We start from the raw sequence: 57,671 nt of genomic DNA on the forward strand, positions 1-57,671 counted from the left end.
GCGCCGTTCCCGCTCGTTCCCTGTCCGAACGAACCAACAGTTAGCGGAGTTCGCATGCTGACCGGAGGAGAGCTCGCAGCCCTGATCGCCGTCGTGATCTGGGCGGTGCTGGCCGCATTCCTTTGCGTTGCCCTGATCAAGCTCACTCGGTTGTTGTCCGAGACGACCAAGGCGGTGTCAGAACTGCGCGAGCGCACCGGGCCGCTGCTCGACGATGTCACGGCCACGGTCGAGCGCGCCAACGGGTCCCTCGACCGGGTCGAGGAGATCACCGCCAACCTCGCCACCACGAGCGAGGACGTCTCCACGATGACGTCCCTCACGCGTTCGGTGGTCACCGGCCCGCTCGTCAAGGCGGCATCACTCTCGTACGGGGTGCGCCAGGTACTGGGCCGTCGTCGGGCTGTCGCCCTGATCCGCACCCGGCGCAGGAGGCAGCGCGCATGATCGGCAAAGGAATCTACTTCGTTGCGGGGGCCGCACTCGGCGGCTACCTCGTGCACAAGCTCAACCGGACCGCGCGCTCCTGGGGGCCCAGCGGAGTGGCCGACCGTGTCGGCGACCGGGTCCTGGAGTACCGCTCCGCCATCCGCGAGCTCAACGACGACATCGCCGGAGCGGTGGAAGAGCGCGAGGCCGAACTGCTCCGTCGTTACGGGGCCGAGGACACCGCCGCTGTGGAGCCTCGAAGGCACAGGGGCGTGTTGCCCGGGGCGTAACGGCGCGGGCCCGGGGCCCTTCACCCTCCGAGGGCGTCCGGGGGCCTCACGGGGCCGCCCGGGGCCCGCGCCGGTGGACTCTCCCCCGTGTGGCCCGGCGCAGTCTCCTCGACGACCGATCGGGCCGGCCGGGCCGTGCCAAGGCCGGTTGCCACGAGGTACAGCAGCGCGTTCATCGAGGTTCCCGACACGAGTTCGCGTTCGGCCACCAGCGCAGGCACCCGGTTCAACGGGACCCATTCGATGCGTTCGGCCTCCCAGTCCTCCTGCGGTGCGCCGATATGCTCAGCGGACCGGGCGAAGAAGATGTGGTGCGCTGAGTCGGAGATCCCGCTTGAGGGCTGGGTATACAGCAACGGCCGAAGCGGGCCAGGTCGCCAGCCCGTTTCCTCCTCCACCTCGCGGGCGGCCGCGGCCGCGGGCTGTTCGCCCTCCTCGACGCCCCCGATCGGAATCTCGTATCCCCAGGTGTCGGTGATGAACCGGTGCCGCCACAGCAGCAGCACCTCGCTCGCCTCGTTCATGACGACCGCGCCCGCGCCGGGCGCCGAACGGATCACCCGGTGTTCGAGGTGCCTGCCGCCGGTGACCTCCACGTCGGCGACACGGATGTCGAGCCACCGGTCCTGGTAGAGCGGTTTCTCGGAGTGGACGGTCCAGCGCATGATGCTCCTTGCCGAGAGTTTTGTGGGCCAAGGCAACCACAGGGGCTGTCACTGCCGCGTCCCGCACTGCTCCCGGTGTCTCGGCGAGGTGTGTGCGCCCGGGCGGTGCCTCGGCTGCCCCGTCCCCGCCCGATCGACGGGAACAGCCGACGGAACAAGGACGACCAGGGTTCTCGCCACTCCCCTCAGCGGGACGCCGCCCCGCTGACCGGGAGGGCCCCGGCTCGAAGGCACGGAGCCGACGCGCGCCTGTTCCGGTTCGTTGACGCTCGTCCGGTAACGGTTATGCCACACGCCCCGATCGCACTATTGTTCGGGGTGGTGGGCACTGGGCGTGCGTTTCGCTGTTTGCATGTGTGGCTTTCTTGCGCCTGCGACATGCTTTGCGCGTCGATGAATAGGCTTGGCGGTAGATTCGGGGCGGCCCTGCCCGGCCGGCAGACCGGAGTCAACTACCGGTACCAATCCGCACCACCTGGACGTTCCCGGCGCCCGCGCCCGCGGCGCAGGCGCGAACCGATGAGCGTCCACACGACCTTTAACCCTACGATGGGCGCCTACGTTGTCGTAGGCCATGCCGCCGGGAACCGCGTACCGCTGCCGGTGGCTGTAGGACCGATACGGGAGGGCACCAATGGAGACGGCAGAGATCGCTCGCCGATTCCTCACTTTCTTCGAGAACAACGGACACACCGTCGTGCCCTCGGCAAGTCTCGTCGCAGACGACCCGACGCTGCTGTTCGTCCCGGCCGGGATGGTGCCGTTCAAGCCGTACTTCTTGGAGCAGGCGACACCCCCCTACGACCGGGCCACCAGCGTCCAGAAGTGCATCCGCACCAACGACATCGAAGAGGTCGGCAAGACCTCGCGTCACGCGACCTTCTTCCAGATGCTGGGCAACTTCTCCTTCGGTGACTACTTCAAGGAGCAGGCGATCCCTCTCGCCTGGAAGCTTGTCACCGACCCGGTCGCCGAGGGCGGCTTCGGTATCGACCCCGACCGTCTCTGGGTCACCGTCTACCTCGACGACGACGAGGCCGAGGCGATCTGGCGCGACAAGGTGGGCGTGTCGCCCGACCGGATCCAGCGCCGCGACATGGAGGACAACTTCTGGTCCATGGGCGTGCCCGGACCCTGCGGCCCCTGCTCGGAGATCTTCTACGACCGCGGTCCCGAGCACGGCGCCGAGGGCGGCCCGGTCGCCGACGAGGACCGTTACGTCGAGATCTGGAACCTCGTGTTCATGCAGTTCGAACGTGGGGAGGGCGGCACCAAGAAGGGCTACCCGATCCTCGGTGACCTGCCCAGCAAGAACATCGACACCGGCCTGGGACTGGAGCGTCTCGCCTCGTTGCTCCAGGGCGTCGACAACATCTACGAGACCGACACCCTCGGCCGCATCCTCCAGCGCGCGGCCCACCTCACCGGTGTCGCCTACGGTACGAATCCCCGTGCCGACGTCAGCCTGCGGGTCATCGCCGACCACGTGCGCAGCGCCACAATGCTCGTCGCCGACGGTGTGAAGCCCGGCAACGAGAAGGGCGGCTACGTCCTGCGTCGTATCCTGCGACGCTCCATCCGCAACCTGCGGCTGCTCTCGGGGGACGAGTCGTTCCACATGCACGACCTCACCGAGACCGCGATCAGTGTCATGAGTGAGCAGTACCCCGAACTGCGGGCCAACGCCGACCAGATCCACGGGGTCATCGACGCCGAGGAGAAGAACTTCGCCGACACGCTGCGCTCAGGCACCACGCTGTTCAACCGCGCAGCGGAGCGGACCAAGGCCGCGGGGAGTACCGGCTTCTCCGGGGCGGACGCCTTCCAGCTCCACGACACCTACGGCTTCCCCATCGACCTCACTTTGGAGATGGCCGCTGAGCAGGGCCTCACCGTGGACGAGGACGCGTTCCGCCGGCTGATGCAGGGACAGAAGGACGCGGCCAAGGCCGACGCCAAGGCCAAGAAGATCGGCAACGCGGACGTCAGCACCTATGCGCGGCTGCTGGAGAGGTCCGGTCCCACGGACTTCCTCGGCTACACCGAGACCGAGGGCGAGGCCACCGTTCTCGGCCTCGTCGTCAACGGCGAGGACGCCACCATCGCGCGCGCAGGGGACAAGGTCGAGCTCGTCCTGGACCGCACCCCCTTCTACGCCGAAAGCGGTGGCCAGCTCGCCGACAAGGGCACCGTCACCATCGACGGCCGCGGCGTCGTCGACATCGACGACGTGCAGAAGCCCATCGCCGGGCTGTTCGCCCACCGCGGTACCGTGCGCAGCGGCGAGGTCGTCGTGGACGACACCGTCCACGCCGCCATCGACACCGGTCGCCGCGGCTCGGTGTCGCGCTCGCACTCGGCCACCCACCTCATCCACTCCGCGCTGCGCAACGCACTTGGCCCCTCCGCCGGCCAGGCCGGGTCGGAGAACCAGCCGGGGCGTCTCCGCTTCGACTTCACCGCGGGCAAGGCCCTTACCGGCGACCAGCTCGTCCACGTGGAAGAAGAGGTCAACACCGTCCTCGCCGAGGACATCGAGGTCCGCTACCACGAGACCACGCTCGACAACGCGCTGGCCATGGGCGCGCTGGCAATGTTCGGCGAGAAGTACGGCGACACCGTGCGCATGGTGGAGATGAGCGACTACTCCCGCGAACTGTGCGGCGGTACCCACGTCGGTGCCACTGGACAATTGGGCCTGGTCAAGCTGCTGGGCGAATCCTCGGTGGGTTCCGGGGTACGCCGGGTCGAGGCCCTGGTCGGTATCGACGCCTTCCGGCGTCTGTCCACCGAGTCGGCGCTCGTCGGCCAGCTCTCCGAGCAACTCAAGACTCCGCGCGAGGACCTGCCCCAGCGCATCGACACGATGGTCTCCCGGCTGCGCGCGGCCGAGAAGGAGATCGAGAAGCTGCGTGCCGCCCAGGTCCTCCAGGCCGCGGACGGTCTGGCCAAGGGCGCGCACGACATCGGCTCCGTCCGGGTCGTGGCCCACCGTGCGCCCGACGGGACCGGACCCGACGATCTGCGCACGCTCGCCCTCGACGTGCGTGGCCGCCTGGGCGAGGACCACCCGGTCGCCGTCGCGATCGTGGCGGTCCCCAAGGACCGTCCCGTCGTGGTGGTCGCGGTCAACAAGACCGGGCAGGCCGCCGGTCTCAAAGCCGGTGACCTCGTGGGTGTCGCTGCCCGCGCGCTCGGTGGCGGCGGCGGTGGCAAGGCCGACGTCGCCCAGGGCGGCGGGACCGACGCCTCTGCCGTGGACGCGGCGCTGCGCGCCGTGGAACAGCGAGTCTCGGAGGTCCCGTGACCGGCCCGGATCGCGCGCCGACCGTCCCCGCGGTCGGCGTCGCCGGCAGGCGCTGCGAGGTGCTCTTCCGTTGAGAAACGGTGTGCGACTCGCGGTGGACCCCGGAAACGCCCGGATCGGGATCGCGCGTAGCGATCCCAGCGGCACTCTGGCAACCCCGGTGGAGACCATCCGCCGGGGGGCCGGTGACCTCGACCGCATCGTCGCCCTCGTCCTTGAGTACGAGGCGCGTGAGGTCGTTGTCGGTTATCCGGCGTCGCTCTCTGGAGCGGAGGGGGCCGCCGCGCGCAGCGCGCGCTCCTTCGCCCGCGCCCTAGCGCGCAAGCTCGCCCCCGTCCCGGTGCGTCTGGTGGACGAGCGTTTGACCACCGTCACCGCACAGAACCAGCTGCGGGCGGGAGCCTCTTACGGCAAACGAGGTGCCCAAGGCGGCCGGGCAAGGCGTTCGGTCATCGACCAGGCCGCCGCGACCGTGCTGTTGCAGAGCGCACTCGACGCCGAACGGCGCACCGAGCAGCCCCCCGGTGAACTCGTCGAGGAAGACCCATGAGCGGCAACGACCACCACATCGATCGTCCCCGTGCATCAAGATCCCCCCGTGACCCTCGCGTGCGCCGACCCGAACCGGTGACCGATCCCTGGCAGTCCGCGGACGACGCCGAGTTCCGACGGCGGGGAGAGCCGGGTGCACGCGCCCACCGCGACGAACACGGAGTCGGCAGACGGGGGGAAGGCCCCGCGCCGGAAGAGGCGGACCGGCCGCGCACGCCCGCGGCCGGACTCGACCTCGGCGCGGACACCGAGAGGCCGCGTGGCCGACGTCGCCGGCCGGGCCCGGCCGACACCGGCTCGATGCCCCGTATCCAAGACGACACCGCCGCACCAGTGGCGGATCCGCTCCAGGAACAACCCAGGGGCCGCCGCCGCAGGTCCGACACAGGTGCCGAGGAACTCGGTGCGCACCCCGGTACCGGTCCGATCCCGACCGACCGCCGCCGCGGTCCGCGGCGGCGACCTTCCTACGACGAGTTGGCCCCGGAGTCCGACCGGAGTTCCGGACGAGGGCCCGATCCGCTGGACGACGCTCCCCCTCCCCGCCGCCGTCCGCGTGCGGTCGCCGACGAGGGAACGGGGGAGCAGACCGGGGCGTTCGCGGCGCCGGCCGACAGCGACCCCGTGGACACTCCCCGGCGTGTCCGGCGCGGCGCCGAACCGGCGGACGGTCGGCGCTCACGCCGTGCCGAGCCCGCGGAGGAGCCGGTCGAGGCGCTGGTCGGAGTCCCTGGTGGGGATCCGGCCCCGGAGCGGGGCTCCCGCCGCTCGCGCCGCGAGCGCGACATCGATTCCGACCCGGAGGAGGGGACGGGCTCGCTGCCCCTTCCCTTCGACGCCGAGGAGCACGGCGAGGACGACGAGGACGAGCGTCCCCGCTCGCGGCGTTCCAGGCGCGGTGACGATGACGACGACCGGGGCGGACGCCGAGGAGGCGGACGCCGCAAGGCCAAGGGCAAACGGAAGCGCAAGGGCGGGTTCGCCTCGTTCTCCGCGGTCATGGTGCTCGTGGTGCTGCTCGGCGTCGGCGGTTTCGGTGGCTACACCCTGCTCAGCACCTACGTGATCCCCCCCGACTACTCCGGCGAGGGCAACGGTGAGGTCGAGATCGTCATCGAGAACGGCGACTCCGGGACCACGATCGCCCAGAAGCTGGAGGAGGCCGGTGTCGTCAAGAGCGTGCGTGCGTTCACCAACGAGCTTCGCGGTCAAAACGCCAACTTCGCCCCCGGTACCTACTTGCTGCGCTCGCAGATGAGCGGGGCCGCGGCCGTGCAGCTCCTCCTGACCCCGGAGGCCCGGGTCGGGGTGCGCCTCACCATTCCCGAGGGACTGCGTGCCGTCGAGATCCTGCCGCTGATCGCGGAGGAGACCGGCATGGAGCCGGCGGACCTGGGTGCCGCCTACGCCGATGAGGAAGCGCTCGACCTGCCCGACTACGCCGAGAACGGGCCCGAAGGGTTCCTCTTCCCCGACACCTACCAGATCGATCCCGGCACCACCGCAGCCGACCTGCTGAAGCAGATGGTCAACCGGCACAAGAGCGTCGCCGAGGAGATCGACCTGGTCGAGAGGGCCGAGGCGATCGGGTACACCCCCAACGAGGTCATGGCCACAGCGGCGATCATCCAGGCCGAGACCGGCAGGGTCGAGGACATGGGCAAGATCTCCAGGGTCGTCTACAACCGTCTCGACATCAATATGCAGTTGGGGATGGACAGCACCTGCTTCTACGTCCTCGACGAGTACGGCACCGCACTCAACGACGACCAGCTCATTCGTTGCAGGGACTCCGGCAGCGACTACCGCACCTACTACCGAACCGGTCTGCCCATCGGTCCGATCGTCAGTCCCGGTGCGGATGCCATCGAGGCCGCATTGGAGCCGGAGGAGGGGGAGTGGTTGTTCTTCGTCGCCACCGACCCCAGCAGCCTGGTCACCAAGTTCGCGGTGACGGAGGCGGAGTTCACGCAGCTCAAGGAAGAGTTCGAGGCGAACCGTCTAGCGCAGGCACAGGAGTGAGCACGATGACGTCCATACGACGCGCAGCCGTCCTCGGCTCGCCGATCGCCCATTCTCTGTCGCCGGTGTTGCACACGGCCGGGTATGCGGCCCTCGGCCTGGCTGGGACGTGGGACTACGGACGTCATGAGTGCGACGAACAGGGGCTCGCGGCGTTCCTCGCCGGTTGTGACGACTCGTGGGCCGGCCTGTCACTGACCATGCCGCTGAAGAGGGCGGCGCTGGGCCTGGCCGACGAGGTCAACGAATTGGCGATTGCGGTGGGCGGGGCGAACACCGTCGTCTTCGGCCCGGACGGTCACCGCTACGCCTACAACACCGACGTCGAGGGAATCGTCGCGGCCAGCGTCGAATCCGGTATCTCCGGTCTGCGCACCGCCACCATAGTGGGGGCCGGGGCCACGGCGGCCTCGGCGCTTGCCGCGGTACGCCGGCTCGGTGCCACAGAGCCGGGGGCCGTCACGGTGCTTGCCCGCGACCTCGCCCGTACCGGTGAGCTGGTCGATGCCGCCGAGCGGATGACGGCGAAACCCGTGCTGGCCCCACTGTCCGAGGCCGCCGCCCACCTGGAGACCGATCTCGTCATCTCGACACTGCCCACCGGCGCGGCCGACCACCTCGCCGAGGCGGTCGCGCAATCGGGGGCCCCGGTCTTCGACGTGGTCTACGCGCCCTGGCCGACGGCGTTGGGTGCCGCTGTGGAACAGGCGGGTTCGGTCGTGATCGGGGGCTTCGCCATGTTGTTGCACCAGGCGGGTGCCCAGCTCAGTCTCATGACCGGGCGGGCAGCACCGATCGAGGCGATGCGCGCCGCCGGCCTGGCGGAACTGGCGCGTCGAGCGGCCGGGGAATGACCGGCGCGGTCCTGCGGTTGTAGTGATCGGGGGGAACCCCTTGGTGCGGTGCCTGTCGTGGAGGTCCGCGACGTCCCTATTTCTTGATAGGGTGAGGCACTGACCTGATCCGGTGCACGTGTGCGCCGGATATGTAAGCGGAGGGCGATCCTCCCACCTGTAGGGCGAACAGCCTCTGCGGGTTCCGGTTTCAAGCGGTACCGGTTCGCCGAACTAGTCGGTTCGGCACGGTGTCGCGGTTCGAGCACCAAGCCCTCGGGCGACGTTCTCGCACCAACCGGTGGATCGATCACCCCGCTTGCACCAGCTGGCGGGGTTTTTCGCGTCTTGGCACTGCACCGTTGGGAAACCCCCCACATATCAACGAGATACTCGACGAAATTTAGGGAGGGGTCCCATCAGCGCTGAGCAGCCCCGCATTAACGACCGCATCCGGGTACCCGAGGTCCGCCTCGTAGGACCCAACGGGGAGCAGGTCGGAATCGTCCCTGTCAACGACGCCCTGCGTCTCGCACAGGAGGCCGATCTCGACCTCGTAGAGGTCGCACCGACCGCCCGTCCGCCGGTCGCCAAGCTGATGGACTACGGAAAGTTCAAGTACGAGTCCGCGGTCAAAGCCCGTGAGGCGCGCAAGAACCAGACCAACACGATCATCAAGGAGATCAAGCTCCGTCCCAAGATCGACCCGCACGACTACGAGACCAAGAAGGGTCACGTCGTTCGGTTCCTCAAGGGCGGGGACAAGGTCAAGGTGACGATCATGTTCCGCGGCCGGGAGCAGTCCCGCCCGGAGCTGGGTTTCCGTCTGCTGCGCCGGCTTGCCGAGGACATTCAGGAACTGGGTCAGGTCGAATCCCAGGCCAAGCAGGACGGCCGAAACATGGTCATGGTGATCGGACCGCACAAGCGGCGCGCCGAGCACAAGGCCGAGGCCCGTGCCGCCGCTGAGGCCGCCAAGGCGCGCGACGAGCGCCCCGCGGCTGACTCCGAGTAGGCATAAGCAGCATCCGCCTGACGCATCGAGACGAGCGCGGGCGCGCGGTCCCCACCGGGACCGCGCACCCCGCTCTCTTCATGCCCGGCGTGGACATTCGCACCACCGTCACCGATGGTGCACCGACTGATAGTTGAGAAGGAGCGACGGCGCCAATGCCGAAGAACAAATCGCACAGTGGAGCCAGCAAGCGTTTCCGCGTCACCGGCACCGGCAAGATCATGCGTCGCCGCGCCAACAAGAACCACCTGCTTGAGCACAAGGCCACCAAGCGCACGCGTCGCCTCACCCCGGACGTGCAGCTGTCCCCGGCCGACACCAAGAAGATCAAGAAGCTGCTCGGCTAGTTCGGTCCCTCGGGCGGTCCCCTTCGCCCGATCTGCACGTTTGTTTCGACTGGCCCCCGAATCTGGACGGATTCGGATGCGGCCGACCGGTGGCGCGCACGAAGCCCACCGGCTATTCATGAGGAGTTCCAAGTGGCACGCGTGAAGCGGTCTCTCAACGCCAAGAAGAAGCGCCGCGTCGTTCTCGAACGCGCCAGCGGATACCGCGGCCAGCGGTCGCGTCTGTACCGCAAGGCCAAGGAGCAGATGCTCCACTCGATGACCTACGCCTACCGCGACCGCAAGGACCGCAAGGGCCAGTTCCGTCGTCTGTGGATCCAGCGCATCAACGCCGCCTCCCGCGCCAACGGTCTCACCTACAACCGCTTCATGCAGGGGCTCAAGGCCTCCGGCATCGAGGTTGACCGCCGGATGCTCGCCGAGCTGGCCGTCAACGACTCCGCGACCTTCGCGACCCTGGTCGAGACCGCCAAGAAGGCCATCCCGGCCCCCGCCAAGTCCGCGGCCTGAGCGGCGGCGTAACACAGCTATGGCGAGCCACGAGTTCACGAGTATTCGGTCACCCAGGATCAAGGGAGCTCGTCGGCTCGCCAAACGCGCTTTCCGGCAACGCGAGCGGCGCTTTCTCGCGGAGGGGCCGCAGGCGGTGCGCGAGGCGCTGGCTCAGCCCGGCGTCGTGCACGAGTTGTACAGCACGGCTGAAGCCCTGCAGCGCCATGCCGACCTGGTGCATGTCGCGGAGGCCGCGGGCGTCCCGGTGCACCGGGTCACCCTTGAGGTCATGACCGAGCTCGCCCAGACGGTCACCCCGCAAGGCCTGCTCGCGATCTGCTCTTTCGTCAACGTCGGCCTGGCCGACGTCGGTGAGATCCGTCTCGCCGTAGTTCTCTCCCACGTCCGTGACCCCGGCAACGCCGGAACCGTGCTGCGTACCGCCGACGCCGCCGGCGCCGACGTGGTCGTCTTCACCGACGCCTCCGTGGATCCCTACAACGGCAAGTGCGTGCGCGCCTCCGCAGGCAGCCTGTTCCACCTCCCGGTCGTGGTCGGGCCGCGCGTCGGTGAAGTCGTGCGTCATCTTCGCGACTCCGGCGCGGCGGTGCTGGCGGCCGACGGCGGCGGCGACCGCGACCTCGACTCGGTCACCGATTCAGGCGGCCTTGCCGGACCGGTGGCCTGGGTCTTCGGCAACGAGGCGTGGGGGCTGCCCGAAGAGACGGTGGCACTCACCGACGGTGCGGTCAGTGTTCCCATCTACGGTGCGGCCGAGAGCCTCAACCTCGCCACGGCCGCGGCCGTGTGCCTCTACGCCACCGCTCGCGAGCAGCGTCGTGCCGCGGCCACCGCGTCCTTGGGCTGACGCCTCCCGCCCGCTCCAACTGTGTTCCGGTCACCCGTTGTTATGCGTCATACGCGTAACGACCCTTGAGTCGGGTAGCGCGCAGTCGCCGCTGGTCGTGTCGGACGCCACTCCCACTTTGGCTACGCAGTGTGCTGATTTACCCCCTGTTTTCGGGAAAACAGCGGCGTTGTCGGGTTGCCCGCCTACCCACAGTTGCCGATACGCTCATGCTCTTAGGCCCTACACACCCTTACGGGTGGACGATGCGACGTGCTCCGGGCGATCGGCGCAGTCGTGGGCGTAGTCGGCGAGAGCAGCGGGTAACTCCCTTCGGGGGTCGTGTCTGCGTCGCAGACGTCCACTGGACGCGCGCTGTACAACACGGGCGGTTTCGCGGTCGGCAGGAACGCGGATGTTCACATATGGCTTGGGAGGCGGTCGTGGGCGGCGACCAGTCGGCAGTTGGCGGTACGGGACAGGACATCTTGTTCTCGACCGAGGAGCTTCCTGACGGAGTGCTGATCGCCGACGCCCGGGGACGGGTGGTCGCCTTCAACCGGATGGCCGCCCACCTGACCCGAACCAGATCCGACTCGGCCATCGGACGCGATTTCCGTGATGTCCTGCCCCTCCAGGACGCCGAAGGACGCGACTGGTGGAAGTGCACGGACCCCTACGGCGGACTGGCCATCCGGGTCCGCCAGCCCGAACGGGTACTGTTGCTCCCCGACGGCCGCGAGGTCATGATGGCTGCCCGTTATGTTCGGGAGCGCCCGTGCGGTCAGGTCACCCGACTCGTGGTCACGCTGCGCGATGCCGCACATCGGGCGCGCTCCGAACGCAGCCGGGCCGACCTCGTCTCCACCGTCGCCCACGAGCTGCGCTCGCCGCTCACCAGCGTCAAAGGTTTCACCGCCACTATGCTCGCCAAGTGGGACCGCCTCAACCGGACCCAGAAGCTGTTCATGCTGGAGACGGTCAACGCCGACGCGGACCGGGTCACCCGGCTCATCACGGAGCTGCTGGACGTCTCCCGCATCGAGTCGGGCCGGTTGGAGATGCGCCGGCAAGTCGTGGACCTGGCCGAGCGCACGCGCAGGGTGATCACCGGGCGTATCGCTGCGGGCGACGCAGTGGACCGGTTCCGCCTCGATGTGCGCGGTCCCCTCCCCGAGCTCTGGCTGGACTCCGATCGCGTTGACCAGATCATGTCCAACCTCGTCGAAAACGGTGTGCGGCACGGCGCTGGTACTGTCACCATTGTGATCGAGCCGTTCGAGGGAGGGGCAGCCGTGTCGGTGCGCGACGAGGGCGAGGGCATCGCGCCCGACGCCGTGCCGCGCGTCTTCCGCCAGTTCTGGCGCAACAAGCGTCGCGGCGGCACCGGCCTGGGGCTGTTCATCGTCAAGGGCCTGATCGAGGCCCACGGTGGCGCGATCACGGTCGGCCGCGCGCCCAGCGGCGGCGCCGAGTTCCGATTTACCGTGCCCGCCGGTACCCCCGAGTTCGTCTGACGGCCTCGGCATCGGCGGGCCGACCCTGACTTCCCTGTCGGCTTGAGTCCGCCGCTTTGCCGCGGTGGGCCATGAGTGCCGCCCCGCATGGCGCGGGCGGCGAGGCAACCACCCTATGTCTGCACCGAACAATTCCCATGATCTCGTCGAGGCGCACGCGCTGAACCCGGACGAGGTCGCCCGTATGCGTGCCGAGGCGATGGAGGCCGTCGCCGCGGCGAACAGCCTCGATCAGCTCAAGGAGGTCCGGATCGCCCACGCGGGCGACCGGTCCCCGCTGGCACTGGCCAACCGTGAGATCGGCGGTCTCCCCCCCGCTGCCAAGGCCGACGCCGGCAAGCGCGTCGGCGGCGCGCGCAGGGAGATCTCCGAGGCGTTCAAAACGCGTCAGGCCGAACTCGAAGAGGAGCGCGACGCCCGCGTCCTGGTCGAAGAGGCAGTGGACGTCACCCTGTCCTTCGACCCGATCCCGCGTGGTGCCCGGCACCCGCTGACCACCGTCGCCGAGCGTATGACCGACATCTTCGTCGGCATGGGCTTCGAGGTCGCCGAAGGCCCCGAGGTCGAGGCCGAGTGGTACAACTTCGACGCTCTCAACTTCCTGCCCGACCACCCCGCCCGCAGCATGCAGGACACCTTCTTCGTCGAGGGGCCTGGCGGAGCCCACTCCGGTCTGGTGTTGCGCACCCACACCTCCCCGGTCCAGGTGCGAGCGCTGCTGGACCGCGACGCACCGGTCTACGTGGTCGCTCCCGGAAAGACGTTTCGCACCGACGAGCTGGACGCGACGCACAGCCCGGTCTTCCACCAGCTCGAAGGCCTCGTCGTTGACGAGGGGATCACGCTGGCGCACCTGCGGGGCGCGATCCAGGTGTTCGTCGAGCGCATGTTCGGGGAGGGTCTGCGCACCCGGATGCGTCCCTCCTACTTCCCCTTCACCGAGCCTTCGGCCGAGGTGGACATGGAGTGCTTCGTCTGCCGCGGGGCATCCGTGGGCGACCCCGACGCGCCCTGCCGGACCTGCTCCTCCGAGGGGTGGATCGAGATCGGTGGCTGCGGCGTGATGAACCCCCGTGTGCTGACCGCCGCGGGAGTTGACACCGAGCGCTACAGCGGGTGGGCGTTCGGCTTGGGCATCGAGCGGACCCTGATGTTCGCCCACGGTGTCAAGGACATGCACGACATGGTCGAGGGTGACGTCCGGTTCACCGCGGCCTTCGGGATGGAGATCTGATGCGCGTCCCCCTTTCCTGGTTGCGGGAGTACGTCGAACTGCCGGCGGAGGTCACTGCGCGCCAGCTCGCCGCGAAACTGATCTCGGCGGGGCTCGAAGTCGAGACCGTCGATGAACTGGGCACCGACATCACCGGTCCGATCGTTGTCGGCCGGGTCGCCACGATCGAGGAGCTCACCGAGTTCAAGAAGCCGATCCGCTTCTGCACCGTCAACGTGGGCCAGGCCAACGGCACCGGTGCGCCGCAGGAGATCGTCTGCGGCGCGCGCAACTTCGCCGAGGGCGATCTCGTCGTGGTCTCGCTGCCCGGCGCGGTCCTTCCCGGCGGGTTCGCCATCGGTGCGCGCACGACCTACGGCCGCATGTCGGCCGGCATGATCTGCTCGGCCAGCGAACTGCAGTTGTGGGACGATCCCTCCGGCATCATCGTGTTGCCCGCGGGAATCGCCGAGCCCGGTAGCGACGCCTACGCGCTGCTGGGGGTGCGCGATGACGTCCTGGACATTGCAGTGACCCCCGACCGCGGCTACGCGCTGTCGATGCGAGGGGTGGCCCGTGAGGCCGCCGCCCTCTACGACGTGGCCTTCACCGATCCGGCCGGCCTCGCCGCTCCGGCCGTGGAGAAGGACGGCTACCCCGCGACGGTGGCCGATTCGGCGATCTGCGGACGCTACGTCCTGCGCGGGGCCACCGGGTTCGATCCGGCGCTGCCCAGCCCGCCGTGGATGCGCCGCCGTCTCCACATGGCGGGGATCCGCTCGGTCTCCCTGGCCGTGGACGTCACCAACTACGTGATGGTCGAGACCGGGCAGCCCCTGCACGCGTGGGACCGCGCCACTGTGCAGGGTCCGATCCGGGTCCGTCTGGCGGAGCCGGGGGAGAAGCTGGAAACCCTCGACCACGTCGTGCGCACCCTCGACCCCGACGACATCCTGATCGCAGACGACTCCGGCCCGATCAACATCGCCGGGGTCATGGGTGGCCTGAGCACGGAGATCAGCGACACCTCGACCGACATCCTGATCGAGGCGGCGCACTTCGCCGACACCCACATCGCACGCGCCTCGCGCCGGCACCAGCTCTCCTCGGAGTCCTCGCGCCGCTTCGAGCGGGGGGTCAACTCCGCGGTACAGGTGGCCGCGGCCACCCGCGCGGTCACCCTGCTCGCCGAACTGGGCGGTGCGGTCGTCGAGGACGCGATCACCCACGTGCACGGCACCACCCCTCGCGCACCCATCACGATCGCTGCGGGGCACGCCGGCCGGGTCGCGGGCGTGGACTACCCGGTCGAGACCGAGATCGCGCGGTTGCGCCTGGTGGGCTGCGAGGTCGAGGCGGACGGCGACACGCTCACGGTCACCCCGCCGACCTGGCGCCCGGACCTGACCGACCCCAACGACCTGGCCGAGGAGGTCATCCGGTACGAGGGATACGAGAACATCCCCGCGATCAGGCCGCGCGCGGTCGCGGGCCGGGGGCTGACCCGCAGCCAACGGCTGCGCCGCGCGGTCGGGCGCACCCTGGCCGACACCGGGTTCAGCGAGGTACTCAACTATCCGTTCGTGGGGGAGCGCGATCTCGACGCGCTCCAGCTGCCCGCGGACGACTCCCGCCGCGTCGCCCTGAGGCTGGCCAACCCGCTCAACGATGACGAGCCGCTGCTGCGCACCACGCTGCTTCCGGGACTCTTCAAGACCGTGGCCCGCAACGTCGGCCGTGGTTTCGCCGACGTCGCGCTGTTCGAATCGGGCCTGGTCTACCGGCCGCGGCCCGGTGCGCCGGAGGTGGCCCCGATCCTGGCGGTGGACCGCGGACCGACCCCGCAGGAACGCGCCGGCCTCGACGCCGCGATCCCCGACCAGCCGCGCCGGGTCGGCGCGGTCCTGGCCGGCCAACGCGAACGTGCAGGGTGGTGGGGCCCTGGCCGTGCCGCGACCTGGGCCGATGCGGTCCACGCCGCCCGCGAGGTCGCAGCCGTCGCGGGGGTGCGACTCGATGCGCGCGCCGCTCAGCACGCCCCCTGGCACCCCGGGCGCTGCGCGGCTCTGTACGCCGGAGCGACCCTGGTCGGTCACGCCGGTGAACTCCACCCCCGGGTGACCGAGGCGTACGGGCTTCCCGAGCGCACGGTCGCCATGGAGGTCGAATTGGACCTCGTGGAGGGCCTTGCGAGGAGCGGGCAGGCTCCGGAGGTGGCCACCTATCCGGTGGCCAGTCAGGACGTCGCGCTGGTGGTCGATGCCGCTGTGCCCGCGGGAGAGGTCGAGGCCGCCTTGCGGGAGGGGGCGGGTGCGCTGCTGGAGAGCATTGCGCTGTTCGACGTCTACACCGGCGAGCAGGTGGGGCAGGGAAACAAGTCCCTCGCCTACGCGCTGCGGTTGCGTGCTTCGGACCGCACCCTGACGGCCGAGGAGGCCACTGCCGCCCGTGATTCCGCGGTTGCGCTGGCAGCCGAGCGCACCGGTGCGGTCCTGCGGGGATAGGGCCCGCCGCGTTACGCCGACCCTCTCCGCCCCTGACCAGGCTCGGTCGGGGGCGGAGGGCTTTGGGTGGCGTCCTGCCTACCGAAGGGGTATTTTATTTTACGGGGAAGATATTTCTTGGGGGGTAAGCGATGACCACGCTGTCCGGCGGGCCGACCGACGACCAGATCACCGATGACGACCTCATCACCAGTTGGGGATTGTTCCACGAGGCGCTGAGCGCGACGATGCCCATCCTGCTGCGCGGGATCGATCCGTGCGGTCGTGACATGTCCGGCCCGTGGTTCGAGGTCATGATCCGCCTCCAGCGTTCCCCCGACAACCGTCTCCCCATGAGCCAGCTTGCCCGGGAGGTGTCGCTGAGCAGTGGTGGGTTCACCAAGCTGGCCGACCGGTTGGAGCGCAACGGCTTCCTGGTCCGCCAGTCCTGCCCTTCCGACCGCAGGGTCACCTATGCGGCACTCACCCCCGAGGGGCTGGAGCTTGCGGAGCAGGCCAGGGCCAAGCACGTGGCGCTGCTGCGTGAGCACGTGCTCGGGGTGCTCGGTTCCGAAGGGATCCACTCGCTGGCCGACCACGCTCGCAAACTCCGCGACAACTCCCGCGAGATCGCCTGACACCGCGTGGAGCGTACGCGAACACCAGTGCGTTAGGCTTGCCTAAGTTTTTTCTTGGCCAAATGGCGCCGGTATAACCGGTGTACAGGGGGAGCGGGATGACCGGGCTGACGGGGATGGACGACGCGGCGGTGGTCGCCGATCACGCCTCGTTGCGCGCGCTCGTCGGGGAGGCCGGCCAGAACGTCCTGGACAAGGACATCGGTCGCATCGACCGCCATGCCGCGGACTTCATCGCTCGCTCTCCCTTCGTGCTTCTGGCCACCTCCGGGCCTGACGGCACCTGTGACGTCTCGCCGCGCGGAGAGAATCCCGGCGGTTTCCTGGTGGTGGACGAACGCACCATCGCCATCCCCGACCGGCCCGGCAACCGCCGCCTCGACAGCCTGACCAACCTCATCGACAACCCCGAGGCCGGCCTGCTGTTCTGCGTTCCGGGGATGGAGGAGACACTACGGGTCAACGGTGCGGCCCAGATCGTCACCCAGGCGTCCCTCCTCCAGCAGATGGCTGTCAACGGCAGGCCCCCCACTCTGGCGATCCGGTTGCGAGTCCGTGAGCTCTACTTCCACTGCGCGAAGGCGTTTCGCCGATCGGGGCTGTGGAAGCCCGAGAGCTGGCCTGATCGCTCGGAGCTGCCCACCCTTGGACGCATCGTCAAGGACCAGAGCGGTACGACCGTCCCGGCCGCCGTCATCGACGCAGGTCTCGCCGCTGACGCCCGAACGAACCTCTACTAGGATCGCTGTCCCCGGGGGCCACGGCCCCCGATAGCCTGTGCCCAGAATGCCCGTATCTCAACGGGCGGCGGGCGTGCAACGTCGAGGGGAGTCCCAACCATGAAACTCATCGCGAGTGCGGCCGAGATGCGGGCGATCCCCCGGTCAACGGAGTTCCGCAACGGCGGTGTGTCCTTCTGGTACCGGGAGCAGGGACTGCCCGAGCGTCGCGCGCCGCTGCCCGGCTCCGCCGACTACGACGTGTGCGTCGTGGGCGCCGGCTACACCGGCCTGTGGACTGCCTATTACCTCAAGAAAGCACAGCCCGACCTGCGCATCGCGATCCTGGAACGCGAGTTCGCCGGTTTCGGTGCCTCCGGGCGCAACGGCGGTTGGCTGTCCGCGGAGTTCGCGGGATCACGGGAACGCTATGCGGAGTCCCACGGCAAGGGGCCGATGATCGCCCTCCAGCGCGCCATGATGGCCTCGGTGGACGAGGTCATCGCGGTGGCGGAGCGCGAGGGGATCGACGCGGACATCGTCAAGGGCGGAATGCGCACGGTCGCCACCAACTCCGCCCAGGAGGCCCGCCTGCTGGAGGAGATCGCCTACCTCCAGGAGTGGGGCTACTGGCCCGAAGACATCTACCTGCTGGACCCCGGGCACGAACCCGCACTACAGGTGGCCGGTGCGGTCGCCGCCGCCTTCAGTCCGCACGCCGCGCGCATCCAGCCGGCCAAGCTCGCCACCGGGCTGGCCAGGGTGGTGGAGGCGTTGGGGGTGGACATCTTCGAGGACACCGCCGTCACCGAGATCACGCCCCGGACGGGGCGCGAGCACCCCTCGGCCGTGACGCCGGGGGGTACGGTGCGTGCCGAGCACATCATCCGCGCCACCGAGGGGTTCACCTCGTCCCTCGCCGGTCAGCGCCGCCAGTGGCTGCCGATGAACAGTTCCATGATCGCCACCGAACCCTTGGACGCCCGGACATGGGAGCGGATCGGCTGGAGCGGTCGGGAGGTCCTCGGCGACGCCGCGCACGCGTACGTCTACGCCCAGCGCACCGCCGACGACCGGATCGCCATCGGCGGACGTGGCGTGCCCTACCGGTTCGGCTCCGCCCACGACGCCAACGGGGCTACCCAGCCGCAGGCCATCGCGGAGCTGTGGCGGGCCCTGGTGCGGCTGTTCCCGGCCGCTGCCGAAGCCCCTGTGGCGCACGCCTGGTCCGGGGTGCTGGGGGTGCCCAGGGACTGGTGCCCGACCGTGCACGTGGACCACGCCGAGGGGCTGGGATGGGCCGGCGGGTACGTCGGCAGCGGTGTGAGCACCTCCAATCTCGCCGGACGCACCCTGCGCGATCTCGTGCTGCGCCGTACCACCGAACTGACCCGGCTGCCGTGGGTCGGCCACCGGGTGCGCGGCTGGGAACCCGAACCGTTGCGCTGGATCGGTACCCAGGTCATCTACGGCCTCTACCGGACCGCCGACCGCCGTGAGTCCGACCGCGTCTCCCAGACATCCGGTTTCGCCGATCTGGCCGCCAAGATCTCGGGGCGCTGATCGGTCGCCCGTCGGCCCGCCGGTCGATCCTTATGCGCTGGCTTGCATAAATTTTCAGCAGCGTGCATGATGGTGCACAACGCGCACCATCTCACGGGGGAGTCAAGCATGGGTCACACCGCTGCCGTCGCCGGTGCCAGCGGCTACGCGGGCGGCGAGCTCCTGCGTATCCTGCTCGACCACCCCGACATCGAGATCGGCACACTCACCGCCGGCGGCAACGCCGGCACCCCCCTGGGCGCACACCACCCGCACCTGATCGCTTTGGCCGATCGCGTCCTCGCCGACACCAGCGCCGTGACACTGGCCGGCCACGACATCGTGTTCCTGGCCCTTCCCCACGGCCAGTCCGCGGCCATCGCCGCCGAGCTGGGCGAGGACGTGCTCGTCGTGGACCTGGGAGCCGACTTCCGGCTCACCGACGCCGACGACTGGACGGCCTTCTACGGCTCGGAACACGCCGGGACCTGGCCGTACGGTCTCCCCGAACTCCCGGGAGCCCGCACGGCCCTCACCGGTGCCAGGCGCATCGCCGTACCCGGCTGTTACCCCACCTGCGGAACCATCGCCCTGTTCCCGGCCTATGCAGAGGCGCTCGTGGAGCCCGAAGCCGTGGTCGTCGCCGTCTCAGGAGCCTCCGGAGCGGGCAAGGCCCCCAAACCCACCACCGTGGCCTCGGAGGTCATGGGCTCGGTCAGCACCTACGCCGTGGGCGGTGCACACCGTCATACGCCCGAGTTCGCACAGAACCTCTCGGTCGCTGCCGGTGCCCGCGTCACCGTCTCCTTCACGCCGATGGTCGCGCCCATGCCCCGCGGAATCCTGGCCAACTGCTCGGCCCCGCTCAAGCCGGGGATCACCGCGGCCGACGTTCGCGCCGCCTATCAGCGGCACCTCGCCGACGAACCCTTCGCGCACCTCCTGCCCGAGGGCACCTGGCCCAGCACCGGAATGACGGTGGGCGCAAACCACGCGCTCGTGCAGGTCACCGTGGACGAGGCCGCCGGTCGTCTCGTCGCTGTCGCTGCCATCGACAACCTCACCAAGGGCACCGCGGGCGGGGCCGTGCAGAGCACCAACATCGCCCTGGGCCTGCCCGAGACCACCGGCCTGCCCGCCGCCGGTATCGCACCCTAGCCACCGCCCGGCGGACCGTGTCCGCCCCGAACCATCCAGCGCGGTCCCGCCCACCCGGCGGGGCAACCGACGAAAGGCAGCACAGTGAGTGTTACCGCGCCCCGCGGTTTCCGAGCCGCCGGAGTGGCAGCCGGAATCAAAGGCGGTGAGCACCGCGACGTCGCCGTGATCGTCAACGACGGACCTTCCCGAGCCGCCGCAGCCGTCTTCACCACCAACCGGGTGAAGGCCGCGCCGGTCCTGTGGTCCCAGCAGGTCCTCGCAGGCGGCCGGGTGTACGCGGTGGTCCTCAACTCCGGCGGCGCCAACGCCTGCACCGGTGCGCCCGGCTTCCAGGACACCCACGCCACCGCGGAGCGCCTCGCGGACGCGTTGGAGGACTCCGCCGCCGAGATCGTCGTCTGTTCCACCGGCCTGATCGGCGAGCGGTTGCCGATGCCCGAGCTCCTGGCCGGTGTTGACGCGGCAGCGTCCACCGTTGCCCGCGACGGCGGACTGGACGCCGCCGACGCGATCCGCACCACCGACAGCGTCTCCAAGATCGCTTTCCGGCGCGGTGGGGACGGCTACACCATCGGAGGTATGGCCAAGGGCGCCGGAATGCTCGCCCCCTCGCTGGCCACCATGCTCTCGGTGCTCACCACCGATGCCGACCTCACGTCCGAACAGTGCGACACGCTGCTGCGCGCGGCCACCGCCTGCACGTTCGAGCGGGTCAACGCCGACGGCTGCACCTCGACCAACGACACCGTGCTCCTGATGGCCTCCGGGGCCTCGGGCGTGGTGCCCGACACCGCCGAGTTCGCCCGGCTGCTCACCGAGGTCTGCCAGGACCTGTGCAATCAGCTCATCGCCGATGCAGAAGGCGCCTCCAAGACCATCGCCATCGAGGTGGTCGGCGCGGCCAGCACCACCGACGCCGTCGCTGTCGGCCGCTCCATCGCCCGCAACGCGCTGTTCAAATGCGCGATCTACGGTGAGGACCCCAACTGGGGGCGGGTGCTCTCTGCGGTAGGCACCACCGACGCCGTCTTCGAACCCGACCACCTCAACGTCGCCATCAACGGAGTGTGGATCTGCCGGGGCGGTGCGGTGGGCGACGACCGCTCCAAGGTCAACCTCAAGCCCCGTGAGGTGACCGTCACCGTCAACCTCTCCGCCGGAACCGAAGCCGCCACCGTCTGGACCACCGACCTGACCGCCGAATACGTCCACGAGAACTCGGCCTACTCGACATGATCTCCAGAATCCACGCCGCTGCCCTTGAGAAAGCCAACATCCTCATCGAGGCACTGCCCTGGCTCGGCGCGCTCCACGGCAAGACCGTCGTCATCAAGTACGGCGGAAACGCGATGACCGACCCCGAACTGCGGGAGCGCTTCGCCGAGAACATCGTCTTCCTGCACTACGCGGGCCTTCGCCCGGTCGTCGTGCACGGTGGCGGCCCGCAGATCAGCGCCCACCTCGACCGGCTCGGCGTGGAAAGCACCTTCGCCGGGGGACTGCGCGTCACCACGCCCGAGACGATGGACGTCGTCCGGATGGTCCTGGTCGGGCAGGTCAACCGTGAGATCGTCGGGCTGATCAACGCCCACGGCCCTTTCGCCGTAGGCATGTCGGGTGAGGACGCCCATCTGTTCACCGCCGAGCGCAAGCCCGCCATCGTCAACGGCGAGCCCGTCAACATCGGTCTGGTCGGCGAGGTCGTGGACGTGCAGCCCGGTGCGGTGCGCAGTCTGCTCGACGACGGCCGGATCCCGGTCGTGTCCAGCATCGCCCGCTCGACGGACGGCGTGTACAACGTCAACGCCGACACCGCGGCGGCAGCCCTGGCCGTGGCGCTGGGCGCGACCAAACTCATCGTGCTGACCGACGTCGAAGGCCTCTACGCCGACTACCCGGCCAACTCCGACCTGATCAGCTATCTTTCCGCCACCGAGCTGGAGCAGCTGCTTCCCGAGCTTTCCTCGGGCATGGTGCCCAAGATGGAGGCGTGCCTGCGGGCGGTTCGCGGCGGTGTCCCGCAGGCGCACGTGCTGGACGGCCGGGTTCCCAACGCGATGCTCCTGGAAATCTTCACCGACGACGGCATCGGCACCATGGTGCTCGCCGACGAGTCCACCGAAGGAGAGCTGCCATGAGCGCCACCGAGCAGCTGCGCGCACGGTTCGAGTCCGTCTTCATGCCCAATTACGGCACGCCGCCGATCGCACTGGTCAAGGGGGAGGGACGCCACGTCGTCGATGCCGACGGCAAGCGCTACCTCGACCTGATCGCGGGCATCGCGGTGTCCGCGCTCGGCCACGGCCACCCCGCCCTCGCCAAGGCGGTCGCCGCGCAGGCAGAAACGCTGGCCCACACCAGCAACCTCTTCCTCAACGAGCCCGAGATCGCGCTTGCCGAACGGCTCGTCGGCCTGCTCGGCGTACCCGCCAGGGTCTTTCTCGCCAATTCGGGCACCGAGGCCAACGAGGCCGCGCTCAAGCTCGTCAAGCGCGTCGCCGGTCCCGACCGTACGTACTTCGTCTCCACCGTCGCGGGTTTCCACGGGCGCACCTCCGGATCGCTCGCCCTCACCGGCAAGGACGCCATCCGTGAACCGTTCGGGCCTTTCGGCCTGGACGTGCGGTTCGTCGCGCACGGGGACGCCGAGGCCCTGCGCGCGGCGGTCACGCCCGCCTGTGCAGGAGTCTTCGTCGAACCCATCCAGGGCGAGGCAGGAGTGGTCGCCCCCGACCCGGATTACCTGCACGCCGTGCGCGAGATCTGCGATGAGAACGGGGCGGCGTTCGTCCTGGACGAGATCCAGAGCGGCGTCGGACGCACCGGTCACTGGTTCGCCCATCAGGGGCACGGTGTGCTGCCCGACGTCATGACCCTGGCCAAGGGCCTGGCCGGCGGGCTTCCTATCGGGGCCTGCATCGGTTTCGGACCCTACGGGACGGCCTTCGCCAAGGGCGACCACGGTTCCACCTTCGGCGGAAACCCGATCGCGGCGGCCGCAGCGCTGGCGGTCCTGGACACCATCGAGGCCGACGGTCTCCTGGAGTCGGCAGCCCGGCTCGGCGCGCTGCTCGCCCAGGAGATCCTGGACGTCCACCACCCTCTGATCACGGGGGTACGCGGAGCCGGCCTGTGGCGCGGCATCGTGCTGGCCGCCCCCGTCGCCGCCCGGGTCCAAGCGCGCGCCGCAGCCGCGGGTTTCCTCGTCAACGCGGTTACCCCCGACACGATCCGCCTCGCCCCGCCGCTGACGATCACCCGTGGCGAGGTCCTGGAGTTCACCGGTGCACTGCCCAAGATCCTGGCCGCCGTGGCCGCAGAGGGCGACGGGGACGGGGCAGGGCGACGATGACCGTCGATGGTGTGAAGGGCTCCCCGCTCACCAAGGCCGCCCGGCACGCCCGGATCACCGAGGTGCTGACAAAGAACGACGTCCGCTCCCAGAGTGATCTCGCCAGGCGGCTGGCGGAGGCTGGTGTGCAGGTCACGCAGGCGACGCTGTCGCGCGACCTGGACGAGCTGGGAGCGGTCAAACTCCGCACCGTCAACGGAAACCTGGTCTACGTCCTCCCCGGCGAAGGCGGTGAACGCCTGCAACGGGCGCGCACCGACAACCTGGGCCTGGAGCACGTGTTCAACTCACGTATGAGCCGACTTGCCGAAGACCTCCTGGTCTCGGCCGAAGCCTCGGCCAACATGGTCATCGTTCGCACCCCGCCCGGGGCCGCGCAGTACCTGGCCTCGGCGATCGACCACACCGACATCCCCGCGATCCTGGGCACCATCGCCGGCGACGACACCATCCTGGTGATCGCCCGCGATCCCCAAGGGGGCGGGGAGCTCGCGGCGGCGTTGCTTCGGCTCGCCAACCGGCGCCCCTGACCGGGCGCCGAGCACAAGGAACGGCCGAAGCACGCGCATCGGCGTCCACCATTTCCACGTAGGAGAGAAACTCATGACCGAGCGGGTCGTACTCGCGTACTCCGGCGGACTCGACACCTCCGTCGCCATCGGCTGGATCGCCGAAGAGACCGGCGCCGAGGTCGTCGCCGTCGCCATCGACTGCGGCCAGGGCGGCGAGGATCTCGACGTCATCCGCAAACGCGCACTGGACTGCGGCGCGGTCGAGGCGGTCGTCGCCGACGCACGCGACGAGTTCGCCAACGAATACTGCGTCCCGGCCCTCCAGGCCAACGCGCTCTACATGGACCGCTATCCCCTGGTCTCGGCACTGTCGCGGCCCCTGATCGTCAAGCACCTCGCCGACGCCGCCCGTTACCACAACGCCACCATGGTCGCCCACGGCTGCACCGGCAAGGGCAACGACCAGGTGCGCTTCGAGGCGGGCCTGGCCGCGCTGTTCCCCGAGCTCAAGGTCCTCGCCCCGGTCCGCGACTCCGGCATGACCCGCGACAAGGCCATCGCCTTCGCCGCCGAGAAGGGGCTGCCGATCGACGTCACCAAGAAGTCCCCGTACTCCATCGACCAGAACCTGTTCGGTCGTGCCGTGGAGACCGGCTTCCTGGAGGACATCTGGAACGGTCCCATCGAGGACGTTTACGACTACACCCAGAACCCGGCCGAGGAGCGCCCGGCCGACGAACTGGTCATCTCCTTCACCGCGGGTGTCCCCACCGCGATCGACGGCAAGGAGCTCACCCCGCTCCAGATCATCGAGGAGCTCAACCGGCGTGCCGGAGCCCAGGGAATCGGCCGCATCGACATGGTCGAGGACCGGCTCGTGGGAATCAAGAGCCGCGAGATCTACGAGGCTCCCGGTGCCATCGCGCTGATCGCCGCCCACCAGGAGCTGGAGAACGTCACCGTCGAGCGCGAGCTCGCCCGGTTCAAGCGCGGGGTCAACCAGCGCTGGGGCGAGCTGGTCTACGACGGCCTGTGGTTCTCCCCCTTGAAGAAGGCCCTGGAAGGATTCATCGTCGAGGCCAACCAGGCCGTCACCGGCGACATCCGTATGGTCCTGCACGGCGGTCGCGCCGTCGTCACCGGCCGGCGCAGCGAGGCGTCGCTCTACGACTACGAGCTGGCCACGTATGACACCGGTGACACCTACGACCAGAGTCTGGCCCGGGGCTTCATCGACATCTGGAGCATGCCCGCCAAGATCGCCAGTCTCCGGGACCACAAGCTCTCCTGAGCCCTAGGCTCGCACCAGCAGCAGTACCGTTCGGCCGCCGCGGCGATATGCGCGGCGGCCGAACGCCTTCTCCCGCTCCTTTCGACCACTGACGAGATTTAAGGACCTACCGTGGCACACGAGCCCGACGACCAAGCCGTGCGGCTGTGGGGCGGACGCTTCGCAGGTGGCCCCTCCGAGGCGTTGGCCAGGCTCTCCCTCAGCACGCACTTCGACTGGCGACTCGCCCGCCACGACATCGCAGGGTCACGCGCCCACGCCCGGGTCCTGCACGCGGCCGGGCTGCTCACGCCCGACGAGCTCGCCCAGATGATCAAGGGCTTGGACCTGCTGGAGACCGACGTCGCGTCGGGAGCCTTCACACCGGTCCTGGCCGACGAGGACGTCCACACCGCACTCGAACGCGGTTTCATCGAGCGGGTGGGAACCGAACTCGGGGGACGGTTGCGTGCCGGGCGCTCCCGAAACGACCAGATCGCCACACTGGTCCGGATGTACCTGCGCGAGCAGGCCCGCGTCATCGCCGCAGAGGTTCTTGATCTGGTCTGCGCGTTGGCCGACCAGGCCGAGGCCAACATCGACGTCGCCATGCCCGGGCGCACCCACCTCCAGCACGCACAACCCGTGCTGCTCGCCCACCACCTCATGGCGCACGCCTGGCCTCTGGTCCGCGACGTGCAGCGGTTGCGCGACTGGGATGCCCGTGCGGACGCCTCCGCCTACGGTTCCGGCGCGCTGGCGGGTTCCTCGCTGGGCCTCGATCCCGAAGCCGTCGCCGCCGATCTCGGGTTCTCCCGGTCGGTGGAGAATTCCATCGACGGCACCGCTGCACGCGACGTGGTCGCGGAATTCGGTTTCGTCTCGGCGATGATCGGGGTGGACCTGTCCCGCTTCGCCGAGGAGATCATCCTGTGGGCGACGAAGGAGTTCTCCTTCGTCACGCTCGACGATGCCTTCTCCACCGGATCCTCCATCATGCCGCAGAAGAAGAACCCCGACATCGCCGAGCTGGCCCGCGGCAAGGCCGGTCGGCTCATCGGCGACCTCGCCGGCCTGCTCGCCACTCTCAAAGGGCTCCCACTGGCCTACAACCGGGACCTCCAGGAGGACAAGGAGCCGGTCTTCGACGCGGTCAACAACCTCACCATCCTGCTCCCGGCCTTCACCGGAATGGTCGCGACCCTCACCTTCGACGGTGAACGGATGGCCGAGCTCGCCCCGCAAGGGTTCTCCCTCGCCACCGACATCGCAGAGTGGCTCGTGCGCAGCCGTGTCCCGTTCCGGGAGGCCCATGAACTGGCCGGCGCGTGCGTGCGCGTGTGCGAGGAACGCGGTATCGATCTTCCCGACCTCACCGACGCCGATCTGGCTGCTGTCTCCCCCCACCTCACACCAGAGGTACGGGAGGTACTGACGGTCGGGGGATCGTTGGGCTCGCGTTCGGCAAAGGGGGGAACGGCCCCGGTCAGGGTCGCCGAGCAGCTGGCCGATCTGCGCTCCGCCATCGCCGGTCACCGGTCCTTCACCGGCTGACCCGACCGCTTCCTGCCGTAGGGCGGGCCGCGACACGTGCCGCGACCCGCCCTGCCCGTGTTCCCCGATCGAGTCCTCTGTCGTATCAGGGTGGATTTTGGTCAAAGCTCCCACAGGCCCCTTTGGCATCAGGTAGCGTCCAGAACCTGTCAGCACCAAGCGTGTGCATCCCCTGGCACAAAGTGAGGGCGATGCGTCCGGGGTCAGCCGCGGGGGAGGAGCTCAATGGGGAAGCCCGACGGTAGCGTCCGCAGTATTCGGTCACAGCTCAACCGGGTCGTGTTGATACCTGCGGTGACCTTCCTGCTGCTCTTCGCCGTGTTGAGCGCGGCCACGCTGATGCAGGCGTTCGCACTGCGTTCGGCCGGCGACGACGGCAGGAACGGGGTTTTCCTCTACCGCGCGGTGGTCGAGTTGCAGAACGAGCGCAGGCTCTCCGTCGAGTACGCCGCGGACCCGTCCCGTGCGACCTTCGAGTTGTTGCGCGATCAGTACGTCGCCACCGACGCCGCTGTCGCCGCCATCGGTTCGCGTGGCGAGCAGGTGGACACCGCCGCCACCGATACGGTCGCCGATCTCACCGACTCCTTCTTCGACGCCCTGCACGGGCGTGCGGCCTTGCGCGAGGAGGTCTCGGGAGGACAGGCCGATCGTGCAGGCGGCCATGAGCGATACAGCCATATCATCGACCTGGCGTTCGCGCTCTACGACGCACGGGCCAGACTCTTCCAGGACGGTGCCTCCGTTGCGTCGGCGGCCACCACCCTGGAGGCGCTGCGCACCCAGGAGGCGTTCTCCCGGGCCGACGCACTGCTGTCGGGGGCCCGCGCCGACGGCACCCTCACCACCGCCGAGCAGACCGATTTCACCGGCCAGTTCGCCGACGTACGCCAGCGTCTCTCGCAGATCGTCGCCAACCTCGACGAATCCGCCATCGGCCATCACGACGCGTTGACCGTTTCGCCCGACTGGAGCAGCCTGGTCGGCACGGCCGAGGCGATCTCGTCGTGGGCACCGCGGCCACCGACGCCCCCGGCCATCGGAACCGACCCCGAACCGGAACCGGTCGCGACCATTCCCAGCGAAGCGGAGGACTGGCGCCCCGTCGCCGACACCGTCAACGCCTCTCTCGTTCTGATGGCCGACACGCAGGCCGAAGCCACCATCGCGACCACCGATGCCGCAGGGGCGCGCAGTCTCTCGATCGCGATCGGCGGAGGCATCCTGGCGTTGTTCGCCGGTGCGCTCGCCTACGGCGCAGCCTCGAAGGCGGCAGGGCGCCTCACCTACCGGCTCGGTCGATTGCGTCAGGACACCCTTGACCTCTCCGGCACGGAACTGCCGCAGATCATGCACCGGCTGGAGCGCGGAGAGACCATCGATCTCGAAAGACAGCCGCGCTGTCTGGACTACGGCACCGACGAGGTCGGTCAGGTGGCCGATGCCTTCAACACCGCGCAGCGCAGGGCGGTGGGGGCCGCGGTCAAGCAGGCCGAGATCCGGGAGGGCGCGAACCGGGTCTTCCTCGCCATCGCCCACCGCAACCAGTCGCTCCTCCAGCGACAACTGCACCTGCTGGACCGGGTGGAGCGTGAGGAGGAGGACCCCGACCTGCTGGAGGACCTCTTCCAGCTGGACCATCTGGCCACCCGCGGTCGGCGCAACGCCGAGAACCTGATCATCCTGGGGGGCGGCCAGCCGGGGCGGCGTTGGCGCAACCCGATCCCATTGGTTGACATCCTGCGCGGAGCCATTTCCGAGACCGAGGAGTACGCGCGGGTCAAACTCCGGGTGGTTCCCAATCTGTCGCTGCGCGGTGCGGTCGTGGCCGATGTGATCCATCTGCTGGCGGAACTGGTCGAGAACGCCGCGGCCTACTCACCGCCGCACACCAAGGTGTTCATCCACAGTGAGATAGTGCCCAAGGGCGTAGTCGTGGAGATCGAGGATCGCGGACTGGGGATCAGCGACGAAGACCTCACGCAGGCCAACATCACGCTCTCCACCACACCGGAGTTCGATGTCATGGCACTCACCGAGGACGCCCGGTTGGGGCTCTTCGTGGTGGCCCGCCTGTCCAACAAGCACGATATCCGGGCGCAGTTGTGCACCTCTCCCTACGGCGGGACCCGCGCGGTGGTCCTCATTCCCTCCGCGCTGGTCGTCAACCCCGCCTCGCCCCCGTCCCCGACGGCGCGTTCCCGGCCCTCCGTGGCCAAGCCGGGGCGGGGGCGGGAGGACTTTCCGCGGATTCCCGACGACATCGGGGACCTGTTCGACCACTCGCGCGCCGGAGCGACCCGGACACCGATGCGTGGTGGGACCGCGCCCGGTTCCCGAGGGAGCAAACCTCAAGCACCCAAGTCCGACTCAGGTGACCGCCGTTCTCCCGGTTCGGCGGATTTCCCGGGCCAAGCACGCGAATCGGGGCGACCCTCCCCGGCTACTTCTCGTAATGCCCGGCCGGTGGGCGACCCGGTGCCGTATAACGTAACTGGACCTGTGGACCGGTCGTCTGCGACGCCGTCCACCGACGGCCGTCCTGCTCTGCCCACCCGGCACTCGGGGCCGGTCCGTCCGACGCAGGAGGGCCACGACCCGCGACCCGAACTGCCCAGGCGTCGCCGGCAGACCCACTTGGCCCCGCAGTTGCGCGAGGAGCAGCCGACCATCGCGCACCAGCCCGCCGGTTCGGCCGACGCACGGTCGCCCGAAGAAGCCCGCACGATGATGAGGGCTTTCCAGAACGGGACGCGTCTGGGACGCGCGAGCGAATCCGAGGAGACACCCGTGCACGAGCCCGCGTTGAACGGCTCCCGCCGTCTTGAACACGGATCGGGCGTCAGCACCCCGGCATCCCAGGGGCCGGGACGGCCGGTCCGTCCAGGCGACCACTCCGATAAGAGCGAATGAGGCATGTAGATGAGCAACGCTACGGGCGACCTGAACTGGCTGCTCGACGATCTGGCCGATCGGGTCGTGGGCGCTGACCACGCTGTCGTGCTTTCCGCCGACGGTCTTCTCATCGGTAGGTCGCGTGCCCTCTCGACAGAGGACGCCGAACACCTCTCCGCAGTGGCCTCTGCCTTTCAGAGCCTGGCCCGGGGGACCGGACGCCAGTTCGGCGGCGGGTCGGTGCGCCAGACCGTGGTGGAGATGGAGCACGCCTACCTGTTCGTCACCGCGGCGGGGGAGGGGGCCTGCCTTGCCGTGCTCGCCTCCGAGGCGGCCGACGTCGGCCTGGTCGCCTATGAGATGAACACCAGGATCAAGCGAGTCGGACAGTTCCTCAGCAGCGCTCCCCGATTCCCGGAAACCTCGACGTCAGGCTCGCCCCAATCATGAGCAGCGGTGGTTACCGGGAATCCCCTGACGGGGATCCGAAAAAGCCGGTCTTCTACTCGGACGTGGGAGCGGGGCCACTGGTACGGCCCTACGCCATGACGGGCGGGCGCACCCGTGCCATGGCGACCACCCTGGACATGATCAGTGTCGTCGTCGCCTCGCGTCGGGAAGTGGACTGGGCGGCGGTTCAGCCCGAGTCCGCATCGATTCTGAAGCTGTGCCGCAGACCGATCTCGGTCGCGGAGCTCGCAGCGCACATGGATATTCCGATGACGGTGGTCAAGGTACTGCTCAGCGACCTCGTCGGCAAAGGGTTCGTCCTTGCTCGGGCACCGCTCCCCACGGCCGAAAATCCCCAACTGAACGTACTTCAGGCGGTTCTCGATGGCATCCGTAGACTCTGACATCCCCACCACCGAACGGGGCCTCCCTCAGGCCCTCAAGATCCTGGTCGCCGGGGGCTTCGGCGCGGGCAAGACGACGCTGGTCGGCTCGGTCAGCGAGATCACCCCGCTCAGCACCGAGGAGATCATGACCGAGGCCAGCCTCGGTGTGGACGACCTCAAGGGGGTGGAGGCCAAGACGACCACGACGGTGGCCCTGGACTTCGGCCGGATCACCATCAACCCCGAACTCGTCCTCTACCTCTTCGGCACCCCCGGCCAGCAACGCTTCTGGTTCATGTGGGACGAACTCGCCACCGGGACGCTCGGCGTGGTGGTCCTGGCCGACACCCGCCGCCTGGACACCTGCTTCTCGGCCGTGGACTTCTTCGAGCGCCGCGGCATCCCCTTCGTCGTCGCCGTCAACCGCTTCGAGGGTGCGGCCGACTACACTCGCGACGAGGTGCGGGAAGCGCTCGACGTCGGTTCGGACGTACCGATCGTGCCCGCCGACGCCCGTCAGCGTGACTCCGGCAAAGAGGTCCTGCTTACTCTTGTCGAGCACGTAATCCGGCGCCGAAGCCCCATCTCCACGGGCTGAGCGCCATCCATGCCACAGTCCATGGGATGATCCGTTACCACGGTGCGATCTTCAGTGACGAAAATCGACCGAAGTAGGTCCATCACCCCCGAGTCGATAGCCTCTCTCGCGTGAATTCAGACGGTATGCAGAATTCTGACAGACTTCCTCCCCGTGCCCTCCCCCGGCGCCGCTCTGGTCGGCACCGTGATCCCCTGTCTTTCGACAGCTGGGTCGGCACCCCAACGCTTGTCCTCGCCGTGCCCGGTGACGCCGCGGATGGAACCACGGGGGCCGAACTCGGTGCCTCGATGGCAGACCTGGTGCGGTCCTACCGGCCCGAGGTACCCATCCGCTTCGCCCATACCGAGGGGGAGGCCGGCGGGATCACCGAAGTCCTCGCCGGACTGGTGCCCGAAGGAGCGCCCAACGAAGAGGAGCGCCCGCCCGGCTACTGCGACGCGGTCATCGTTCCCCTCGTCACCGGAACCCATACAGCAATCACCGCGACGATCGCCCAGGCGTTGCCGGCCTCCGGAGCCGTCGCCCGGATCACGGACGGGCTCGGGCCGCATCCGATGCTGGCCGAGGCACTGCACTTGCGCCTGGCCGAGGGCGGGTTCGCCCGTGCCGACCGGATGCGGCTGATCAGCGTTGTCGCGGCCAGTGACACCACGGCAGACGGCGTCATGGTCGGCTCCGTGGGCGGCCCGGAGGCGATCGACGAGGCCGGAGTGAGCGCGGTCCTGTTGGCCGCCCGACTCGGTGTGACCGTGCTGCCCGCGGCATTGGACGACCCTGCCCACGTCGCCCAGATCTTCGACCAGCTCGCCGCCGCCGGTTCCCGGCGCCCGGTCATCGCCCCGAGCGTCATCGGGGCGGAGTTCCCGCAGGAACGCATTGCCGAGCTGGCCGCCGAACACGGAGCCTCCTACAGCGCGTCGTTGGGCGCCAGTTCCACCCTGGCCAAGATCGTCGCGCTGCGCTACGCGGAGGCCCTCAACGCCTTGGGGATCGATCAGCAGCCGGCACTCGAAGAACTGCCTGCCCCGGTCGGCTCGCGGCACCGTCCCGAGCACTGACCGGTGAGCCGGATGCGGCCGGTCCTTCCGTCGAGGAGGGCCGGCCACCCGTGTCTCCGGCCCCTTTGCGGTGGCATCCGGCCGATGACGTGCTCCTCCGGGCGGACCGAATTCCCGGCCGCCCGTATGGGGCGCTGCGTCAGTATGAGTACCGGTCCTGGCCCTCGGCCCCGCCGTGCCTGTTCGTGGGCAGGTTCGCCCCGTACCGTCCTCTGACCGGTAGCGGGTGCCCTCACCGGAAACGTCCCTCCGATCCCGAGGGCTTTCGGGGCTTCTGTCCGTGGCACGACAACGACAGGCCGGGGAGCCCCGACCAGCGTGCCGAGGTACGCGGTGTCGTGTTCCCGCGCGGATCTCGGTCGGGAGAACATGATCGTCGGGTGCGCGCCTGCCTGGTACCGGCCGCCGAACACCCGGGCGCGGCCCCTTCGGCCCGCCCGTGCCAGGAAGAGTTGCTTCGGGCGGCGGGCGACGACGAATTCCTTTCCCGTCCATTCGGCAAAAACGGTTCGCCTGAAAAGGCGGAATGATCTTTCCGAAGCCGTGACGAATTGTGGTGGAACCGGTTGAACGGCCTGCGATTCGAGGCAGGGCGAGGGGTGGATGCCCGGTTGGCCTGGTAGGGGGAGCTCGCCCGTTAAGCCCACTCTGAGCAGCGGAGACGTGAGAGCGGCAGGTTTTTCGTGACTACTATTTGTTATTAGTCGGCCACGCAAAGCCATGATTTTCGATACGGTCAACTCGCGTCCGATGCCATGGGGAGGCCGTTATGAACGCAGGTTCTGATAATCGTGGCGGACCGGTTGCGGGACGCACGATCCGCAGTCAGTTGACCCGAATGGTCCTCATCCCCAGCCTCGGTTTCCTTCTTTTGTGGGCGATACTGACCGCTGCCAGCACACTGGGCGCCCTGAACCTCATCTCCTCGGTGCGCGATGGGCGAGCCGGCATGGTGGCCTTCGGTGCGATTGCAGCGGACCTGCGCTACGAACGCGCCCAGACCCAGGTCTACCTCGGTGACCTCGCCACCGAGACCCGGGCCGACTTGGACCGGGGGCGCGAGCGTGCCGACGCCACCTTCGCCCGGGTCCACGCGCGGACCGGGGCACTGCTCGACGCCGATCGCGGGGAGTTGCCCCGACGCGTCGCAGACTTCTTCACCGCCTGGGACGAATTGCCCGATCTGCGCGCCGCGGTGGACGGGGGCTCCCTCACCAGGGAGGAGGCACTGAGGGAGTACACCACGCTTCTCGATGGCATCCTGCTGGTCAACGATGCGATCGTCGTTCAGCTCTACGGCGACTCCTCGCGGGCCGACGGTGTCACCGCACTGGAGTTACTGCGCGCGCACGATCGCTTCTCCCAAGCCGGTGCACTGCTCTCGGGCGCACTGGCCGCCGGCGAGATGAACCATGACGAGACCGCGCACTTCACCTTCCTCAGCGCCTCCTACCGCGACATGCTCGGTGCGGCCCAGCCCAACATGACCGACCGGGTACGGGCCCTGGACACCCAGATGCGTGAGAGCTCTCCCTGGTCGGCCGCGGAGGACCTGAGTCTCAAAGTCGTCTCCCGATCACCCGTGAGCGATTCCACGGAACTGGGAGAAGCCGCGTTCAACAGCCGCATTCCCACCGACGCCACCGCATGGAAACAGGCGGTGGCCGGAACCGACCCGTTGTTGCGGGGCCTGGCCCAGTCGCAATTCCAGGCCGCCCTGGACGTGGCCTGGGGGTCGGCGATGCGCGTCATGGTCATCAACGCCGCGGGATCCCTCATCGCCCTGGGCGTGGGCGCCATCGGAATCGTTCTTGCCCTGCGCTCCTCCCGGCGCCTGACCGGACGCCTGCACCGTCTGCACGACGAGACCTTGGAGGTCGCCGACACCCGGTTGCCCGCGATCGTGGCCAAGGCCCAACGTGGTGCACGAGTGGACGTGGCGGCAGAGCTGCCCCCGTTGATGCACGGTTACGACGAGATCGGCCGGGTGGCCGACGCCTTCAACACCGCGCAGCGCACCGCGGTGGGGTCGGCGGTGAAGCAGGCGGAGATCCGCGAAGGAGCCAACCGGGTCTTCCTCGGGATCGCCTACCGTAACCAGGCACTGGTGCAGCGCCAGCTCCAACTCCTCGACGAGATCGAATCGGCGGAAGACGATCCGGAGACCCTGCGTAAACTTTTCCAGCTCGACCATCTCACCACGCGCAGCCGACGCTACGCGGACAACCTGATCATCCTCACCGGCGCCCACTCGACCCGGCGCTGGCGCGAACCCATGCCGGTGGTGGATGTGCTGCGCGCCGCGCTCTCGGAGACCGAGGACTTCGAACGGGTCCGACTCAAGTCCGCGCCGCGGGCGTGGGTCCGTGGTTTCGCGGCGGCCGACGTGGTGCACCTGCTCGCCGAACTGGTGGAGAACGCCACCCAGTTCTCCCCGGCCGGCAGCCGGGTCAACGTGAACAGCAGCAGCATCCATAACGGGCTCAGTATCGAAGTGGAGGACCGAGGGCTCGGGATGACCGAGGCGGCCTGTGACGCCGCCAACCGCACCCTGGCCCGTCCCCCCGAGTTCGATGTGATGGCGTTGCCCGACGAACCGCGGCTCGGACTGTTCGTCGTCGCACGTCTCGCCGCCCGGCACGGAGTGCGGGTGCGCCTGTCACCGTCGCCCTACGGGGGGACGCAGGCCTGTGCGGTGCTGCCCTGGGCACTACTGGCCGACACACCGGCCGACGCGCTGGTGCCGCGGCAGGAGCGCAGCGCTCCTCCACGGCCCCTGTCCGAGCGTGAGCCGCTGCCGTGAGCGGGCCGGGAGGGTTCGACCCCGGTCCCGGGCGGCTGCTCCGGCCTTTCGCAGTGGTCGCCAATTCCCCGGGGCGGATCCGGACGCCCCGTCTTGACCTGGCCGCCCTTCTCGTGGCGACCCGGACGCCTCGGCACGGTGACGAACTCCGGCCGGAGCAGGAGCAGATCCTGCGGCTGTGCGCCACTCCGCGCTCGGTCGCCGAGCTCGCCGCTGCCCTGGCCATGCCGACCAACCTGACCCGGCTCCTGGCCGTCAACATGCTGGCAACCGGCTCGCTGCGCCAGTGCGACACCTCTTATGAGGGAAAGGACGTCATTTTGGCGGCTGTCCTGGAAGGTCTGCGTGCACTCTGACATCAGCGCCTCGTCCGCCCCGGTGCGTGTTCCACGGGTGAGCGCAGCCGCCTTTGCCGCCGGTGCCCTTCGGCCGCTCCGGGAGGCCACCGTGGTACCGGCCACAATCGGCTCGGACCGGGGGTGCCGACACTTCTGTGAATCCTCTTTTCCTGTTGTCCGCCGACCAGCCCCCCGCCGATCTCGCCCCGCACATCCGAATGTGGGAGCCCCATCCAGCCAACGCTTCGCGTAGCGGACAACGGCCATCGGCCCCCGATCATCACTGCCCTCTCGCGGGTGCGCTCGCTGCCCCGACCGTGTACTGAACATCCGCGCGCTGTCGGGCCGAACCCGCGCGCCTTTTGGCGCGACTATCCTTGGTCACGAGAGACTTCCCAGGTCAGACGCAGCTCAATCGGTCCGACGCATACACCTAGGGAGCACGACCGCTATGACTCAGGAGCACGCACCCCTCATCGTGGTCGCGGTGCGCCACGACGACCACCCCCAAGCCATCACCCCGCTCAACGGGATCGCCCGGCCCGAAGGGCATACGAGTGCCCTGGGAGAAGCCGATCGCTGCGCTGTCGAGCACGGCCTGCGCATCGCTGAGGAGCTCGACGGACGTTGTGTCGTGGTCGCGATGGGCCAGTCGGTCGCCGATGCGGCCCTGCGGGTAGCGCTCGCCGCCGGCGCAGCCGAAGTACTGAGGATCGAGTCCTCCCGTGCCGGAGTCGGCGACGAGGACGGTGTCGCAGCCGCGGAGGTGCTCGACGCCGCGTTGGTAAGTACCTTTGGTCCTCCGGACCTCGTCCTGTGCGCTGATCGCTTCGCCGACAGCGGGGCCGAAACCCTGTCGTCCCTTCTCGCGGTCCGTTTCGGCGCGACCCATGCGCGCGGCCTTCTCGAACTCACCGCGGACGACGGCGAGACCACTCTGACCGCACTGCGCCGTCTCGACGAGGGGCGAAGGGAACGCCTGACCGTTCCGCTGCCGGCGGTCTGCTCGGTGGAGCCAGGTTCCGCGATCCTGCGAGAGGCGACCCTGCCCGCCACCGTCCGCGCCGGTCGCGCCGGTGTCCCGGTACTCGTCGTCGCCGCGGAGCCGGCTCCCGTCACGCGGCTCGCCTCCGTGCACGCCTACCGGCCGCGCAGCCGGGTCGAGCCGGCGACAGGCCCCACCGACCCGCACGGACGACTCATGGAGCTCGTCAACCCCCTCGTCCTGCGCGATTCTTCGCGCGGTCCGCGTGCTGCCGGCCCTGCTGAGCCCACCGAAGAACTTTTGTCCTCCCCCCGCGGGCGCGGGTATCTTCCGGCCGACACCGCCTGAGCAGAACGGCTCCGTGTGGTTGTCGTGCTCGGACGACACCGAAGCCGGCGCCCCAACGGGCACCGGCTGCGGGAGTTCAGGGCATGCGGGTGATCAGCAGGAGCTGTTCAGCAAACTGGTGAGCTTCGTCTTCTCGGCGGAGTTGACACTCAGGTTCCAGTAGTCCTTCACATGGATCCAGGTCTTTGCGTAGTCGCAGTGCACAGCGGTCCGGGTCGGCATCCATTTGGCCGGGTCCTTGTCCCCCTTGGAGGAATTGCTGGTCCCGGTGACCGCCCACAGTTGACCGGTGGTCAGGTCGTTGGCGAACTGCTGCCGACGGCTGGTTGACCAGGTGTCGGCACCCGAACGCCATGCTTCGGCCAGAGGGACGAAGTGGTCGATGCTGATCTGCGACGGAACCGACGTGGTCACTCCGTCGTAAACGCTGTACCAGCTGCCGGAGGTCGGGTAACAGTCGTTGCCGACCGTGACGTTGGTGCCGTCGCGGCGCAGGACCCATTCACGCGTGTTGCAGTTGCCCTCGACCGTGCTCCAGTGGGGGAAGAGGCTGCGGTCGTAGGCCGAGGACGCGCCCTCGGCCTTTACGGTCAGTCCCGACAGCATCGTGCGCGCCTGCGCCAGGCTGGGGGGAGCGGGGGGAGCGGCGAGTGCAGGGGAGGAAGGGATGACGAGTGCGGCCAGGACAAGCGTCGTGGTGCACGCGACCGAGGCCAGGCGACTGAGGACGGTGGCCATGCTTATCTCCAAAGCAAGAGCGGGGGTGCCTCCGGACGAGACAAACGATCGTCCATCAAGCAGGCCTGATCCATAGCTTAGGGTGAGCAAACGATGACGAAAAGTCGCCGATCTTTTTGCTGGTAACGCCCTTGACGCCAAATCGGGCTCGCATTTCCCCAGGTCACAGTTATCCAAGCAGGTCGCTGGTAAAAAATCCGCCCAGGAGCAGGGACACACTCAGGCTGTAGAGCAATGCCCCGGTCCGGTAGGGCTGGTCGCGCATTGTCCGCCGTGTGTACAGCGCCGCTCCGACGAATACCAGCAGCCCGTCCACGAGTGCGGCGGCCGCGGGGGTTTCCCCCAGTCCGAGGACGATCAGCAGTAGATCGCCGGTATCGCCCGGGAGGATCGCGATGTCCGGCCGGTGCGCCAGCAGGTCCGGTAACCAGTGGCTGAGGACCGTTCCCGCCACGACCTATCCCGCACCGGGGCTCCAGCGTCCTTTCACCAGTAGGTGCACCAGTGCTCCCGCCAACGCCGCCAACAGCACATTGGACACCAGGGCGTGGGAGTACAGCGCGTCGATCCACAGCGATCCGTACCCGCGGGCGCCCGCAACTGGTTCCAGCGCCTCCACCCCGACCGCGGAAAGAGGAAGGAACGCCAGGTCGGGGAGCTGGGAAGCCACCAGCAGTACTCCGAGCAAAAGCTCCGGGCACCACGCTTTCACGGCTGCCGCGACTCCGAAATGCCCCGCAAGCATCAGTGCACTCTCCTGTCGGAGTCGGAGGGCCATGTCTGAAGGGCGCGGATCAATCCTTCGACGAGCGCCCGGTAACTGGCATCGACGTTCTGCGGCAGGCCGAATCCGCCCCGGGTCTCCAAGTTGACGAATCCGTGCAGTCCGCTGCGCAGCATTCTGACCGCGTTGACCATCGACTCCTCTGCCAGGCCGAATCCGCGCACCACGGCGGCGATCACTTCGACCGTGCGGGCCGCTGCTGCCGTAGCCTCGGTGTCCTCGGACAGCGGTGCCACTTGCAGAGCGGCGTAGCGTCCCGGGTGGCGGGTCGCGTAATCGCGGTAGGCGGCAGCCAGGGAGTGCACCGCGTTGACCCCGGAGCGTCCCAGTGCTGCACGGCCGAGGACCTCGGCGAACTCAAGGACGGTCAACAGGGCGAGATCGCGTCGCAGCCCCTCCAGTCCGCGCACGTGTTTATACAGGCTGGGAACCGCAACGCCCAGACGTTTTGCCACGGTCGCCAGCGACAGCTGCTGGTAGCCCTCCTCGTCGCTGATCCTGGCAGCCTCGGCTGCGACCAGCGCCGGGGTCAGCCCCGCCCTAGCCACGGGTGGAGCCGGCCGTGAACGCCAGAATGGCCGCGGCGACCAGGTCGGGCCGCTGTTCCTGGGGATAGTGGCCCGCGTCGGGCACCATCATCAGTTCTGATCCGATCCGTTCGCCGATCCAAGCCGCTTCGCGGGCAGGGTCGGGCCAGTCCGGATCGAGTGCTCCCATGAGCACGAGCGAGGGTGCGGTCACCTCGTCCAGCCGTTGCTCCACCTCGCTGTGCGAGGTGACCAGCGTCTTCGCGATGGCACGGTAGCGCTCCTTAGAACGTAGCGCTGTGCGCACCGCTGCCATGTGCCCGTCGTGCCCGAGCGGGGTACGCCCCGCGTACAGCTTTTCCAGGTACCCCCCGAGCACTGCCGGCCCCCAAGGCCGCAAAGACAGCAGGCGTATCGCCAACCGCGTGGGTGCACCGCCCGAATCGCGGAGGAACGGACCGATCAGGACCAGTGCAGCGACCAATTCCGGACGCTCGGCGGCCACCCACGTGCTGATTGCGGCTCCCATCGAGTTGCCGACCAGCAGTGCCCGGTCGCCGCCCAGGTGTTCGATCAACGCGATGAGATCGGAGCCCCCGGCACTGTCCCCGTAGTCGTCGAAGCCGGTTGTGCTGTCGCCGTGACCACGCAGGTCCAGTACCGCGACCCGGTATCCCCGTTCGGCCAGTGCCGGTGCGAGGAAGCGGAAGCTGCTTCGGGAGGAGGCCATACCGGGGACGCATACCGCGAGGGGCCCCTCGTTGCGCTCCCCGTGCATTTCGTAGGCGACGGATCCGCCGGGACGCGACAACAGGCGAACCGGAAGAGATCCTGATTGGCTAATTTCCATAACCCTGAGGCTAATGCCATTAGCTTCAGGTGGCAAGAGAATCCAGCGCGGCTCTTGGGAGGGAACCGCTACCGTAGGGGGCGACGGTCCGGTGAAGCCTCAGGTGGGCCGGACGTGAAGCCAGTGAGCGCTACGGAAAGACCACATGACCGACATCATCGACGAACTTCAGTGGCGAGGCCTTCTCGCACAGACCACCGACCTTGACGCATTGCGCAAGGCGCTGGCCGATGGTCCGGTCACCCTTTATTGCGGCTTCGACCCAACGGCCGGGAGCCTGCACGTCGGCCACCTCACCCAGGCGCTGACGCTGGCCCGGTTCCAGCGTGCCGGTCACCGGCCGGTCGCCCTTGTGGGGGGTGGAACCGGCATGATCGGCGACCCCAAGCCCAACGCCGAACGCGCGCTCAACTCGCCGGAGACCATCCGCGGCTGGGTGGGCGCCCTGGGCGGGCAGCTCTCCGCGTTCTTGCGCTTCGCCCCGGACTGGGTGGCCGCGGGGGCAACCGACGCAATCCTTGCCGACAACGCCGACTGGCTGGGCGGTTTGTCGGCGATCGGCCTTATGCGCGACGTCGGCAAGCATTTCGGCTTGAACCAGATGCTGGCCAGGGAGACGGTCAAGAGCCGTCTTGACGGTGTCGGCATGAGTTACACCGAGTTCAGTTACGTGTTGTTGCAGTCCTACGACTATGTCGAGCTGTACCGACGGCACGGGTGCACGCTTCAGATCGGCGGCAGCGACCAGTGGGGCAACATCACTGCGGGGCTCGACCTGATTCGCCGCATGGACGCGAACGAACCGCACGGTCCGGCACACGCATTGACCACAAACCTGCTCACCAAGGCCGACGGTACGAAGTTCGGCAAGACCGAGAGTGGGACCATCTGGCTCGACCCCGAACTGACCAGCCCCTACGCCTTCTACCAGTTCTGGTTCAATTCCGACGACCGTGACGTCGTCCGCTACTTGCGCACGTTCAGTTTCCGTTCCTGCGAGGAGATCGAGGAACTGGAGCGCCAGACCGCTGAGCGTCCTGCCGTCCGTGCGGCGCAGCGGGCGCTTGCCGAGGAGCTGACCACGATGGTGCACGGAGAACAGGAGTGCCGCAACGTCGTCGAGGCGAGCAAGGCGCTGTTCGGTCAAGGGGACCTGGCCTCGCTGCCGGAGGCGACGCTGCGTGCTGCGCTCTCGGAGGTGCCGCGCAGTCAGATCGAGGGGCCGGTTGCCGACCTCCCGCCACTGCTCGACCTGTTCGCCCAGATCGGTCTCGTCCCCAGCAAGACCGCTGCGCGGCGGATCGTGCAGGAGGGCGGTGCCTATCTCAACAACACCAAGGTCACCGACATCGAGGCCCGGGTCGGGGCCGAGGACCTGCTGCACGGGCGCTACTTGGTGTTGCGTCGGGGCAAGCGCAATATCGGCGGCGTCGTCCTCGGTTAGCCGTCTTCCAGTCGTCCCTGGCGGGCTTCCCCTCGGAAGAGGGGAAGCCCGCCGCGCTTGTGCGGTCGAGGAAAATTTTTCAGGATCGGGGTTTGGGTCTGCCACGCCGCGGGGAGGACTGTCTCTGCCTAACCAGTAAGTCCGATCCACCGCGCAGGTCTGAACTACAGAGCCGCGCGATCCTGAAGCGTCTAGACCTGATCAAAGGTCTTCCACCTCGCTGACCTGGGGATTAACGCCAAGGTCGAGGTCGCGTTTGACGTGTCTTCAGGAAGAACTTATTCTTGCCAAGCACCGCGACGTGTTGGGCGCTCACGCAGCGCCCGTTTCACCCCCTCGCGGTTCAACTCAGAGGGATCTCCGGTCTGAGCATTGCTCAAGGCTGGTAATCTTTCATCTCGGCCCTAAAAAGCCGTGAAAATGGATTGCTTTGGACATTTCGAAACACCGGTTCGGTGCAAGGAAATGTGCTGGTAATCTGGTAGAACAAGAACTCGAGGACATAAGTTCTCACCGTTCTTCACCAGCTTCATCAAGGGTTTGCGAAAAGCGCGGATTTGCGCCGGAACAAACACCCTGATAAAGTCGGGAACACAACAAAGCGGAAACAACGCCGCACCGATACGAAGAGCGTGACACGCGGGCCTGGCCCGCTGGGAATGCTTGTAGACGGTTAAGCGGTTGCTTTTTGAGAACTCAACAGCGCGTGTTTATTTACTTACAGCCAAGTTTGTTTTGGCTCCCGACCATCACATTGTGATGGTGAGGGATTCCTTTGATTGAATGTCAGTTTGATGTTCAGTCAGGGTTGACGCCATCTAGGTTTCCACGGTCTTCGGGTCGTGGTGGTAGACCTTAATGGAGAGTTTGATCCTGGCTCAGGACGAACGCTGGCGGCGTGCTTAACACATGCAAGTCGAGCGGTAAGGCCCTTCGGGGTACACGAGCGGCGAACGGGTGAGTAACACGTGAGTAACCTGCCCCCAACTCTGGGATAAGCCGAGGAAACTCGGTCTAATACCGGATATGACACGCTCCTGCATGGGAGGGTGTGGAAAGTTTTTTCGGTTGGGGATGGACTCGCGGCCTATCAGCTTGTTGGTGAGGTAATGGCTCACCAAGGCGATAACGGGTAGCCGGCCTGAGAGGGCGACCGGCCACACTGGGACTGAGACACGGCCCAGACTCCTGCGGGAGGCAGCAGTGGGGAATATTGCGCAATGGGCGAAAGCCTGACGCAGCGACGCCGCGTGGGGGATGACGGCCTTCGGGTTGTAAACCTCTTTTACCACTCACGCAGGCTCCCAGTTTTCTGGGGGTTGACGGTAGGTGGGGAATAAGGACCGGCTAACTACGTGCCAGCAGCCGCGGTAATACGTAGGGTCCGAGCGTTGTCCGGAATTATTGGGCGTAAAGAGCTCGTAGGCGGCTAGTCGCGTCTGCTGTGAAAGACCGGGGCTTAACTCCGGTTCTGCAGTGGATACGGGCTGGCTAGAGGTAGGTAGGGGAGACTGGAATTCCTGGTGTAGCGGTGAAATGCGCAGATATCAGGAGGAACACCGGTGGCGAAGGCGGGTCTCTGGGCCTTACCTGACGCTGAGGAGCGAAAGCATGGGGAGCGAACAGGATTAGATACCCTGGTAGTCCATGCCGTAAACGTTGGGCGCTAGGTGTGGGGACTTTCCACGGTCTCCGTGCCGTAGCTAACGCATTAAGCGCCCCGCCTGGGGAGTACGGCCGCAAGGCTAAAACTCAAAGGAATTGACGGGGGCCCGCACAAGCGGCGGAGCATGTTGCTTAATTCGACGCAACGCGAAGAACCTTACCAAGGTTTGACATCACCCATGGACTCGTGGAGACACGGGGTCATTTAGTTGGTGGGTGACAGGTGGTGCATGGCTGTCGTCAGCTCGTGTCGTGAGATGTTGGGTTAAGTCCCGCAACGAGCGCAACCCTTGTTCCATGTTGCCAGCACGTAATGGTGGGGACTCATGGGAGACTGCCGGGGTCAACTCGGAGGAAGGTGGGGATGACGTCAAGTCATCATGCCCCTTATGTCTTGGGCTGCAAACATGCTACAATGGCCGGTACAGAGGGCGTGCGATGTCGTAAGGCGGAGCGAATCCCTAAAAGCCGGTCTCAGTTCGGATTGGGGTCTGCAACTCGACCCCATGAAGGTGGAGTCGCTAGTAATCGCGGATCAGCAACGCCGCGGTGAATACGTTCCCGGGCCTTGTACACACCGCCCGTCACGTCACGAAAGTCGGCAACACCCGAAACTTGCGGCCCAACCCTTCGGGGAGGGAGTGAGTGAAGGTGGGGCTGGCGATTGGGACGAAGTCGTAACAAGGTAGCCGTACCGGAAGGTGCGGCTGGATCACCTCCTTTCTAAGGAGTCATTGAAGCCGACTGTTTTTCCTATCATGGTCGGTTGACTCGAGAGTGGAACCGATGCTGGTTGCTGATGCTGGTGCCTTCGATGGGTGCTGGTGGGTGGCTGGAGTGTTCGGTCTTGGTTGTTGAGTGGATGAACTTTGCCCCTGGTTTCCTAGAGCTGGGGGGCGCGCTGTTGGGTATCTGAGGAAGCAACCGATACCGGCTTTCTTCATCGTTAAGGGTTTGGTCGTGCGAGTGTGCCGGCTGGGCTTGGTGGGGAGGGTTGGTGGTTGTTTTCTGGTGCCGCCTCAAAGAACTCTTGGTGAGGTTTTTTCTCGTTGAGTGGTGTTTGGGTTTGCGGGTGGTGTTTTGATTTGTGAATAGTGTGCGCGAGCATCTTGTATCTGTGGTGGCCAAGTGATAGTGGCACACGGTGGATGCCTTGGCATCAGGCGCCGATGAAGGACGTGGGAGGCCGCGATAGGCCACGGGGAGCTGTCAACCGAGCTTTGATCCGTGGGTGTCCGAATGGGGAAACCTAGCCCGAGTTGTGTCGGGTTGCCGCTACCTGAATGTATAGGGTAGTTGGTGGTGACGCGGGGAAGTGAAACATCTCAGTACCCGCAGGAAGAGAAAACAATAGTGATTCCCTGAGTAGTGGTGAGCGAAAGGGGATGTGGCTAAACCGTGCGCGTGTGATACCCGGCAGGGGTTGCGTGTGCGGGGTTGTGGGATGTGCTGTGTTCAGTCTGCCGGCTGGGCGCGATGATGGTCTGATTAGCCGAAACTGGTGGTAAACGGTACCGGAGTGGGTGAGAGTCCCGTAGGTGAAGATCAGGTCTAGTCGTTGGTGTATTCCCGAGTAGCGCGGAGCCCGTGAAATTCCGTGTGAATCTGGCAGGACCACCTGCTAAGCCTAAATACGTCCTGATGACCGATAGTGCACTAGTACCGTGAGGGAAAGGTGAAAAGTGCCCCGGTGAGGGGTCGTGAAATAGTACCTGAAACCGTGTGCTGTCAAGCCGTCAGAGCCTGGACTCCTTGTGGGTGGTGGGTGATGGCGTGCCTTTTGAAGAATGAGCCTGCGAGTCATGGTGTGTGGCGAGGTTAACCCGGGTGGGGTAGCCGTAGCGAAAGCGAGTCTGAATAGGGCGTTTGAGTCGCATGCTGTGGACCCGAAGCGGAGTGATCTACCCATGTCCAGGGTGAAGCGGAGGTAAGACTTCGTGGAGGCCCGAACCCACCAGGGTTGAAAACCTGGGGGATGAGGTGTGGGTAGGGGTGAAAGGCCAATCAAACTCCGTGATAGCTGGTTCTCCCCGAAATGCATTTAGGTGCAGCGTTTCGTGTTGCTTGCCGGAGGTAGAGCTACTGGTTGGCTGATGGGCCCTACAAGGTTACTGACGTCAGCTAAACTCCGAATGCCGGTTTAAGTTAGCGAGGCAGTGAGACTGCGGGGGATAAGCTTCGTAGTCGAGAGGGAAACAGCCCAGATCATCAGCTAAGGCCCCTAAGCGTGTGCTAAGTGGGAAAGGTTGTGGAGTTGCTGAGACAACCAGGAGGTTGGCTTAGAAGCAGCCATCCTTTAAAGAGTGCGTAATAGCTCACTGGTCAAGTGATTCTGCGCCGATAATGTAACGGGGCTTAAGTACACCGCCGAAGCTGTGGACTCAACACTTTTGTGTTGTTTGGTAGGGGAGCGTCCTGCACGAGGTGAAGCTGCGAAGTGATTCTGTGGTGGATTGTGTGGGAGTGAGAATGCAGGCATGAGTAGCGAAACCAGTGTGAGAAACACTGGCGCCGATTGACTAAGGGTTCCTGGGGCAGGTTAATCCGCCCAGGGTGAGTCGGGGCCTAAGGCGAGGCCGACAGGCGTAGTCGATGGATAACGGGTTGATATTCCCGTACCCGTTCATACGCGTCCAATACTGAATCCTTTGATGCTAACCACCACTGAAGCTCATTTTCGCCTTCGGGTGTTTGTGGGTGGAGGCGTGGGATCCGATTGGGTAGTAGGTAAGTGATGGGGTGACGCAGAGGGGTAGCTCTACCGGGCGATGGTTGTTCCCGGGTCAAGCGTGTAGCCTGGAGCATAGGTAAATCCGTGTTCTGTGAAGGGTGAGGCGTGACGTCGAGGCGTTGAGCTGAAGTGAGTGATCCCGTACTGTCGAGAAAAGCCTCTAGCGAGTGTGTGGGCGGCCCGTACCCTAAACCGACGCAGGTGGTCAGGTCGAGTAGACCGAGGCGATCGGGTGAACCATGGTTAAGGAACTCGGCAAACTGTCCCCGTAACTTTGGGAGAAGGGGAGCCCTGTCTGGTGATCGAGTTTTCCTCGTGAGCTGGGTGGGGTCGCAGATACCGGGGGGAAGCGACTGTTTATTAAAAACACAGGTCCGTGCGAAGTCGTAAGACGCTGTATACGGACTGACGCCTGCCCGGTGCCGGAACGTTAAGAGGACTGGTTAGATACTTTTGTGTCGAGGCTGGGAATCTAAGCGCCGGTAAACGGCGGTGGTAACTATAACCATCCTAAGGTAGCGAAATTCCTTGTCGGGTAAGTTCCGACCTGCACGAATGGCGTAACGACTTCCCCGCTGTCTCAACCATGGGCCCGGTGAAATTGCACTACGAGTAAAGATGCTCGTTTCGCGCAGCAGGACGGAAAGACCCCGGGACCTTCACTATAGCTTGACATTGGTGTTTGGGATGGTTTGTGTAGGATAGGTGGGAGCCGGTGAAGCTGTCACGCTAGTGATGGTGGAGGCGTTGGTGAAATACCACTCTGACTGTTTCGGGCATCTAACCTGGGACCGTGATCCGGTTCGGGGACAGTGTCTGGTGGGTAGTTTAACTGGGGCGGTTGCCTCCTAAAGAGTAACGGAGGCGCCCAAAGGTTCCCTCAGCCTGGTTGGCAATCAGGTGTTGAGTGTAAGTGCACAAGGGAGCTTGACTGTGAGACGGACGTGTCGAGCAGGTGCGAAAGCAGGGACTAGTGATCCGGCACCGGCGTGTGGAAGCGGTGTCGCTCAACGGCTAAAAGGTACCCCGGGGATAACAGGCTGATCTTCCCCAAGAGTCCATATCGACGGGATGGTTTGGCACCTCGATGTCGGCTCGTCGCATCCTGGGGCTGGAGTTGGTCCCAAGGGTTGGGCTGTTCGCCCATTAAAGCGGCACGCGAGCTGGGTTTAGAACGTCGTGAGACAGTTCGGTCCCTATCCGCTGCGCGCGTTGGAGACTTGAGAAGGGCTGTCCCTAGTACGAGAGGACCGGGATGGACGAACCTCTGGTGTGCCAGTTGTCCTGCCAAGGGCATGGCTGGTTGGCTACGTTCGGGAAAGATAACCGCTGAAAGCATCTAAGCGGGAAGCTTGCTTCAAGATGAGGTCTCCCACCACTTCGAGTGGGTAAGGCCCCCTAGAGACGATGGGGTTGATAGGCCGGATGTGGAAGCCTTGTGAGGGGTGGAGCTGACCGGTACTAATCGGCCGAGGGCTTGTCCATCGCAGATGACTGGATGCTCGCGCACACTATTCGTTTTTGGCTGGCTGCCTTTTTGGTGGTTGGTTTTCCGTGGGTTTCCCGCGCTCGCCTGTTGGGTGGGTGGTTGGGTGGAGGTTTACGGTGGTCATAGCGGGAAGGAAACACCCGGTCCCATTCCGAACCCGGAAGTTAAGCTTTCCAGCGCCGATGGTACTGCCTCCTTGCTGGGGTGGGAGAGTAGGACGCCGCCGTAATTGATGTTGGTTGGGCTCGTTTGGTTGCCTCTTGTGGGGGTGGCTGGGCGAGCCCTTCCGCATTTTCAGGGGTGTTTTCGGTGGCAGTCATCACCCGCACCCGTGAGGATTTTCGGGCGGGCGACGGCGCCGGCAGCGGCCACCGCACCGACCCCAACGTGTCCAGAGAGGTTTTCCCGGACCCCGCTGTACCGCGTCATGCCTGTTGCAGCGGCCAAAACACATGGTTTTCCAGGTAGATCCACAGATGCCGTACAGTTGGTCTGGATCTTCGGAATCATTTTGCGCTGCTATGCAAGAGGTGGCAGCGCTTTTGACTTGTTTACGGACGGAACGATGACTGACGAAAGCCGATCGGGGGGCCACGAAGGCTCCGGAGCCCGCGACCATGGAGGTCATCGATCCGGCGGCCAGAGGTCGGGGGGTCGTGACAGCGGCCGGTTCGGTCGGGACACAGCCCGGGGGGGCGGTGGATCCGGGCGTGGGAACTGGTCACGTGACGGTCGTGATTCCGGACGTCGAGACGACCGCGCGGGTGGTGGTTTCCGTCGGGACGATCGCGCAGACCGTCCCCGTGACGACCGTGATGGGCCGCGTGGTGACGAGCGGCCCCGCCGTGACGGCGCAGGCCGTCCGGGCGGTGAGCGACGCGAAGGTGACCGCGGAGGCTTCCGAGGGGGGCGTGGCGACCGCCCGTTCCGGTCGAGTGACCAGCAGCGTTCCTCGTTCCGAGACAGCGACCGGCGGGATGGCTCCCGTGGCGGTTCCGACCGGCGTGACGATCGCGGTGGGTATCGTGGCGGTTCCGACCGGCGCGACGAGCGGCCGGGCGACCGCAACCGCGGAAATTATTCGGGTGAGCGTCGGGAGGGCGGCTATCGTGGCGGTTCCGACCGGCGCGACGACCGGCCGGGCGGTGACCGCGGAGGTTTCCGTCGCGACGACCGGCCCCGGGACGGCCGGGGTGCAGGTTCGGGGCGCCGTGACGAGCGCGGCGGTCGCAGCGATCGGCCGATGCGTTCCGGCTACCGCTCTGACGGCCCCCGTCGCCAGCAGGGCAACGACCGTTACCGCGAGGAGCCTCGTGACCCGCGCGACACCGCGCCGGAACTGCCCGAAGACGCCTTGCCGCACCGCCTGGACCCCGATGTCCGCAGTGAACTGACCACGCTTCCCAAGTCGCTGGCCGATGTAGTGGCCAAACACTTGGTCGCGGCTGGTGAACTGCTCGAGGAAGACCCGGAGCGTGCCTACCAGCACGCTGTCTACGCCCGTCGCAAGGCATCGCGGATCGGTGCCGTGCGTGAGGCGTCGGGGCTTGCTGCCTACAGTGTCGGGAAGTGGCAGGAAGGACTCTCCGACCTCCGGGCCGCTCGCAGGATGAATGGTCGCAATACCTACCTGGCGGTCATCGCCGACTGCGAGCGCGGTCTCGGCCGTCCGGAGCGGGCCCTCGAGGTTGCACACGGACCCGAGGCCGCTGACCTCGACGTCGCCGACCGGATCGAGTTGCGGATCGTTGCCTCCGGGGCACGCCGGGACATGGGGGACATCCACGCTGCCCTGGTGGAACTCCAGGTACCGGAGCTCAAGGAGCGCCGCGCACGCCCGTGGGTGGCCCGTCTGTTCTACGCCTACGCCGATGCCCTGCTCGAACTCGGCCGCGAGAGCGAAGCTCGTGAGTACTTCTCTCGCGCATCCGCTGTGGACCGGGAAGGCGGGACCGACGCCGACGAGCGTCTTGCCGCTCTTGAGGGCGTCGAGATCGTGGACAGCGATGATGACGTGGTCTGGACCGACGCCGAGGACCCCTACTTCGAGGAGGAAGCGGAGTCCGAGGCTCCTTCCGTGCCTTCGATGTCCACCGAAGAGGCCGACGCCGGCGATGTGCGCGGGCACGAGGACGGCCCCGCACCCCGGGACCGGGAGAATTAGGAGTTCCTCGCGACTGTGGTTCGGCGCCGGGCGGTTCGTGGCTCTTGTCCGCGAACCGCCCGGCGCCGTCGTGTCGGAAACCGGCAGGAGCGGCACCCTGAAAAACCGATTGCTTCTCGGCCTCCGGTGAAGTTGGGTTGGATGGGTGGCGGGTCCGACCTTGGTGACCTGCGCTCTTCGAGCATGGAAACGGTGAGTTTTGTGCCCCGGCAGTTCCCGAGTGCGCCGTGTATGCCCGCTTGGAGTCCGACTTGTGGTGTCCAGCGATCGAAAAAGATCTACTGATGCCCTCGGGTTGACCTTGCGGTGCGGGCGAGTCGCACTCCACGTGTGCCGTTTCGCCGATTCCCGCTAGGAGCATTCCATCGTGTCCCAACGACGCGACGACCGTTCTCGTTCACGTGCCGATCAGGGCGCCCGATCGTTTCGCTGTCACCACTGCCGTCTCGACGTCTCGCTGTGGGCGCCGGGCACGCAACACCGCAATCATTGCCCGAACTGTCTATACAGCAGGCATGTGGACGATCGCCTGCCGGGGGACCGCGCCTCCGAATGCCGTGCCCGGATGGAACCGATCGCCATCGCCGTACGCGGTGCCGGAGAATGGGTCATCGTCCACCGCTGCACAGGGTGCGCCGAGCTCAGCTCCAACCGCACCGCGGGCGACGACAATCCTCTGTCGCTGATGAGGATCGCCACCAGGCCACTCGCTCAGCCGCCGTTCCCGTTGGAGCACCTGACCCGGCTCTGACCGGTGGTGGTGCGGGCCATCGCAGAGGTGTTGGCCCGCACCACCACCCCGGGGCCATGACGATGGGGCCTGGGGGCTGGCGCACCGCGAGTTCATCGGTGAGACTTGAGGGGATGCCAGAACTTCCGTTGACGGATGTACGCGCCCTTGACCGTTCTTCTCCACAGGCGCCATGGCTGGCATCCGATGATCGGATGATTTTGGCTCTCCTGGTATCCCCGGCATCGACCATCTGACGGCTACGCACACGTGAGGCGACAGCGCTTATGACCGTTCTCCCTCCGCCGTTCAACGGCGCCGCCGTCCACCTCGGTGAGCTGCCCGCAACCCATGACTCAGTCGTTGTGCTGCTGTTCTCCCACGGGCGCCCGGTCATGGTCCGCCATCGCGACCGCGCCTGGGAATTTCCCGGCGGCCACACCGAGCCGGGTGAGGACGTGGAGACGACTGCTCGCCGGGAGGTGCGGGAAGAGGCAGGCGCGGAACTGGCCGATCTGACGATTGCCGGCTACTACCGTCTTGCCAACGGGCACACGACGGTCGTCACCCACGCGCGGTTGGTCGGCCTCGTTCCACTCACCGGGGAGTTCGAGACGCTCGAGGTCCGTGTTTTCGACGTGCTGCCCCCGGACCTGTCGTTCGACGACGGCCTCTACGCCCATCTGCTCACCGTGATCGGGCTTCCGGGGGTTCCGCCCACCGTGCCATGAGCCGTCTTCAGCGGGCGGAGTGCCCTGCTGCGGGTTTGGCGTACAGACTCTCCTCGGCGCAGGGTCGATAACCCAGCCACCGGTTGATGGCGAGCATGGGCACGTTGTCGTCCGCGTTGGCCGTGTAGGCGAAACGGTAGCCGTGCTCCCGAGCCCTGTGCAGTGCGGCGGTCTTGGCGTATTTGACCAGTCCACGACCGCGGTAGCCGCGTAGGGTCCCGGTCATCGCCGAGTAGACCCTGTCGATGCCGTCAGTGAACAGGCTGACGGTGCAGACGGGCCGCTCGTCCACCACCACGGCGGTACTCAGGTCGGTGTTCATCAGGGGATGCCGCCACATCATTCGACGCCAGTCCTCGTAGGGACTGGCGTCGAAGGGGATGTCGGCAGGCTCGTCCTTGATTGCTTCGGCCTCCACCGCATGCAGTGGTCTGGGGTCGGCGCCGAACCGGGCGAAGGGGGAAAGCGCGGCGTTCCCGGGCGCAGGTGGGATCGGCGGCAGCGCGCTGAGGTCGAGTTCTTGGAACTTCGCGCTCGTGCGGCGTTGGTAGCCGCGGCGTTCGGCGAACCCGGCGGAGTCGGTATCCAGCACATTGCCGCGCAGGACAACGGCTCCGACGGCGGCGAGGTGCTTCTCGGCCGCCTGGAGCAGCGCGCTGCCCGCTCCTCGCCCGCGATGACCCGGGGCCACCAGCACGTCCATTTCTCCTTGGCCGGCCAGTGTCGTCTCCCACTCCAGGCCGGCGCGTGCCCGGCCCACGACCACGCCGTCGAGTTCGGCGACGAGCACCGTCTCCCGGGACGTTTCCGGAACCCGGGCCGCACGATCGCACATGGCTGCAACGGTGTCGACCAGATACGGCATCACCGCCTGGCGGAAAGCGAAGACCGCCGGGGCGTCGTCGCCTCGGAACGGTCGGATCACAAGGGTCATGTGGTGACCCTAGGGGGCGTGAGCAGGGATTGTCGCCTGATTATCGGGTCAGGAGCCGACTCACGGCCTTCAGCTCCGGACTGGTCGTGTGCAGCGCCGAAAGCAGGGCATCGCCTGCTGCTTCGACGTCACCGGAGGTCATGGGGGCGAGGGTGTCGATGATGAAGATGCCCCGGGTGGTCGTCTCGGTGAGCCGGGTGCGCAGACACTGGCGCCAGTTCCATCTGCGGCAGGTGACCCCGGTGGCGTCGCGCCACACGACCTCGCCCGGTGCAGGGTGTTCGATGATCGATTCACCGGCCTTGCTCGTCTCGAATTCTTCATCACCAGAGGCGCGCACCAAGTGCAGCGGCCCCTGATAACAGTCGAGGTCCTCGCCGCCGACAGGAACGACGTGGGAGACGGAGACGGCGTTGTAGGCGTCGGTGAGCCGGTCAACACGGGGCAGTCCCTCTGACGCCCTGCGCAGCAGTGCCTCCACGCTGGTGCGGGTGCGCTGCGGTTTTGCTCCGAAGGAGCGGAACGCCTCCCGCCAGGAGTGCACGTGGGGGAGGTCGGCCGGGTCCGTGTCCGCGAGCAGTGTCGTGGCACGGGATTCGGCGTCGGCGAGCAGCGCCTCGCTGGCCGCGTCGCTGGGACCGGGACGCAGCCCCTCTGCGGCGATCAGAAACGCTCGGTAGTCGGGACGCAGGGTGAAGACGGCATCGTCAACACGGGCCTCGTCGAGCCAGGCGGAGAGGTCGGCGGTCATGGTTCTCCTCGGGATGGAAGGGATCGGGGCGACAGATGCACGGTCATCAGGAAGTCGCAGGGCTGATCCGCCGCGCAGGAGTAGGCGTGCTCCTTGTCGGCGGCGAAAGCCGCGGTTGCGTCGGTCGCAACGACCGTCTCGGCCTTGTCCACGGTGACGTGCAGTGTGCCATTGAGCACCGTCACGGTTTCGTGTACCCCTGCTCCGTGCATCGCACTGCGGTGCGTCTCGCCGGGCAGGAGGCGCCACCGCCACACCTCGACCGGTGCCGGGCCGGGGGTGGTCAGCAGCAGCCGGGCGGTACCGCCTGCGGTGCCGGTCCACAGTGGTGCGACGCGGTCGAGGGGGACAACGCGGATCGATTGTGTGCTGGTGCGCGGTTCCACCAGTGCGGACACCGACAGGGACAGTGCGTCGGCAAGGCGTACGAGGGTGGAGAGGCTGGGGTTGCCCTTGCCGTTCTCCACGGCCACCAGGGCACCTTTGCTCACGGTGGCCCGTGCTGCCAGCTGATCGAGGGAGAGCCCGTGCCTGGTCCGTGCGGAGTGGACGTTGGCGGCCACGGTCGCGGCTGTGTCGCGGTCGGTCACGCGCCTCCTTCGGTCATTATATTGACCGAATATATCACTAAAATGACCGCACGGAGAGTCGTGCCGTTCGGTTCGCAGCGTCCTCACCGCAGGTTGAATCCCCCGTCAAGCAGCAGGACCTCACCGGTGATATAGGAATTCGCCACCAGCGCCCACACGATGTCGGCGACGTCGGCCGGGGTCGCGGTGCGGCCCATGGGCGCGGTGTCGCGCCAATGCCGTCTCGCCTCGTGCCATTGTGCGGTCAACGGGGTCTCGACGAATCCCGGCGCCACCGCGTTCACGCGTACGTGCGGGCCCAGCGCGGCGGCGAGCAGCCGGGTGACATGGTTGAGGGCCGCTTTTGTCGCCGCATAAGGGATCGACGCGCCTTTGGGACGCACCCCGGCATGGCTGGTCACGTTGACGACCGAGCCACCGCCCGGGCGAGGACTTGACCGCAGTGCCTCAAGGAACGCCGAGGTCAGTGTCCAGGGCGCGATGAGATTGACGTCCAGCAGCGCGTGCCAGTCCGCGGCTGAGACCGCCGCCATGTCGGCGTGTTCGACGACCGTGCTGATTCCGGCGTTGTTGACCAGCACGTCCAGGCGGCCCAGCCTGGCCAGGACTTGTTCGGCCAGTGCAACGATGTTCTTTTCGTCGGAGAAGTCGGCCCATACGTGATAGCCGTCCAGTTCCGCCGCGAGTTCGGTTCCTGCGGCCCGGCCGTCGCGGCTGTGCACCACGACGAAAAACCCTTCCGCTGCCAGTCGGCGGGCCGCGCCGGCGCCGATCCCCCCGGTGGCCCCGGTCACCAGGGCCACCGGCCGGAGCTCCTTCCCGGTCATCCTGTCCGCTCTGTTTCCTCTTGTTCTGCCGCGATCCGGTCCAGCCAGTGCACGATGCCCGCGACGTTGCCCTCGACCCCGCTGAGAGCGTCCATGACCTGTCGGGTTTGCGAGAGCGCGTCGGATGGTTCGGTAGGGCGGCTGGTCACGCGTTCGCGTATGAGAGCGATGGCGTGGTCGAGGTCGCCTCCGTCGTCCCGGGAGACGCGGACGGTGTTGACCCACAGCCGCAGTTCCTCCACCGCGAGGCACAGGGTCTCCTCGACCGAGTCGGTTGCGCCGAAATGGGAGAACATCAGTCGTTGGGGGTCGATGTCGCCGAACAGCCGCAGGGAGGCCAGCCCGGCGTCCAGGTCGAAGTCCGGTGGTGGGGTGGCGGGGCGGACCCCACCGGTGGCGGGGTTGTATATTCCGGCCGCGTCACCGACATAGAGGTCCCCGGTTGCCGAGTCCACCAGCCCCACGTGATGTTTGGCGTGGCCGGGGGAGTAGTGGGCGGTGAGAGTGCGGCCCCCGCCCAGGTCCACGATGCCACCGGTGTCCACGGCCCGGATCCGGACGGCCTCGGTCGCGGCCATTTCCCCGAACAGTGCGTCCAGCCGTTCGCCCCAGACCATGCGGGCGCTGCGCATCAGCCGGGTGGGATCCGCGAGGTGCCGCGCCCCCTTCTCGTGCACCACTACTTCCGCATTGGGAAACATTCGTGCGATCTCGCCGGTGCCGCCGGCGTGGTCGAGGTGGATATGGGTGACCACGATGGTGGCCAGATCCGCCGGTGCGACCCCCAGCCGGTGGATCGCGTCGCGCAGGACCGGGGCCGATCCGGCTGCGCCGACCTCCACCACGCAGGGGCGCTCGGTGCGCAGCAGGTAGCTGGAGGTGACCCCTGGGCAGCCGGCCATCAGAGTGTCGATCGCGTAGACCTCGTCGCCCAGGGGCGTGATGTCCTCGCCGGTCGGCCGCGTCGTGTCAGCCATGGACTCCCCCGCTTCGTCTGCCGGCCCGCGATGTCGCGGACCCGAATCTATGTAGACGGTACGGGGCAGACGGGCGGCAGGGGCGATCCCGGTGCGGTTGTCCACAGATTGCGCTCCGGGGCGCAGACGTCCTGGCGCACCCGCTGATCCTGGAGACAGCAGGGCCCTGCCCGCGTTGCCAGCCCCGGTGGCTCCGGTTTCTTCGAGAGGACGACCATGCACGATCGCGCACCAGCACCCCCCAGCCCTCGCGGTCCGTTCGCGCCAGGCCCCGGCCAGCGGCCGGTTCCGGCTCGCCCGGTTCCCCAGCCCGCCGGGCACCGCAACGAGATCCTGTTGGCCGGCCGGGTCACCGCCGAACCGTCGGTGCGTGAGTTGCCCAGCGGCGATCAACTGGTGACATGGCGTATCGCCGTCACGAGGCCCCCGGCTGAGCAGCGTCCCAATCAGCCCGCCGATCCCATCACCTGTGTGAGTTTCCGCCGTGACATGGTCGAACTCACTCGTGACTGGCGCATCGGCGACACGGTTCAGGTCACGGGAGCGCTGCGACGCCGATTCTGGCGTTCGCCCAGTGGAGCGTCCAGCGTTTTCGAGGTGGAGGCCAAGACTGTGCGGCATGTCGCCCCCCGTGATCACCACCCCAGTTGATCGACTGCTTTCTGGGCGGAGTCGGGAGAGACGGTACGGGTACTGGTCCAGGCGGCCGCGCACAACGCCCGCAGAGCGTCCAGCCGCTCTCCCGACCCCTCAAGCTCAAGGTGCCCGTCGTTCGATTGCGCCTGCCAGGAGCCACAGCGCGCCCGGCCGTGCTCCACGACGGTCGGGGGGTGGCTCTCGTTGATTCCGTCCAGATCGTAGGAGAGGTAGGAGGGCCGATGCTCGGGTGGCGCCAGCATCAATTCGACGGGAGTGGTCACACCCGACAGCACCAGCAGGCTGTGCGCCCCGCGCCTCGTGGCCCCTTCGATGTCGGTGTCCAGGCGGTCGCCCACCACCAGAGGGTTGGTTGCTCCGGTGCGGTTCACCCCCTCCTCGTGCAAGGGGCGTTCGGGCTTGCCCGCCACGATGGGTTCGTGTTTCGTGGCGTAGGCGATCACCCTGGCGAAGGAACCGTTGCCCGGTTGGATTCCACGGCCCAGCGGCGCGGTGGCGTCGCCGTTGCTCGCCACGAACAGTGCTCCTGCCGCGACGGCCAAGGCCCCCTCCACCACCAGATCCAGCCCCATGCGGGGCGAGTACCCCTGCACCACCGCCACGGGTTTGTCATAGACGGTCGTCACCGGCCGCAGCCCTTGCTCACGTACCGCCTGGCGCAGGCCGGTGTCGCCGACCACCAGTACGGGGGACCCCGGGGCGAAACGCTCGGCCACCAGGCGCGCGGCCGCCTGGGCGGCGGTCACCACGTCGGCGGCGTCGGCCTGCACGCCCATCCAGGTCAGACGTTCGGCGATCGAAGCGGGGGTGCGGGACGCGTTGTTGGTCACGAAAGCCACGCGCATTCCGGCCGCACGTGCAGCGGCCACGGCGTCGGGGGCCGCGGGGATCACATCGGGTCCCAGGTAGACGACCCCGTCGAGGTCGAACAGGGCCGCGTCATAGACCGAGTGCAATGGTTCGGTGCTGGTCAGGAGTGTCAACGGATTCAACTCTCGCTCAAGGGGTGTCAGGCGGGTCCAGGCTGCGCAACACCAATCCGGTGCGCGGTTTGGGGCCGAAGGAGGTGGATTTGCGTGGGGTGAGTTCGCCACCAGCTGTTACCGCGTAGACGTCATCGACGCTCAACGCAGGCAGGAGTACCGCGGTCCGCTCACCGGGCACGGCGGACCGGGCAGCCTCGGCCGCGTTGTCGTGGACCAGTTCGGCGTCCTCGTCGCGGACTTTCCACATCGGCAGGAAGATACCGATCAGCGCTGCGGTGGGTAGCGCACGCCATCGGGGAGACCGTTTCGGCAACAGAGCGGCCAGACGATCACGGTCGATGTCGCGCACCAGATAGCGGTGTCGGGCATCAGCCAGCAGCAGGGCGGGGCCGCGTTCGGCGGCGTCGGCCAATCGGGCACTCGCGGCGTCGATGGAGCAACCGCCGAGATCGTCCACCTTGGCTGCTGTCCCGGCTGCCCGTGCGGCGCTCCTGCAGTCCAGGCCGGCGATGACGCGGTGAATGGCTCCCACGTGCGGAGGCGAGGTGTCGGAGTTCACCAGGAGGGCGAGGCCGTACCCCCATGCCCGCGCTGTGGGGTTTGCGGCGTGCATCTGCTGGTAGGCGGCGTAACGGTGGTGACCGTCGGCGATCAGTGCGTTGCGCGGTGCCAGGTCTGCGGCGATCTCAAAGAGTTGTGGGGTGTCGGTGATCGCCCACAGCCGGTGCGTGACACCGTCGTCGGTCGTGGTGTCCACCAGAGGAACTGCGGGCGGTTCGGCTTCGGCTGCCAGCGCTGCGGCGCCGCGTTGGTTTCCACGACCGCCCTGGTAGAGCAGGAAGACCGGCTCAAGGTTGGCGCGGGCCTCGGTCATCAGCAGCGCACGGTCGGCCACCGACTCGGCGAAGACCTCTTCGTGTGCGCGTACGGACCGTGCCCCCGGGCCGGGCAACCGCAATGCTCCGATCAACCCGCGCTGACGTTCTCCCCCGGGAAGGAGCTGCTCGTACACGTAGAGCGAGGGGAAGCGGTCGCGGACCAGTGTCCCCGATTCGATCCAGGTGCGCAGGGTGGTCGCAGCCCTGCGGTACCGGTCGGGGCCGGTCAGCCCGGTGAGGGCGTGTGCAGCCGGTGGGACGGTCAGCCGCACGGCGTTGCGCGGCCCGCCGCGCAGCAGGTGACCGGCAGAGACCGCGTCCACCACGTCGTAGGGCGGGGCCAGCGCACGGGCCACGTCCAGCTCGGGAGAGTTGATGAGTGCCCGGGCATCGGGGGAGGCATAGCGGATTCCCCGAAAGGGAGCCAGCTCAAGGGGGTCCTGGACGTCGTCAACCACCCGCAAACGATATCGGCCGGTGTTACAGCAGTTTGCGCAGCCGCATCATGTCGCCCAGGCTCGCGTCCAGTTTGATCCGACCGCTGAGCAGCGCCTTGGCGAAATCGAGACGGTCCTCGGCGAGCTCGACGAGGTC

Annotated in this window: 50 protein-coding genes and 3 rRNA genes (1 of these 53 cut by a window edge); 39 read left to right on the top strand and 14 right to left on the bottom strand. The window is 67.3% G+C overall.

Annotation, left to right across the window (positions count from 1 at the left end):
• Positions 1 to 54: 54 nt before the first annotated feature.
• The gene (locus tag AC0VYP_RS07020; protein ID WP_285759496.1) at positions 55 to 447 is read left to right on the top strand and encodes a DUF948 domain-containing protein; all 393 of its coding nucleotides are present in this window, start codon (positions 55 to 57) and stop codon (positions 445 to 447) included.
• The gene (locus AC0VYP_RS07025) at positions 444 to 719 is read left to right on the top strand and encodes a DUF6167 family protein (RefSeq protein ID WP_285759498.1); all 276 of its coding nucleotides are present in this window, start codon (positions 444 to 446) and stop codon (positions 717 to 719) included. Before AC0VYP_RS07020 ends, AC0VYP_RS07025 begins: the two co-directional genes overlap by 4 nt.
• A 20-nt stretch (positions 720 to 739) precedes the next feature.
• Here the strand turns inward: AC0VYP_RS07025 and AC0VYP_RS07030 are convergent, their stop codons facing one another.
• Complete coding sequence (locus AC0VYP_RS07030; RefSeq protein WP_475473080.1) at positions 740 to 1,384, bottom strand: NUDIX domain-containing protein; 645 nt, start codon at positions 1,382 to 1,384, stop codon at positions 740 to 742.
• A 634-nt stretch (positions 1,385 to 2,018) separates the two neighbouring features.
• On the opposite strand from AC0VYP_RS07030, the gene alaS reads away from it, so the two are divergent.
• From alaS to AC0VYP_RS07175, 29 genes are all read left to right on the top strand, one after another.
• On the top strand, positions 2,019 to 4,691 hold the full coding sequence (gene alaS, locus AC0VYP_RS07035; RefSeq protein ID WP_285759501.1) for an alanine--tRNA ligase: 2,673 nt from the start codon (positions 2,019 to 2,021) through the stop codon (positions 4,689 to 4,691).
• Positions 4,692 to 4,761: 70 nt separating this feature from the next.
• Positions 4,762 to 5,241 carry a Holliday junction resolvase RuvX gene (gene ruvX, locus AC0VYP_RS07040; RefSeq protein ID WP_285759503.1) on the top strand — a complete coding sequence of 160 codons (480 nt, stop codon included), beginning with the start codon at positions 4,762 to 4,764 and terminating at the stop codon, positions 5,239 to 5,241.
• Positions 5,238 to 7,265 (top strand): endolytic transglycosylase MltG, encoded by a 2,028-nt coding sequence (mltG, locus tag AC0VYP_RS07045; RefSeq protein WP_475473082.1) that lies wholly within the window; start codon positions 5,238 to 5,240, stop codon positions 7,263 to 7,265. Before ruvX ends, mltG begins: the two co-directional genes overlap by 4 nt.
• 5 nt (positions 7,266 to 7,270) lie before the next feature.
• A complete protein-coding gene (locus tag AC0VYP_RS07050) occupies positions 7,271 to 8,119 on the top strand; it encodes a shikimate dehydrogenase (protein ID WP_475473083.1) in 849 nt (282 codons plus the stop codon).
• A gap of 280 nt (positions 8,120 to 8,399) precedes the next feature.
• The gene (gene infC / locus AC0VYP_RS07055; RefSeq protein ID WP_285759508.1) at positions 8,400 to 9,113 is read left to right on the top strand and encodes a translation initiation factor IF-3; all 714 of its coding nucleotides are present in this window, start codon (positions 8,400 to 8,402) and stop codon (positions 9,111 to 9,113) included.
• Positions 9,114 to 9,268: 155 nt separating this feature from the next.
• Positions 9,269 to 9,460 carry a 50S ribosomal protein L35 gene (gene rpmI, locus AC0VYP_RS07060; RefSeq protein WP_285759510.1) on the top strand — a complete coding sequence of 64 codons (192 nt, stop codon included), beginning with the start codon at positions 9,269 to 9,271 and terminating at the stop codon, positions 9,458 to 9,460.
• Between the two features lie 132 nt (positions 9,461 to 9,592).
• The gene (rplT, locus tag AC0VYP_RS07065; protein ID WP_285759511.1) at positions 9,593 to 9,970 is read left to right on the top strand and encodes a 50S ribosomal protein L20; all 378 of its coding nucleotides are present in this window, start codon (positions 9,593 to 9,595) and stop codon (positions 9,968 to 9,970) included.
• 19 nt (positions 9,971 to 9,989) lie between these two features.
• Positions 9,990 to 10,820, top strand: coding sequence for a TrmH family RNA methyltransferase (locus AC0VYP_RS07070; RefSeq protein WP_475473085.1), 831 nt, complete (start codon positions 9,990 to 9,992; stop codon positions 10,818 to 10,820).
• A 404-nt stretch (positions 10,821 to 11,224) separates the two neighbouring features.
• Complete coding sequence (locus tag AC0VYP_RS07075) at positions 11,225 to 12,316, top strand: sensor histidine kinase (protein WP_285759513.1); 1,092 nt, start codon at positions 11,225 to 11,227, stop codon at positions 12,314 to 12,316.
• A 115-nt stretch (positions 12,317 to 12,431) separates the two neighbouring features.
• Positions 12,432 to 13,550, top strand: coding sequence for a phenylalanine--tRNA ligase subunit alpha (gene pheS, locus AC0VYP_RS07080; protein WP_475473087.1), 1,119 nt, complete (start codon positions 12,432 to 12,434; stop codon positions 13,548 to 13,550).
• Positions 13,550 to 16,033 carry a phenylalanine--tRNA ligase subunit beta gene (gene pheT, locus AC0VYP_RS07085; protein WP_475473089.1) on the top strand — a complete coding sequence of 828 codons (2,484 nt, stop codon included), beginning with the start codon at positions 13,550 to 13,552 and terminating at the stop codon, positions 16,031 to 16,033. Before pheS ends, pheT begins: the two co-directional genes overlap by 1 nt.
• A 131-nt stretch (positions 16,034 to 16,164) precedes the next feature.
• Entirely contained in the window at positions 16,165 to 16,650 is a 486-nt protein-coding gene (locus AC0VYP_RS07090) for a MarR family winged helix-turn-helix transcriptional regulator (RefSeq protein WP_285759516.1), read from the top strand.
• 98 nt (positions 16,651 to 16,748) lie between these two features.
• The gene (locus AC0VYP_RS07095) at positions 16,749 to 17,390 is read left to right on the top strand and encodes a pyridoxamine 5'-phosphate oxidase family protein (protein ID WP_285759517.1); all 642 of its coding nucleotides are present in this window, start codon (positions 16,749 to 16,751) and stop codon (positions 17,388 to 17,390) included.
• A 99-nt stretch (positions 17,391 to 17,489) separates the two neighbouring features.
• Complete coding sequence (locus AC0VYP_RS07100; protein ID WP_475473091.1) at positions 17,490 to 18,932, top strand: NAD(P)/FAD-dependent oxidoreductase; 1,443 nt, start codon at positions 17,490 to 17,492, stop codon at positions 18,930 to 18,932.
• Positions 18,933 to 19,040: 108 nt separating this feature from the next.
• A complete protein-coding gene (argC, locus tag AC0VYP_RS07105) occupies positions 19,041 to 20,069 on the top strand; it encodes an N-acetyl-gamma-glutamyl-phosphate reductase (protein WP_475473092.1) in 1,029 nt (342 codons plus the stop codon).
• A gap of 84 nt (positions 20,070 to 20,153) precedes the next feature.
• Positions 20,154 to 21,308 carry a bifunctional glutamate N-acetyltransferase/amino-acid acetyltransferase ArgJ gene (gene argJ, locus AC0VYP_RS07110; RefSeq protein WP_475473093.1) on the top strand — a complete coding sequence of 385 codons (1,155 nt, stop codon included), beginning with the start codon at positions 20,154 to 20,156 and terminating at the stop codon, positions 21,306 to 21,308.
• Positions 21,305 to 22,210, top strand: coding sequence for an acetylglutamate kinase (gene argB, locus AC0VYP_RS07115; protein ID WP_475473095.1), 906 nt, complete (start codon positions 21,305 to 21,307; stop codon positions 22,208 to 22,210). The genes argJ and argB overlap by 4 nt, the downstream gene beginning before the upstream one ends.
• On the top strand, positions 22,207 to 23,424 hold the full coding sequence (locus AC0VYP_RS07120) for an acetylornithine transaminase (protein WP_285759522.1): 1,218 nt from the start codon (positions 22,207 to 22,209) through the stop codon (positions 23,422 to 23,424). The genes argB and AC0VYP_RS07120 overlap by 4 nt, the downstream gene beginning before the upstream one ends.
• A complete protein-coding gene (locus AC0VYP_RS07125; RefSeq protein ID WP_475473097.1) occupies positions 23,421 to 23,954 on the top strand; it encodes an arginine repressor in 534 nt (177 codons plus the stop codon). Before AC0VYP_RS07120 ends, AC0VYP_RS07125 begins: the two co-directional genes overlap by 4 nt.
• Before the next feature lie 73 nt (positions 23,955 to 24,027).
• Positions 24,028 to 25,227, top strand: a complete 1,200-nt coding sequence (locus AC0VYP_RS07130; RefSeq protein ID WP_475473098.1) for an argininosuccinate synthase — start codon at positions 24,028 to 24,030, stop codon at positions 25,225 to 25,227.
• A 111-nt stretch (positions 25,228 to 25,338) separates the two neighbouring features.
• Positions 25,339 to 26,760 carry an argininosuccinate lyase gene (argH, locus tag AC0VYP_RS07135; protein ID WP_475473100.1) on the top strand — a complete coding sequence of 474 codons (1,422 nt, stop codon included), beginning with the start codon at positions 25,339 to 25,341 and terminating at the stop codon, positions 26,758 to 26,760.
• Positions 26,761 to 26,985: 225 nt separating this feature from the next.
• Positions 26,986 to 29,673 (top strand): sensor histidine kinase, encoded by a 2,688-nt coding sequence (locus AC0VYP_RS07140; RefSeq protein ID WP_475473102.1) that lies wholly within the window; start codon positions 26,986 to 26,988, stop codon positions 29,671 to 29,673.
• A 9-nt stretch (positions 29,674 to 29,682) separates the two neighbouring features.
• Positions 29,683 to 30,105: a roadblock/LC7 domain-containing protein gene (locus AC0VYP_RS07145; RefSeq protein ID WP_285759529.1), complete on the top strand. Its 423-nt coding sequence runs from the start codon at positions 29,683 to 29,685 to the stop codon at positions 30,103 to 30,105.
• Positions 30,106 to 30,200: 95 nt separating this feature from the next.
• The gene (locus AC0VYP_RS07150) at positions 30,201 to 30,509 is read left to right on the top strand and encodes a DUF742 domain-containing protein (RefSeq protein WP_475474183.1); all 309 of its coding nucleotides are present in this window, start codon (positions 30,201 to 30,203) and stop codon (positions 30,507 to 30,509) included.
• Positions 30,490 to 31,089 (top strand): GTP-binding protein, encoded by a 600-nt coding sequence (locus AC0VYP_RS07155; RefSeq protein ID WP_285759530.1) that lies wholly within the window; start codon positions 30,490 to 30,492, stop codon positions 31,087 to 31,089. The genes AC0VYP_RS07150 and AC0VYP_RS07155 overlap by 20 nt, the downstream gene beginning before the upstream one ends.
• Before the next feature lie 125 nt (positions 31,090 to 31,214).
• Positions 31,215 to 32,150 (top strand): sirohydrochlorin chelatase, encoded by a 936-nt coding sequence (locus AC0VYP_RS07160; protein WP_285759575.1) that lies wholly within the window; start codon positions 31,215 to 31,217, stop codon positions 32,148 to 32,150.
• A gap of 769 nt (positions 32,151 to 32,919) precedes the next feature.
• Positions 32,920 to 34,953, top strand: coding sequence for a sensor histidine kinase (locus AC0VYP_RS07165; protein WP_475473103.1), 2,034 nt, complete (start codon positions 32,920 to 32,922; stop codon positions 34,951 to 34,953).
• Positions 34,950 to 35,309 carry a DUF742 domain-containing protein gene (locus AC0VYP_RS07170; protein WP_475473104.1) on the top strand — a complete coding sequence of 120 codons (360 nt, stop codon included), beginning with the start codon at positions 34,950 to 34,952 and terminating at the stop codon, positions 35,307 to 35,309. Before AC0VYP_RS07165 ends, AC0VYP_RS07170 begins: the two co-directional genes overlap by 4 nt.
• Positions 35,310 to 35,742: 433 nt before the next feature.
• Positions 35,743 to 36,624, top strand: a complete 882-nt coding sequence (locus tag AC0VYP_RS07175; RefSeq protein WP_475473106.1) for a mycofactocin-associated electron transfer flavoprotein beta subunit — start codon at positions 35,743 to 35,745, stop codon at positions 36,622 to 36,624.
• Positions 36,625 to 36,717: 93 nt separating this feature from the next.
• On the opposite strand, the gene AC0VYP_RS07180 is transcribed toward AC0VYP_RS07175, so the two are convergent.
• The 5 genes from AC0VYP_RS07180 to AC0VYP_RS07200 all read right to left on the bottom strand — a co-directional run bounded on the left by AC0VYP_RS07180 (position 36,718) and on the right by AC0VYP_RS07200 (position 39,523).
• Positions 36,718 to 37,362 (bottom strand): HNH endonuclease family protein, encoded by a 645-nt coding sequence (locus tag AC0VYP_RS07180; RefSeq protein WP_475473107.1) that lies wholly within the window; start codon positions 37,360 to 37,362, stop codon positions 36,718 to 36,720.
• A gap of 169 nt (positions 37,363 to 37,531) precedes the next feature.
• Positions 37,532 to 37,816, bottom strand: coding sequence for a hypothetical protein (locus AC0VYP_RS07185; RefSeq protein WP_475473108.1), 285 nt, complete (start codon positions 37,814 to 37,816; stop codon positions 37,532 to 37,534).
• A gap of 3 nt (positions 37,817 to 37,819) precedes the next feature.
• Positions 37,820 to 38,107 carry a hypothetical protein gene (locus AC0VYP_RS07190; protein ID WP_475473109.1) on the bottom strand — a complete coding sequence of 96 codons (288 nt, stop codon included), beginning with the start codon at positions 38,105 to 38,107 and terminating at the stop codon, positions 37,820 to 37,822.
• The gene (locus tag AC0VYP_RS07195) at positions 38,107 to 38,694 is read right to left on the bottom strand and encodes a TetR/AcrR family transcriptional regulator (RefSeq protein WP_475473111.1); all 588 of its coding nucleotides are present in this window, start codon (positions 38,692 to 38,694) and stop codon (positions 38,107 to 38,109) included. The genes AC0VYP_RS07190 and AC0VYP_RS07195 overlap by 1 nt, the downstream gene beginning before the upstream one ends.
• Positions 38,687 to 39,523 carry an alpha/beta fold hydrolase gene (locus AC0VYP_RS07200; protein ID WP_475473113.1) on the bottom strand — a complete coding sequence of 279 codons (837 nt, stop codon included), beginning with the start codon at positions 39,521 to 39,523 and terminating at the stop codon, positions 38,687 to 38,689. Before AC0VYP_RS07200 ends, AC0VYP_RS07195 begins: the two co-directional genes overlap by 8 nt.
• Positions 39,524 to 39,668: 145 nt before the next feature.
• On the opposite strand from AC0VYP_RS07200, the gene tyrS reads away from it, so the two are divergent.
• The 7 genes from tyrS (at position 39,669) to AC0VYP_RS07235 (ending at position 50,477) form a co-directional block, all read left to right on the top strand.
• Complete coding sequence (gene tyrS / locus AC0VYP_RS07205; RefSeq protein WP_475473115.1) at positions 39,669 to 40,967, top strand: tyrosine--tRNA ligase; 1,299 nt, start codon at positions 39,669 to 39,671, stop codon at positions 40,965 to 40,967.
• Between the two features lie 855 nt (positions 40,968 to 41,822).
• Positions 41,823 to 43,355: ribosomal RNA gene (locus AC0VYP_RS07210) — 16S ribosomal RNA — on the top strand.
• Positions 43,356 to 43,753: 398 nt separating this feature from the next.
• A 23S ribosomal RNA gene (locus AC0VYP_RS07215) occupies positions 43,754 to 46,849 on the top strand.
• A 115-nt stretch (positions 46,850 to 46,964) separates the two neighbouring features.
• Positions 46,965 to 47,081: ribosomal RNA gene (gene rrf, locus AC0VYP_RS07220) — 5S ribosomal RNA — on the top strand.
• Together the 16S, 23S and 5S rRNA genes form the textbook arrangement of a ribosomal RNA operon.
• Positions 47,082 to 48,095: 1,014 nt before the next feature.
• Positions 48,096 to 49,016 carry a tetratricopeptide repeat protein gene (locus AC0VYP_RS07225; RefSeq protein ID WP_285760868.1) on the top strand — a complete coding sequence of 307 codons (921 nt, stop codon included), beginning with the start codon at positions 48,096 to 48,098 and terminating at the stop codon, positions 49,014 to 49,016.
• Between the two features lie 367 nt (positions 49,017 to 49,383).
• Positions 49,384 to 49,767 (top strand): RNHCP domain-containing protein, encoded by a 384-nt coding sequence (locus AC0VYP_RS07230; protein ID WP_285760870.1) that lies wholly within the window; start codon positions 49,384 to 49,386, stop codon positions 49,765 to 49,767.
• A 266-nt stretch (positions 49,768 to 50,033) separates the two neighbouring features.
• The gene (locus AC0VYP_RS07235) at positions 50,034 to 50,477 is read left to right on the top strand and encodes an NUDIX domain-containing protein (RefSeq protein ID WP_285760871.1); all 444 of its coding nucleotides are present in this window, start codon (positions 50,034 to 50,036) and stop codon (positions 50,475 to 50,477) included.
• 7 nt (positions 50,478 to 50,484) lie between these two features.
• On the opposite strand, the gene AC0VYP_RS07240 is transcribed toward AC0VYP_RS07235, so the two are convergent.
• From AC0VYP_RS07240 to AC0VYP_RS07260, 5 genes are all read right to left on the bottom strand, one after another.
• A complete protein-coding gene (locus tag AC0VYP_RS07240; RefSeq protein WP_285760872.1) occupies positions 50,485 to 51,411 on the bottom strand; it encodes a GNAT family N-acetyltransferase in 927 nt (308 codons plus the stop codon).
• A gap of 40 nt (positions 51,412 to 51,451) precedes the next feature.
• Positions 51,452 to 52,162, bottom strand: coding sequence for a B3/B4 domain-containing protein (locus AC0VYP_RS07245; RefSeq protein WP_285760873.1), 711 nt, complete (start codon positions 52,160 to 52,162; stop codon positions 51,452 to 51,454).
• Positions 52,159 to 52,752 (bottom strand): helix-turn-helix domain-containing protein, encoded by a 594-nt coding sequence (locus AC0VYP_RS07250; protein ID WP_285760874.1) that lies wholly within the window; start codon positions 52,750 to 52,752, stop codon positions 52,159 to 52,161. Before AC0VYP_RS07250 ends, AC0VYP_RS07245 begins: the two co-directional genes overlap by 4 nt.
• An 83-nt stretch (positions 52,753 to 52,835) precedes the next feature.
• Positions 52,836 to 53,555, bottom strand: coding sequence for an SDR family NAD(P)-dependent oxidoreductase (locus tag AC0VYP_RS07255; protein WP_285760875.1), 720 nt, complete (start codon positions 53,553 to 53,555; stop codon positions 52,836 to 52,838).
• A gap of 20 nt (positions 53,556 to 53,575) precedes the next feature.
• Positions 53,576 to 54,556 carry an MBL fold metallo-hydrolase gene (locus tag AC0VYP_RS07260; protein ID WP_475473118.1) on the bottom strand — a complete coding sequence of 327 codons (981 nt, stop codon included), beginning with the start codon at positions 54,554 to 54,556 and terminating at the stop codon, positions 53,576 to 53,578.
• A gap of 216 nt (positions 54,557 to 54,772) precedes the next feature.
• On the opposite strand from AC0VYP_RS07260, the gene AC0VYP_RS07265 reads away from it, so the two are divergent.
• On the top strand, positions 54,773 to 55,207 hold the full coding sequence (locus tag AC0VYP_RS07265; RefSeq protein WP_285760877.1) for a single-stranded DNA-binding protein: 435 nt from the start codon (positions 54,773 to 54,775) through the stop codon (positions 55,205 to 55,207).
• On the opposite strand, the gene AC0VYP_RS07270 is transcribed toward AC0VYP_RS07265, so the two are convergent.
• The 3 genes in view from AC0VYP_RS07270 to AC0VYP_RS07280 are tightly spaced (at most 22 nt apart) and all read right to left on the bottom strand, a layout consistent with a single transcriptional unit that may run on beyond the window.
• On the bottom strand, positions 55,192 to 56,196 hold the full coding sequence (locus AC0VYP_RS07270; protein WP_285760878.1) for an HAD-IIA family hydrolase: 1,005 nt from the start codon (positions 56,194 to 56,196) through the stop codon (positions 55,192 to 55,194). The genes AC0VYP_RS07265 and AC0VYP_RS07270 overlap by 16 nt on opposite strands.
• A 16-nt stretch (positions 56,197 to 56,212) precedes the next feature.
• A complete protein-coding gene (locus tag AC0VYP_RS07275; protein WP_285760879.1) occupies positions 56,213 to 57,535 on the bottom strand; it encodes a DUF1015 domain-containing protein in 1,323 nt (440 codons plus the stop codon).
• Positions 57,536 to 57,557: 22 nt separating this feature from the next.
• Positions 57,558 to 57,671: the final stretch of an SCP2 sterol-binding domain-containing protein gene (locus AC0VYP_RS07280; protein WP_285760881.1), read on the bottom strand. 237 nt of this gene lie beyond the right edge of the window; 114 of the gene's 351 nt are visible here — the last part of the coding sequence; its start codon lies beyond the right edge, outside the window; it ends in the stop codon at positions 57,558 to 57,560.

The organism is Nocardiopsis sp. iso_186 (assembly GCF_056173365.1).

Coding starts and splice junctions, on each gene's coding strand:
- mltG (WP_475473082.1), top strand. CDS start 5,238: ATGAGCGGCAACGACCACCACATCGATCGTCCCCGTGCATCAAGATCC.
- AC0VYP_RS07190 (WP_475473109.1), bottom strand. CDS start 38,107: ATGCTTGCGGGGCATTTCGGAGTCGCGGCAGCCGTGAAAGCGTGGTGC.
- AC0VYP_RS07130 (WP_475473098.1), top strand. CDS start 24,028: ATGACCGAGCGGGTCGTACTCGCGTACTCCGGCGGACTCGACACCTCC.
- AC0VYP_RS07070 (WP_475473085.1), top strand. CDS start 9,990: ATGGCGAGCCACGAGTTCACGAGTATTCGGTCACCCAGGATCAAGGGA.
- AC0VYP_RS07260 (WP_475473118.1), bottom strand. CDS start 54,556: ATGGCTGACACGACGCGGCCGACCGGCGAGGACATCACGCCCCTGGGC.
- alaS (WP_285759501.1), top strand. CDS start 2,019: ATGGAGACGGCAGAGATCGCTCGCCGATTCCTCACTTTCTTCGAGAAC.
- AC0VYP_RS07030 (WP_475473080.1), bottom strand. CDS start 1,384: ATGCGCTGGACCGTCCACTCCGAGAAACCGCTCTACCAGGACCGGTGG.
- AC0VYP_RS07175 (WP_475473106.1), top strand. CDS start 35,743: ATGACTCAGGAGCACGCACCCCTCATCGTGGTCGCGGTGCGCCACGAC.
- AC0VYP_RS07200 (WP_475473113.1), bottom strand. CDS start 39,523: ATGGAAATTAGCCAATCAGGATCTCTTCCGGTTCGCCTGTTGTCGCGT.
- argC (WP_475473092.1), top strand. CDS start 19,041: ATGGGTCACACCGCTGCCGTCGCCGGTGCCAGCGGCTACGCGGGCGGC.
- AC0VYP_RS07265 (WP_285760877.1), top strand. CDS start 54,773: ATGCACGATCGCGCACCAGCACCCCCCAGCCCTCGCGGTCCGTTCGCG.
- AC0VYP_RS07100 (WP_475473091.1), top strand. CDS start 17,490: ATGAAACTCATCGCGAGTGCGGCCGAGATGCGGGCGATCCCCCGGTCA.
- AC0VYP_RS07120 (WP_285759522.1), top strand. CDS start 22,207: ATGAGCGCCACCGAGCAGCTGCGCGCACGGTTCGAGTCCGTCTTCATG.
- AC0VYP_RS07020 (WP_285759496.1), top strand. CDS start 55: ATGCTGACCGGAGGAGAGCTCGCAGCCCTGATCGCCGTCGTGATCTGG.
- AC0VYP_RS07140 (WP_475473102.1), top strand. CDS start 26,986: ATGGGGAAGCCCGACGGTAGCGTCCGCAGTATTCGGTCACAGCTCAAC.
- AC0VYP_RS07235 (WP_285760871.1), top strand. CDS start 50,034: ATGACCGTTCTCCCTCCGCCGTTCAACGGCGCCGCCGTCCACCTCGGT.
- AC0VYP_RS07180 (WP_475473107.1), bottom strand. CDS start 37,362: ATGGCCACCGTCCTCAGTCGCCTGGCCTCGGTCGCGTGCACCACGACG.
- tyrS (WP_475473115.1), top strand. CDS start 39,669: ATGACCGACATCATCGACGAACTTCAGTGGCGAGGCCTTCTCGCACAG.
- AC0VYP_RS07155 (WP_285759530.1), top strand. CDS start 30,490: ATGGCATCCGTAGACTCTGACATCCCCACCACCGAACGGGGCCTCCCT.
- AC0VYP_RS07165 (WP_475473103.1), top strand. CDS start 32,920: ATGAACGCAGGTTCTGATAATCGTGGCGGACCGGTTGCGGGACGCACG.
- AC0VYP_RS07090 (WP_285759516.1), top strand. CDS start 16,165: ATGACCACGCTGTCCGGCGGGCCGACCGACGACCAGATCACCGATGAC.
- AC0VYP_RS07125 (WP_475473097.1), top strand. CDS start 23,421: ATGACCGTCGATGGTGTGAAGGGCTCCCCGCTCACCAAGGCCGCCCGG.
- argB (WP_475473095.1), top strand. CDS start 21,305: ATGATCTCCAGAATCCACGCCGCTGCCCTTGAGAAAGCCAACATCCTC.
- AC0VYP_RS07225 (WP_285760868.1), top strand. CDS start 48,096: ATGCGTTCCGGCTACCGCTCTGACGGCCCCCGTCGCCAGCAGGGCAAC.
- AC0VYP_RS07145 (WP_285759529.1), top strand. CDS start 29,683: ATGAGCAACGCTACGGGCGACCTGAACTGGCTGCTCGACGATCTGGCC.
- pheS (WP_475473087.1), top strand. CDS start 12,432: ATGTCTGCACCGAACAATTCCCATGATCTCGTCGAGGCGCACGCGCTG.
- AC0VYP_RS07050 (WP_475473083.1), top strand. CDS start 7,271: ATGACGTCCATACGACGCGCAGCCGTCCTCGGCTCGCCGATCGCCCAT.
- AC0VYP_RS07240 (WP_285760872.1), bottom strand. CDS start 51,411: ATGACCCTTGTGATCCGACCGTTCCGAGGCGACGACGCCCCGGCGGTC.
- AC0VYP_RS07095 (WP_285759517.1), top strand. CDS start 16,749: ATGACCGGGCTGACGGGGATGGACGACGCGGCGGTGGTCGCCGATCAC.
- pheT (WP_475473089.1), top strand. CDS start 13,550: ATGCGCGTCCCCCTTTCCTGGTTGCGGGAGTACGTCGAACTGCCGGCG.
- AC0VYP_RS07150 (WP_475474183.1), top strand. CDS start 30,201: ATGACGGGCGGGCGCACCCGTGCCATGGCGACCACCCTGGACATGATC.
- AC0VYP_RS07160 (WP_285759575.1), top strand. CDS start 31,215: ATGCAGAATTCTGACAGACTTCCTCCCCGTGCCCTCCCCCGGCGCCGC.
- AC0VYP_RS07075 (WP_285759513.1), top strand. CDS start 11,225: ATGGCTTGGGAGGCGGTCGTGGGCGGCGACCAGTCGGCAGTTGGCGGT.
- rpmI (WP_285759510.1), top strand. CDS start 9,269: ATGCCGAAGAACAAATCGCACAGTGGAGCCAGCAAGCGTTTCCGCGTC.
- AC0VYP_RS07025 (WP_285759498.1), top strand. CDS start 444: ATGATCGGCAAAGGAATCTACTTCGTTGCGGGGGCCGCACTCGGCGGC.
- AC0VYP_RS07245 (WP_285760873.1), bottom strand. CDS start 52,162: ATGACCGCCGACCTCTCCGCCTGGCTCGACGAGGCCCGTGTTGACGAT.